Source organism: Aquimarina aggregata (assembly GCF_001632745.1).
Classification (GTDB): domain Bacteria; phylum Bacteroidota; class Bacteroidia; order Flavobacteriales; family Flavobacteriaceae; genus Aquimarina; species Aquimarina aggregata.
Genome location: NZ_LQRT01000003.1, coordinates 57672 through 115342, shown reverse-complemented (window position 1 = coordinate 115342; position 57671 = coordinate 57672). Strand labels below are relative to the sequence as shown.

The 57671-nt window shown below is 33.0% G+C and carries 47 protein-coding genes (2 of these 47 cut by a window edge); 32 read left to right on the top strand and 15 right to left on the bottom strand.

The window, feature by feature from the left end; translation table 11 throughout:
- From AWE51_RS06555 to AWE51_RS06465, 19 genes are all read left to right on the top strand, one after another.
- Window positions 1-796, top strand: the 3' portion of a protein-coding gene (locus AWE51_RS06555; RefSeq protein WP_066311243.1) for a DUF4249 domain-containing protein. The gene continues 413 nt to the left of window position 1, outside the view; only the last 796 of its 1209 coding nucleotides appear in the window; its start codon lies beyond the left edge, outside the window; it ends in the stop codon at window positions 794-796.
- Window positions 797-811: 15 nt separating this feature from the next.
- Entirely contained in the window at window positions 812-2611 is a 1800-nt protein-coding gene (locus tag AWE51_RS06550) for a hypothetical protein (protein ID WP_066311241.1), read from the top strand.
- Window positions 2612-2688: 77 nt separating this feature from the next.
- Window positions 2689-4227, top strand: coding sequence for a YifB family Mg chelatase-like AAA ATPase (locus AWE51_RS06545; protein ID WP_066311238.1), 1539 nt, complete (start codon window positions 2689-2691; stop codon window positions 4225-4227).
- 85 nt (window positions 4228-4312) lie between these two features.
- Entirely contained in the window at window positions 4313-7186 is a 2874-nt protein-coding gene (locus AWE51_RS06540) for a M16 family metallopeptidase (RefSeq protein WP_066311234.1), read from the top strand.
- A gap of 193 nt (window positions 7187-7379) precedes the next feature.
- Window positions 7380-8510: a DUF2891 domain-containing protein gene (locus AWE51_RS06535; protein ID WP_066311232.1), complete on the top strand. Its 1131-nt coding sequence runs from the start codon at window positions 7380-7382 to the stop codon at window positions 8508-8510.
- Complete coding sequence (locus tag AWE51_RS06530; RefSeq protein ID WP_066311229.1) at window positions 8511-9731, top strand: Nramp family divalent metal transporter; 1221 nt, start codon at window positions 8511-8513, stop codon at window positions 9729-9731.
- 25 nt (window positions 9732-9756) lie between these two features.
- The gene (gene pxpA, locus AWE51_RS06525) at window positions 9757-10488 is read left to right on the top strand and encodes a 5-oxoprolinase subunit PxpA (RefSeq protein WP_066311226.1); all 732 of its coding nucleotides are present in this window, start codon (window positions 9757-9759) and stop codon (window positions 10486-10488) included.
- Between the two features lie 5 nt (window positions 10489-10493).
- Entirely contained in the window at window positions 10494-11219 is a 726-nt protein-coding gene (gene pxpB, locus AWE51_RS06520) for a 5-oxoprolinase subunit PxpB (protein ID WP_066311660.1), read from the top strand.
- A complete protein-coding gene (locus AWE51_RS06515) occupies window positions 11219-12073 on the top strand; it encodes a 5-oxoprolinase subunit C family protein (protein ID WP_066311224.1) in 855 nt (284 codons plus the stop codon). Before pxpB ends, AWE51_RS06515 begins: the two co-directional genes overlap by 1 nt.
- Window positions 12074-12381: 308 nt before the next feature.
- A complete protein-coding gene (locus AWE51_RS06510) occupies window positions 12382-12774 on the top strand; it encodes a hypothetical protein (protein WP_066311222.1) in 393 nt (130 codons plus the stop codon).
- Window positions 12775-13094: 320 nt separating this feature from the next.
- On the top strand, window positions 13095-13481 hold the full coding sequence (locus AWE51_RS26405) for a hypothetical protein (RefSeq protein ID WP_157766034.1): 387 nt from the start codon (window positions 13095-13097) through the stop codon (window positions 13479-13481).
- Window positions 13454-14230 carry a sensor histidine kinase gene (locus tag AWE51_RS06500; RefSeq protein WP_066311213.1) on the top strand — a complete coding sequence of 259 codons (777 nt, stop codon included), beginning with the start codon at window positions 13454-13456 and terminating at the stop codon, window positions 14228-14230. The genes AWE51_RS26405 and AWE51_RS06500 overlap by 28 nt, the downstream gene beginning before the upstream one ends.
- A 122-nt stretch (window positions 14231-14352) precedes the next feature.
- Window positions 14353-15000 (top strand): response regulator, encoded by a 648-nt coding sequence (locus AWE51_RS06495; protein WP_066311212.1) that lies wholly within the window; start codon window positions 14353-14355, stop codon window positions 14998-15000.
- A 654-nt stretch (window positions 15001-15654) separates the two neighbouring features.
- On the top strand, window positions 15655-17331 hold the full coding sequence (ilvD, locus tag AWE51_RS06490; RefSeq protein ID WP_066311210.1) for a dihydroxy-acid dehydratase: 1677 nt from the start codon (window positions 15655-15657) through the stop codon (window positions 17329-17331).
- 98 nt (window positions 17332-17429) lie between these two features.
- Window positions 17430-19163 carry a biosynthetic-type acetolactate synthase large subunit gene (gene ilvB / locus AWE51_RS06485; RefSeq protein WP_066311208.1) on the top strand — a complete coding sequence of 578 codons (1734 nt, stop codon included), beginning with the start codon at window positions 17430-17432 and terminating at the stop codon, window positions 19161-19163.
- 2 nt (window positions 19164-19165) lie between these two features.
- A complete protein-coding gene (gene ilvN, locus AWE51_RS06480; RefSeq protein WP_066311204.1) occupies window positions 19166-19699 on the top strand; it encodes an acetolactate synthase small subunit in 534 nt (177 codons plus the stop codon).
- 119 nt (window positions 19700-19818) lie between these two features.
- Window positions 19819-21294, top strand: coding sequence for a ketol-acid reductoisomerase (gene ilvC / locus AWE51_RS06475; protein ID WP_066311202.1), 1476 nt, complete (start codon window positions 19819-19821; stop codon window positions 21292-21294).
- A 119-nt stretch (window positions 21295-21413) separates the two neighbouring features.
- Window positions 21414-22679, top strand: coding sequence for a threonine ammonia-lyase IlvA (gene ilvA, locus AWE51_RS06470; RefSeq protein WP_066311200.1), 1266 nt, complete (start codon window positions 21414-21416; stop codon window positions 22677-22679).
- Between the two features lie 175 nt (window positions 22680-22854).
- Window positions 22855-23403, top strand: a complete 549-nt coding sequence (locus tag AWE51_RS06465; protein WP_157766033.1) for an outer membrane beta-barrel protein — start codon at window positions 22855-22857, stop codon at window positions 23401-23403.
- A gap of 141 nt (window positions 23404-23544) precedes the next feature.
- On the opposite strand, the gene AWE51_RS06460 is transcribed toward AWE51_RS06465, so the two are convergent.
- From AWE51_RS06460 to AWE51_RS06390, 15 genes are all read right to left on the bottom strand, one after another.
- Window positions 23545-24222 (bottom strand): bifunctional 4-hydroxy-2-oxoglutarate aldolase/2-dehydro-3-deoxy-phosphogluconate aldolase, encoded by a 678-nt coding sequence (locus AWE51_RS06460; RefSeq protein WP_066311191.1) that lies wholly within the window; start codon window positions 24220-24222, stop codon window positions 23545-23547.
- Complete coding sequence (locus AWE51_RS06455; RefSeq protein ID WP_066311189.1) at window positions 24222-25226, bottom strand: sugar kinase; 1005 nt, start codon at window positions 25224-25226, stop codon at window positions 24222-24224. Before AWE51_RS06455 ends, AWE51_RS06460 begins: the two co-directional genes overlap by 1 nt.
- A 139-nt stretch (window positions 25227-25365) precedes the next feature.
- Window positions 25366-26127, bottom strand: coding sequence for an SDR family NAD(P)-dependent oxidoreductase (locus AWE51_RS06450; protein WP_066311188.1), 762 nt, complete (start codon window positions 26125-26127; stop codon window positions 25366-25368).
- A gap of 24 nt (window positions 26128-26151) precedes the next feature.
- Complete coding sequence (locus tag AWE51_RS06445; protein WP_066311185.1) at window positions 26152-27414, bottom strand: MFS transporter; 1263 nt, start codon at window positions 27412-27414, stop codon at window positions 26152-26154.
- Between the two features lie 48 nt (window positions 27415-27462).
- Window positions 27463-28170, bottom strand: coding sequence for a FadR/GntR family transcriptional regulator (locus AWE51_RS06440; protein ID WP_066311183.1), 708 nt, complete (start codon window positions 28168-28170; stop codon window positions 27463-27465).
- A 233-nt stretch (window positions 28171-28403) separates the two neighbouring features.
- Window positions 28404-29297 (bottom strand): polysaccharide lyase family 7 protein, encoded by an 894-nt coding sequence (locus AWE51_RS06435; protein WP_066311181.1) that lies wholly within the window; start codon window positions 29295-29297, stop codon window positions 28404-28406.
- 8 nt (window positions 29298-29305) lie between these two features.
- Complete coding sequence (locus tag AWE51_RS06430) at window positions 29306-30322, bottom strand: PKD domain-containing protein (protein WP_066311178.1); 1017 nt, start codon at window positions 30320-30322, stop codon at window positions 29306-29308.
- Window positions 30323-30339: 17 nt separating this feature from the next.
- Window positions 30340-31836 carry a RagB/SusD family nutrient uptake outer membrane protein gene (locus AWE51_RS06425; RefSeq protein WP_066311659.1) on the bottom strand — a complete coding sequence of 499 codons (1497 nt, stop codon included), beginning with the start codon at window positions 31834-31836 and terminating at the stop codon, window positions 30340-30342.
- A 19-nt stretch (window positions 31837-31855) separates the two neighbouring features.
- Window positions 31856-34984: a SusC/RagA family TonB-linked outer membrane protein gene (locus AWE51_RS06420; RefSeq protein WP_066311177.1), complete on the bottom strand. Its 3129-nt coding sequence runs from the start codon at window positions 34982-34984 to the stop codon at window positions 31856-31858.
- Window positions 34985-35464: 480 nt separating this feature from the next.
- Window positions 35465-35812, bottom strand: a complete 348-nt coding sequence (locus tag AWE51_RS06415) for a cupin domain-containing protein (RefSeq protein WP_066311176.1) — start codon at window positions 35810-35812, stop codon at window positions 35465-35467.
- 26 nt (window positions 35813-35838) lie between these two features.
- Window positions 35839-38118 carry a heparinase II/III domain-containing protein gene (locus tag AWE51_RS06410; protein WP_082832345.1) on the bottom strand — a complete coding sequence of 760 codons (2280 nt, stop codon included), beginning with the start codon at window positions 38116-38118 and terminating at the stop codon, window positions 35839-35841.
- A gap of 2 nt (window positions 38119-38120) precedes the next feature.
- A complete protein-coding gene (locus AWE51_RS06405; protein ID WP_066311174.1) occupies window positions 38121-40460 on the bottom strand; it encodes a chondroitinase-B domain-containing protein in 2340 nt (779 codons plus the stop codon).
- 210 nt (window positions 40461-40670) lie between these two features.
- A complete protein-coding gene (locus AWE51_RS06400; protein WP_066311172.1) occupies window positions 40671-41384 on the bottom strand; it encodes a FadR/GntR family transcriptional regulator in 714 nt (237 codons plus the stop codon).
- Window positions 41385-41567: 183 nt separating this feature from the next.
- Window positions 41568-42857, bottom strand: a complete 1290-nt coding sequence (locus AWE51_RS06395) for a polysaccharide lyase family 7 protein (RefSeq protein ID WP_066311170.1) — start codon at window positions 42855-42857, stop codon at window positions 41568-41570.
- Between the two features lie 157 nt (window positions 42858-43014).
- Entirely contained in the window at window positions 43015-43956 is a 942-nt protein-coding gene (locus tag AWE51_RS06390) for a polysaccharide lyase family 7 protein (RefSeq protein ID WP_066311168.1), read from the bottom strand.
- A 667-nt stretch (window positions 43957-44623) separates the two neighbouring features.
- Here AWE51_RS06390 and AWE51_RS06385 point away from each other — a divergent pair.
- The 13 genes from AWE51_RS06385 to AWE51_RS06325 form a co-directional block, all read left to right on the top strand.
- On the top strand, window positions 44624-45265 hold the full coding sequence (locus AWE51_RS06385; protein WP_066311165.1) for a GNAT family N-acetyltransferase: 642 nt from the start codon (window positions 44624-44626) through the stop codon (window positions 45263-45265).
- Window positions 45253-46443 (top strand): argininosuccinate synthase, encoded by a 1191-nt coding sequence (locus AWE51_RS06380; protein ID WP_066311163.1) that lies wholly within the window; start codon window positions 45253-45255, stop codon window positions 46441-46443. The genes AWE51_RS06385 and AWE51_RS06380 overlap by 13 nt, the downstream gene beginning before the upstream one ends.
- Window positions 46440-47417: an N-acetyl-gamma-glutamyl-phosphate reductase gene (argC, locus tag AWE51_RS06375; RefSeq protein ID WP_066311162.1), complete on the top strand. Its 978-nt coding sequence runs from the start codon at window positions 46440-46442 to the stop codon at window positions 47415-47417. The genes AWE51_RS06380 and argC overlap by 4 nt, the downstream gene beginning before the upstream one ends.
- A 46-nt stretch (window positions 47418-47463) precedes the next feature.
- Window positions 47464-48258: a pyrroline-5-carboxylate reductase gene (proC, locus tag AWE51_RS06370; protein WP_066311161.1), complete on the top strand. Its 795-nt coding sequence runs from the start codon at window positions 47464-47466 to the stop codon at window positions 48256-48258.
- Between the two features lie 65 nt (window positions 48259-48323).
- On the top strand, window positions 48324-49469 hold the full coding sequence (locus AWE51_RS06365) for an aspartate aminotransferase family protein (protein WP_066311158.1): 1146 nt from the start codon (window positions 48324-48326) through the stop codon (window positions 49467-49469).
- On the top strand, window positions 49466-50665 hold the full coding sequence (locus AWE51_RS06360; protein WP_066311156.1) for a glutamate-5-semialdehyde dehydrogenase: 1200 nt from the start codon (window positions 49466-49468) through the stop codon (window positions 50663-50665). Before AWE51_RS06365 ends, AWE51_RS06360 begins: the two co-directional genes overlap by 4 nt.
- A complete protein-coding gene (gene proB / locus AWE51_RS06355) occupies window positions 50649-51446 on the top strand; it encodes a glutamate 5-kinase (RefSeq protein ID WP_370449559.1) in 798 nt (265 codons plus the stop codon). Before AWE51_RS06360 ends, proB begins: the two co-directional genes overlap by 17 nt.
- A gap of 6 nt (window positions 51447-51452) precedes the next feature.
- Complete coding sequence (locus AWE51_RS06350) at window positions 51453-52400, top strand: N-acetylornithine carbamoyltransferase (RefSeq protein ID WP_066311154.1); 948 nt, start codon at window positions 51453-51455, stop codon at window positions 52398-52400.
- A 45-nt stretch (window positions 52401-52445) separates the two neighbouring features.
- Window positions 52446-53228: an acetylglutamate kinase gene (gene argB / locus AWE51_RS06345; RefSeq protein WP_066311149.1), complete on the top strand. Its 783-nt coding sequence runs from the start codon at window positions 52446-52448 to the stop codon at window positions 53226-53228.
- Window positions 53229-53231: 3 nt separating this feature from the next.
- Window positions 53232-54299 (top strand): M20 family metallo-hydrolase, encoded by a 1068-nt coding sequence (locus AWE51_RS06340; RefSeq protein ID WP_066311146.1) that lies wholly within the window; start codon window positions 53232-53234, stop codon window positions 54297-54299.
- Window positions 54300-54310: 11 nt separating this feature from the next.
- On the top strand, window positions 54311-55588 hold the full coding sequence (argH, locus tag AWE51_RS06335; RefSeq protein ID WP_066311144.1) for an argininosuccinate lyase: 1278 nt from the start codon (window positions 54311-54313) through the stop codon (window positions 55586-55588).
- Between the two features lie 179 nt (window positions 55589-55767).
- On the top strand, window positions 55768-56649 hold the full coding sequence (locus tag AWE51_RS06330; protein ID WP_066311142.1) for a carbohydrate kinase family protein: 882 nt from the start codon (window positions 55768-55770) through the stop codon (window positions 56647-56649).
- 143 nt (window positions 56650-56792) lie between these two features.
- Window positions 56793-57671, top strand: the 5' portion of a protein-coding gene (locus AWE51_RS06325; protein ID WP_066311141.1) for a hypothetical protein. 228 nt of this gene lie beyond the right edge of the window; only the first 879 of its 1107 coding nucleotides appear in the window; the start codon lies at window positions 56793-56795; the stop codon falls past the right edge of the window.

Here is a 57671-nt window from a genome sequence, read left to right as displayed (position 1 = left end):
TTTGTATGCTGAGCGTACTGTAAATGGTCAGGGAGTTCTAGGAATAACCGTTTTTGCGGATAGTTCTGACCCACAAGGAAATGCAAAATTTTATAGGTATGAATATGACGAGACGTATAAAATTATAGCTCCAAGATGGTCTCCTGTAGAAATAGAGGTTTTATCGAAAAACCCACCAGAAATACAATTTGTTACCAAAACAGAAGAAACAAGAGTCTGCTATGGTAGTGCATCATCTACTGATGTTATTTTAGCATCATCTACTGAATTTGATGAAGATAAAGTGACTCGATTTCCTATTCGATTTCTTAGTAAAGAGAATTTTTTGACTCAAAATCGATATAGCATTTTGGTACGTCAATTTGTGCAATCTCCAGAAGCATTCGCATTCTATGAAACGCTTAAAGAGTTTTCTGATTTTGAAAGCTTATTTTCTCAAACACAACCTGGATTTATTACCGGAAATATAGTTTCTCGTACAAACTCAAGTGAAAAGATAATCGGTTTTTTTGACGTTTCGTCAGTATCTTCTAAACGCATCTTTTTTGAACATATAGACTTTTTTCCTGAAGGACCTCCACCTCCATTCATTAATGATTGTGAAACCTTTAGCCCTCTCTTCTTTTTTTTAGGTTTTTCCCCTTTAATAGATGCTTTAGAAACAGGTTTTTTTACATATTTTAATGTAAATGATGATCCGACACCAGATGAAGGTCCTTATTTATTAGTACCAAAGGAATGTGGAGATTGTAGGGTGTTGGGGAGTAATAAAGTTCCTGATTTTTGGGAAGAATAATATTAAAAAATAACCATGAATAAGTTTGTTTTTTTAGTGCTGTATGTTTCTGCTTTGCTATTTCAACCTGCAAATGCACAAGTAATATCCTCAGATGGCATAAACCCTATAGTAACTTTCAAAGATACACCTCAAGAACAAGTGTATATGCATTATAATTCTTCTCTTTTGTTTACAGGAGAATATCTGTATTATAAAATATATTGTCTAACTGGGGCAAAATTACAATTTAGTAGTTTGAGTACTGTAGCATATGTAGAATTAGTAAGCGAAGACAAAACTGTCGTATTTCGACATAAAATTAAATTAACATCTGGTAAAGGACAGGGAGACTTTTTTATACCTACATCTGTGGCTTCAGGTAACTATAAATTAATATGTTATACCCAATGGATGCGAAACTCTAAGAGAAATAAGTTTTTTCAATCAGATATTGCAATTATAAACCCATATCAAGGAGACCAAAAAAAGATAACTCGTGCTTATGAAAACTCAGAAAAACAACTTGGTTTTTTAACTGAAAATAATCAAGTTTCACAATCAGATATTTCATCGAATGAGGGATCTAATGTAATCCGTTTGTTTGTTGATCAAAAGCAATATGGTAAAAGAAAAAAAGTATCACTAAAGATTAATCATAAATCTACTAATTTCTCTAATTCTTATACTTCATTATCAGTACGAAAAATAGATACGATTAATGTTCCTGTACGAACAACGGCAAATGTTTTTACTGCGTCAATCGATAAAATGTCTAATCATAGGGTAGACCTGACTGCAAATAGGGTTTTTCTTCCGGAGCTTAGAGGTTGGCTGTTTTCTGGTAAAATTGTAACAGAAAATCCAGAATTAAGTATGGAAAACAAAAAGGTTATTCTTTCCGTACCAGGGAAATCATACGACCTAAAAATGGCAACGACAAATGATGATGGTTCTTTTTTTATGAATATTGATAAACCTTATGTAGAAAGCGAAGCATTCATACAAGTATTAGGAGATAATGATAAGTTTTCGATTAACATTGATCAGCATGTTCCGATGGATTATAAAGGTTTAAAGTTTGAAAATAATTTCTATATAACTTCGGATATGAAACAGATGATTTTAGATAGAAGTGTATATAATCAGATAAACAATGGTTACTTTAATGCAAAACCTGATACAATCAATCTTCCTAGACCTATTGTACCATTTTATGGAGAGCATTTACAAGCTTATAATTTAGATGACTATACTAGATTTCCAACGGTTAAAGAGACTGTAGTTGAGATTGTAGAAAATGTAAGAACAAAAAAAATAGGCGAAGAAAAATTCATTTTTTTAATTAAGAAAGAGAAGCCGGTTTTTGAAGGCTCAAATTTTTTGCCTCTGGTTATTGTAGATGGTTTAATGATCCAAGACCATACAGATGTAGTAACATATAATGCAAATAATGTAGAAAAAATTAGCTATTCTAGAATCCCTTATTTTATAAGTTCTCAAATTTTTCAGGGAGTCCTGGATATTAAAACGAATACTAGTAATTTTTACGAAAAATATACTAAGAGTTATTTAAAAAAGATAAAGTTATTTACACCAGAACCTAAGAAGAATTACTTTATTCAATCGTATGAGGGTGATAGAGAAAAACAATTTAGTCATGTACCTGATTTTAGACAGCAATTACTTTGGTTACCCGATTTAAAGTTAGATAAAGAAGAAACAAATATTAATTTTTATACTTCAGACAATACAGGTTCGTATGAAATATGTTTAGAAGGGTTTAATGAGCAAGGAAAACCAATTTCTGTCAAAAAAGTTTTTCGTGTAGAGTAATGCTATATTTTAATTCATAGTTCAGTTTCATTTTTTGAAACTCGTGATCTTTATGTTTACTTCTTTAAATAAAGATTATGCTAACAAAAGTTTTTGGAAGTGCTGTTTTTGGAGTAGAAGCTACAACAATCACAGTAGAGGTTAATATTGATAAGGGAATAGGATATCACCTTGTCGGTTTACCGGATAGTGCAATTAAAGAAAGTAGTTATCGTATTGCCGCAGCATTACAAAATAATGGTTATAAACTCCCAGGGAAGAAAATTACAATTAATATGGCGCCGGCTGATTTACGAAAAGAAGGATCGGCGTATGATCTTACCCTTGCATTAGGGATTCTTATTGCAAGCTCTCAAATCAAAGGTGAAGATGTTTCAGAATACTTAATCATGGGAGAATTGTCATTAGATGGCAGCTTACAACCTATTAAAGGTGCATTGCCAATTGCTGTAAAAGCAAGAGAAGAAGGGTTTAAAGGATTTATTTTACCTAAGCAAAATGCAAAAGAAGCAGGGATAGTAGATAATCTTAAGGTATACGGAATAGAAAACATTAAGGAAGTAATTGATTTTTTTGAAGAAAAAGGTGAATTAAAAGAAACGGTAATAGATACTCGTAAAGAATTTTATGAGGCGTTGGATAATCCAGAATTTGATTTTGCTGATGTAAAAGGCCAGGAAAGCATTAAGAGATGCATGGAAATCGCGGCGGCAGGAGGTCATAACATTATATTGGTAGGTCCTCCTGGAAGTGGAAAAACAATGTTAAGCAAAAGATTACCTAGTATTTTGCCTCCTATGTCATTGCAAGAAGCCTTAGAAACGACAAAAATACATAGTGTCGTTGGCCGTGTAAAAGACAATATTGGGCTTATGGCTCAGCGTCCTTTCAGAAGCCCTCATCATACAATATCAAATGTAGCTTTAGTCGGGGGAGGTAGTTACCCACAACCAGGTGAAATTTCTTTATCGCATAACGGGGTTTTGTTTCTTGATGAACTACCAGAATTTAAAAGAGAGGTATTAGAAGTAATGCGACAACCATTAGAAGATAGGGAAGTTACCATATCAAGAGCAAAATTTACAGTGACTTATCCTTCAAGTTTTATGTTAGTAGCTAGTATGAATCCAAGTCCGGGAGGGTACTTTAATGATCCAAATGCCCCGGTAACTTCTTCTCCAGCAGAAATGCAGCGGTACTTAAGTAAAATTTCAGGGCCATTACTAGATCGAATAGATATACATATTGAGGTTACACCTGTACCTTTTGATAAGTTAAGTGATGAACGTAAAGGAGAATCTAGTGTGATTATTCGAAAAAGAGTGATAATGGCAAGAGATATACAAACAAAGCGTTTTGCTAAATTAGAAAAGACGCATTATAATGCCCAAATGGGAGTAAAGCAGTTGCGAGAATATTGTAAACTGGATAAAGATTCAAAAGAATTTCTAAAAACGGCGATGGAGCGTTTAAACTTATCTGCAAGAGCATATGATCGAATCCTAAAAGTGGCAAGAACTATTGCTGATTTAGATGGGGTGACGTCAATTCAAGGAGATCACATTTCAGAAGCAATTCAATATCGTAGTCTAGATAGAGATGGGTGGTTGGGGTAGATTTTTAACTTTTTTTTAGGAAAACTTCGTGTTTAATAATCAGTAGCTTAGGTTACTTTTAAATGTTTAATCAAAAAACCAAAATATGAATACTCAAGTTTTCAGAATATTACCTCTAGTAATGTTCTTTTTATTTTTAGGGGTTGTCTCGTGTAAAAAAGAGACAGAATCAAAACCTCAAACTGAAGAAGTAGGGAAACTTTCTATCGATTTTGAAAAATATGAACTCGAAAATGGCCTTCAAGTAGTATTGCATCAAGATAAATCTGATCCAATTGTTTCAGTTGCAATTCAATATGGTGTAGGTTCTAATCGAGAGAAAACCGGAAGAACAGGTTTTGCTCATTTGTTTGAGCATATGCTGTTTCAAGAATCAGAAAATGTTGCCCAAGATCAATTTTTTAAAAAAATACAAGATGTAGGGGGGACTCTTAATGGTGGTACATGGCAAGATGGAACTATATATTATGAAGTGGTACCAAAAAATGCAATGGAAACAGTAATGTGGTTAGAATCTGATAGAATGGGCTTTTTAATCAATACAGTTACAGAGAGTGCGTTTAAAAATCAGCAAGAAGTTGTACAAAATGAAAAGAGACAGCGAGTTGATAATAACCCTTATGGTCATACCAATTGGGTAATTGATAAAAATATATTCCCCGAAGGTCATCCGTATAATTGGCAGGTAATAGGAGAATTAGTAGATCTTCAAAATGCTACTGTAGAGGATGTAAAAGAATTTTATGATAAGTATTACGGACCAAATAATGCTACTTTGGTATTAGCTGGGGATTTTGAAACTGATAAGGCCAAAGCAATGATCCAAAAGTATTTTGGAGAGATTAAAAAACGTCAACCCGTAGAGAAGTTAAAAGTGCAAAATGTTACATTATCAGAAACGAAGAGATTTTCTCATGAAGATAATTTTGCGACTACTGCTCAATTAAATATGGTTTGGCCAACCGTAGAACAATATACAGATGATGCCTATGCTCTAGATTTTTTAGGACAATTACTATCCGACGGTAAAAAAGCTGCTTTATATAAAGTTTTAGTTAAAGAAAAAGAATTAACCTCTAAAACTGATGCGTGGAACAGATCTATGGAGATTGCTGGGAAATTTAGGATCAATATAACCGCAAACGAAGGTAAAAACCTTGCAGATGTTGAAGCTGGAGTTTTTGAAGCATTTAAAAAATTCGAAGAAGAAGGTATTACAGATGTTGATATAGAACGAATAAAGGCAGGTTTAGAAACGCAATTTTATAATGGTATTAGTAGTGTATTAGGAAAATCATTTCAACTCGCACAGTATAATGTTTTTGCTGGAGATCCTGGCTTTATTACACAAGACATAGAAAACATTAAAGCGGTTACAAAAGATGATGTTATAAGGGTATATAATAAATATATAAAAGATAAACCTTATGTGGTAACTAGTTTTGTTCCCAAAGGGAAACCTGAGTTGGCTGCTAATGATTCGCAAATAGCTGCGGTAGTAGAAGAAAAGATTAAGGAAAATGTAGAAGAAGCTGTTGCAGAAACTAAAGTAGAAGTTGAAAAAACACCATCAGCTTTTGACCGCTCTGTAGCTCCTGCAGAAGGAGAAGCTCCGAAACTTAATATCCCTAAATCATGGAATGCTTCATTGTCTAACGGCATGAAAGTCTATGGTATCCAACAAAACGAATTGCCCTTGGTTAATTTTAGTTTAACAATTCCTGGAGGACACTTATTGGATTCTTTTGATAAAATAGGGGTTGCAAATCTAATGACCGATATTATGATGGAAGGTACAGCTACAAAAACCCCAGAACAATTAGAAGAAGAAATAGAGCTGCTTGGAGCCTCAATTAATATGTTTACAACAAATGAATCTATTGTGATTAGAGGAAATACCTTAGTACGTAATCTAAGTAAAACTATTGATTTGGTAGAGGAAATATTGTTAGAACCACGATGGGATGAAGAAGAATTTGGTAGAATAAAAACTAAAACCATAAATGGAATTAAAAGATCTGCAGCCGATCCTAATACAGTGGCTAGAAATGTATACAGCAAACTTTTGTATGGTGAAAAGCATATGTTAGCATATCCAACAACTGGTACTGTTGCTTCTGTTGAAGCAATCACTATTGATGATTTAAAACAATTCTATACAAATAACTTTTCTCCATCTATTAGTCGATTTCATATTGTAGGGGATATTGATCAAACTAAAGCACTTGCATCACTTAAAAATTTAGAAAGTAAATGGGCAAGTAAAGAAGTCAAAATGCCAACGTATGAAATTGCAACTAAAAGAGATAAGTCATCACTTTATTTTGTTGATATCCCTAATGCTAAGCAATCAGTAATTAATATAGGATACTTATCTATGGCTCGTACAGATAAAGATTACTTTCCAGCTACTGTAATGAATTATAAATTAGGAGGGTCTTTTTCTGGAAACGTGAATTTAATTCTTCGAGAAGAAAAAGGGTATACCTATGGGGCAAGATCAGGATTTAGAGGTAGTGAAATACCAGGTCCTTTTACCGCTTCTTCAAGTGTTCGAACAAATACTACTTTTGAATCTGTTAAGATTTTTAAAGATGAAATAGAAAAATATAAAAGTGGTATTTCAGAAGATGATTTAAAATTTACTAAAAATGCATTGATCAAATCAAATGCACGTAGGTTTGAAACCCAGAGAGCGCTTTTGGGAATGTTACAAACTGTTGGCCGATATGGTTTTGCTCCTGATTATATTAGCAAAGAAGAAAAAATAATTGAAAGTATGACGCTAGAGCAACATAAGGCGTTAGCAAATAAATACCTTGATGAAACTAAAATGGCATATGTATTAGTTGGAGACGCCGCTACTCAATTTAAGCAATTTAAAAATGCAGGATTTGATGAGGTGTTACTATTAGATAAAGAAGGAAACGAGGTAACACTTAAAGATGTTAAACCGTAGCTGGTTTATCAAAATGATTTAAAGAAAGAGGCATGAGTTATATTTCATGCCTCTTTTTTGTTGCCCCCGTTTAAACTGCTTCTCGAATAAGAATTTATAAACTATTCAATGTTCTTATTAACAATCCATTTACTTTCCATAAGGAATTCAATATTTTTAGGAACATACATATTCTTAAATTTAAATATTGATTATGAATAGAACAATCTTTCTGATTTCGATACTCGCTTTTTTTAGTTGTAACAAGACGACAAATACCAAAAAAAAACCAGTAAAAGAAGAGGTTGTTAAAGAGGTAAAAGAAAATCCCATTCAAAAGCCTTTGCAGCTTACTCTTAAACAAGCTAATGCCTTAGCCAGTTTGCCCTTAGCTTGTTTACAAGTAGAGTACCCTAATAAACTTAATCAAACATTAGGGGGTAAAGAAAACCTAGGAGAACCTAAAGAGTTACATCCTACATTTTATGGTTGTTTTGATTGGCACTCTTCGGTTCATGGTCATTGGTCATTGGTAAAACTTTTAAAACGTTTTCCAAACCTTGAAAAAGGTAAAGAAGCAAGAGCCAAATTACTCCGAAATATATCGAAAGCAAATATAGAAATAGAAGTAGCATATTTTGCAGATAAGCACAATACGTCTTTTGAGAGAACATATGGTTGGGCTTGGGTGCTTAAACTAGCAGAAGAACTACATACCTGGGATGATCCTTTGGCAAAGGAGTTAGAAGGTAATATGAAGCCTTTAACCGACCTCATTGTTCAAAAATATATAGACTTCTTACCTAAGCTCAATTATCCCATTAGAGTAGGAGAACACACCAATACAGCATTTGGGTTGTCATTTGCTTGGGATTACGCTGTTAGACTAAAAAACGAACAGTTAAAGAAAAGTATCGAAACCAGAGCCAGAGCATTTTATAAAAATGATCAAGGTTGTCCAATAGGTTGGGAGCCGAGTGGATATGATTTCTTATCTCCTTGTTTAGAAGAGATTGATCTAATGAGAAGGGTGCTAAAACAAGAAGAGTTTAATGAATGGATTACTTTATTTATGCCTCAATTAATTGCCAGAGATTTTAATTTAGAAGTAGGAAAAGTATCTGATCGAACAGATGGAAAGCTAGTACACCTAGATGGTCTAAACTTTAGTAGAGCATGGGTACTGTATGGATTAGCAAAGCAGTATAAAGAATATGATCATCTTTTTTATGTAGCCAATACTCATATATCATATTCTTTACCTAATCTAGTAGGGGATAGCTACGAAGGAGGGCATTGGCTAGGTTCCTTTGCTATTTATGCATTAGATAATACTTCAAAATAAATGAAAAAGTGGTTTTCTAATATCGGACCAGCTACATTGGTCACAGCAGCTTTTATTGGCCCTGGTACCGTTACTGTATGTACATTGGCTGGGGTTAAATTTGGATATACATTACTATGGGCGATGCTGCTTTCTATTATAGCCTGTGTAGTATTACAAGAAATGGCGGCTAGATTAGGGGTGATAACCCAAAATGGACTTAGCGCAGTTCTCAAATCCCAGTTTGAAAACAAATTTGTAAGATCAATACTTATTATCATTATAATATCCGCAATTTTTATTGGTAATGCAGCTTATGAAGCAGGTAACATAAGTGGCGGAGTATTGGGGCTATCTACTATTTTTAAGGATCCGACAATTACATTAGGGGGACTTTCTTTTAATTATTTAAGTTTGATTATAGGTGTTATAGCGTTTTGTTTATTGTATATAGGGAATTATAAAGTGTTAGAGCGTAGTTTAATAGTATTAGTACTGTTTATGAGCTTAGCATTTATAGTTACTGCTATAGTCACTAAACCAGATTTATCTCTAATAGCTAAGGGGTTCGTCCCAGACTTTTCATCTGAAAAGTTAATCATGATAATTGGGTTAGTAGGTACAACAGTAGTACCTTATAATCTATTTTTACACGCTTCTTTGGTGAAAGAAAAGTGGCATAGTCCAAAAGAATTACCTTTTGCTCAAAAAGATACTGTTATTGCTGTTGTTCTTGGTGGAATAATGTCTATGGCAATAATCGTTTCTGGTGCTGCAATTCAGAACATAGAAATAAATAGTGCTGGGGATTTGGCGAAAAGTTTAGAACCAGTCTTTGGATCTGCAGCAAAATATGTGCTTTCTACAGGTCTTTTTGCAGCTGGTATTACATCTGCAATTACCGCTCCTTTAGCAGCAGCTTATGTTGTAAAAGGATGTTTGGGGTGGCAAGGTGATATGCGTAGTATGAAGTTTAGATTAGTATGGATGTTTATTCTTTTTTTAGGTGTTGTGTTTTCATCTCTTGGGATAAAATCTATCACCATTATCCAGTTTGCGCAAGTTGCAAATGGACTTCTGTTACCTATTATCGCAGGCTTCCTTTTATGGGTTATGAATAGAAAGAGAATATTAGGAATATATACAAATTCATTGTTCCAAAATATAGTAGGTTTTTTAATTCTTCTTGCTATGATTTTTTTAGGATTTAGGAGTATTTGGAAAGTGATAATCAACTTGTAAGTTTTTTGTTTTTAATTTGTAGGAAATGAAGCGAATAATATTTAATGCAGATGTTGGAGAAGAAGCAGGTTTTGATGCCGAAATAATGCCGTTTATATCATGGTGTAATATCTCATGTGGGAGTCATGCTGGTAACGATGTTATTATTCAAAAAACTATAAAGCTCGCTATGAAGCATAATGTAAAAATTGGAGCACATCCATCATACCCTGATCGTGAAAATTTCGGAAGAGTAAGTTTAGATATATCATATAATGATTTGGTTAGTACAGTAACAAGTCAGATTAAAAAAGTGAAATTTTATGTTGAACAAGCAGGAGGTAAATTACATCATGTTAAACCTCATGGAGCACTTTATAATGATGTGTTTAAAAATAATGAAAGAGCACAGGCTGTTTTAGAATCAGTCAAAAATATTGATAAAAGTTTATCTGTTATAACGCAAGAAAACTCTAAATTATCGTATGTTTGTAAAGATCTTTTGATGGTGAAAAATGAAGTTTTTGCCGATCGTAATTATAATGAAGATTTAACGTTGGTTTCGCGTTCTAATAAAAATGCGGTGCTTAAAAAACCTAAAGAAGTATTTGAACATGTTTCGAAAATGGTTTTGGATAGCAAAATAAAAACTTTAAAAGGAGAGGAGCGTTCTGTTTTTTTTGATACGATATGCGTACATGGTGATAATCCAAATTCTGTTTCGATTTTAGAACATCTTTATAAAAAATTTTCTGAATTGAATTTTACTTTTAAATGAATAAAATGAAGTATGATTTACAATATAAAAGATATTCAGAAAGTGCTATTTTAATAGAATGGCCATCACAGATCGATGAAAATATACTTCAAGACCTCCTTTTGTTTAAGAAAAATATAGAACGTATTTATATTAAAGAGATTGTTGAGGTAATTTCAGCATATAACTCGTTACTAATTTATTATAATAGAACTATAGAGAATGTTTATAGTAAGATTTTTGATCTAAAAGAGTTGTATTTGTCTATTAATGATGTTTTGATGCAAAAAAATAGACTCTGGAAAATTCCTGTTTGTTATTCTTTGAAACTTGCTCCTGATCTTGGTTCGTTTTTAAAAGCTAAAGCCTTGACGATTGATGAATTAATCGTATTGCACACTACTCCATTATATAGAGTTTATTTTTTGGGATTTCTACCAGGATTTTTTTATTTGGGAGGTTTGAACGAAAAGTTGAATTTACCTAGAAAAACAACACCGGCTTTAAAAGTTGCTAAAGGTTCTGTCGCTATAGGTGGTAATCAAACAGGTGTTTATCCGTCTGATAGTCCTGGTGGGTGGCACGTGATTGGTCGTTCGCCAATTGATTTTTTTGATCTTAAAAAAGACGCTCCTTGTTTTGTAGAGCCCAATGATCTAATTCAGTTTATGTCTGTTGAAGAATCAGAATATAACGATATCAGAACTCAAATTTTTAACGATATGTTTTCTTTAAATCCAATAGAGTTGTAATGGGAGAAGTTGAAGTTTTAGAATCAGGTTTTTTTTCTACCATTCAAGATGAAGGTCGTTTAGGGTTTTCGAAATTTGGTGTTCCAAGAAGTGGTGCTATGGATAAAACTTCATTTAGGTTGGCAAATGCTCTTCTGGGAAATCAAGAAAATGATGCTTGTATAGAGTGGGTGTTTCAAGCTCCTGTTTTAAAATTTTCTGCCCCCACTAGTATAAGTATTACAGGTGCTTTTACAGAGTGCTTTTTGAATGGTGTTCCCGTAAAAATGTATAGCAGGATATTTGTAAAAAAAGGAGATGTTTTTTCTTCAAATTTTTGTAAGAATAAAAAATATGGATATGTAGGAATAAGAAATGGTTTTCTTTCAGATGTTCGATTAGGAAGTAGGTCTTTTTTTAAATCAATAACATCATCACCTATATTGTCAAAAGATGATGAAATGGCATACCAAAAGGATGAAAAATCTGTAATGTCATTTTCTTCGATTTCTGATGCGTCTTATTTTGATGATCATGATAAATTAATGGTGTATAAAGGAGCCGAATTTGATCAATTAACAAGTGTTCAAAAGGAAGTGCTTTTAAATTCTGAGTTTACAATATCTGATCAAGCTAATCGTATGGCTATACAATTAATAGAGAAATTAAAAAACACATTACCCTCAATGCTTACTTCTCCTGTTTTACCAGGTACGTTGCAGTTGACCCCTTCTGGTAAATTAATTGTTTTAATGAGAGATTGCCAAACTACAGGTGGTTATCCAAGGGTATTGCAATTAAGTAATAAAGCAATAGATATAATTGCGCAAAAAAGAAGAGGAGAAAAGTGCAAGTTCCAGTTAGTAGAAGAATAAAGGATGTATTCTGTTGTATCGAAGTGATTTAAACTTTTTTGATTTTATCGAAAAAGGACATTTTATATCGAATTAAAAAAAGTTTGAATTACTTCATCATATAGGGGGAAATACCCCTTTTATATACAGGGGGAAAATCCCCTGTGTTAAAATTTTTGGTAATTTTTATATCTCTTTAATATCTTGATAATTAACGCTTATATATTGCGGTTTAACCTTATTTGCTTTTATAAAAGGGTGGTGCCATTTGTTTTAAAGAGTACTTTTTGAATATATTAGCAAGAGTTAACCTAAAATAAAGTATAGTTATGGGAAAAAAGATACCAGAAAAATGTATTAGTGTTGAAGAAGCAAAAGAATTGCAAAAAGTATGGTGCGATACCAGAACACCAGAAATTGATAAATGTTTGGGGTTTGAAGATGCAAGGGAGTTTCATTGGAGTGTTAAAGAACTAAGAAAATATTTAAAGTATGTAAAAAAACAATCAAAAAAGCAAGGGATTAAGAATCCCGGAATCAGAATATATTTTGGGGCATATCCAAAAGAACAATGCAAAATGGATAGAGGATATGCTACTGCTTTTTTAGCGCCAACTGGATCACCTGCAGGGGCAGGAAAAGATGGTGATAGTCCAGAGAATAATTATACGATAGCGCCTTATAATAGAGGTGGTAACGATAACCCTCCAGCAATTTATTAATGTATAAACTTGTTGTAATAACCCAAATAATCATCAATTTTTTTGAGATTATCGCTGCTGTTGTTGGTACAATTTTTTTGATAAAATACCGAGCAAATTATTTGTTTCGGTATTTTGTTATTTTTTTATGGTTTACAGTTTTTATAGAAATTGTATTCGGTTGGCTTCCAACTTGTATACATTATCTTGATTTTTTCTCGGGTTTAAAAAATACCATATTCGTGAAAAACACATGGATTTATAATGTATATGATATTATAAGCTACTCATTTTATTGTTTTTTCTTTATTTCTCTTTTTGATAATATTAAGCTAAAAAAAATGAGTAAATACCTTATAATGATTTATATTATTGGATCAATTTTAAATTTGTTTTTTCCTGAATTTTCTTTTGAAAATAATTCCTACGCAAACTTTATTATTGGAACATTGATACTAATTTTGGTAATTTCTTATTATTACTATCAATTATTGCAAAGTGATTTGATTTTGGATTTTTATAAAAGTTTTCCGTTTTATGTTTCAATAGGCCTATTAGTATTTAATTTGATTTTAAATCCTATCGCAATTTATCAATCTTATTATGATCCTAAAAACCCAGAATTTGTAGAGGTTTATAGATATATTCTTACGGCAACAAATATTTTTATGTATACTTGCTATTCAATTGGTTTTGTAGTATGCTTGAAAAAGAACAAATCTTACTAATAATTTATTTTACTATAATTATTTTATTTTTTATAGTTTTTGGTATCATATTCTTTATTGCCTTTCAACGTCGAAAAAACAAATTAATTTTTGAAAAATTAAAAGCAGAACAACGTTTTGAAGATGAGATATTTAAATCTCGAATAGAGATTCAAGAGCAAGCGTTAAAAAATGTGAGTTGGGAGTTACATGATAATATTGGTCAGTTGTTGTCTACCGCAGTGATGCAAATTAATATACTAGGTACGTCTATAGATAAAAAAACAGCCGATGGATTACAAGATATACGTAGTCTAGTGGGGGATAGTCTTCAAGAGATTCGAAATTTATCTAAAACCTTAAATCATGAGGTAATCGAGAATGTAGGTCTAGAAAAATCTATTAGAGTAGAACTCAAGCGCTTTAAAAAGCTTAACTTTTTAACGCCAACCTTAACCATAAAAGGAGAAGAAGAACATATCGATCCTAAAGATGAGATTATATTGTACCGAATCATACAAGAGTTTTTTTCAAATACTATTAAATATGCAGAGGCATCAAATCTGGATGTCGAATTAGAATATACAGAAGAATATTTACATATAAAGATTCAGGATGACGGGGTTGGATTTGATATGAATACCGTAGAAGCGAGCTCTGGTTTATTAAATATGAAAAGCCGTGCTGCTCTGCTTAAAGCAAAATATGAATATACTTCTGCTCCCAATAAAGGAGTTTTACTTACCTTGTCCTATCCAATTAAGAATTAAAGTTGGATTAAAAAGGGGTAAATGAAACCGACATAATTAAAATAATTTTTTAGATAGATAAAAAAGAATTATTTTAACTATCAAAGATTCCATGTGACCATTGAAAAAAATAAAAACAACACATGAAAAAAAAGACCATAGTTATTGTTGATGATCATCTTTTATTTGCACAGTCATTAGAAAGTTTGATATCAAAACTTGAAGAATACGAGGTTCTTGCGATTCTAAAAAACGGAAAAGAACTTACTCAGTATTACAAGCATAAACGTAAAGTACCAGATCTTATTCTTTTAGATGTTAAGATGCCAGTCATGGATGGTGTTCAAACAATGCAATGGCTCAAAGAGCATAGATCCGAACAAAAAGTATTAGCGTTAACAATGGAGGATGATGAGGATACTATTATTAAGATGATTCGGGCAGGAGCCAAAGGGTATTTGTTAAAAGATATACATCCTGAGAATTTTGAATTCGCTATGAAAATGGTTATCGAGCAAGGATTTTATTATTCTGGTAAAATAGAGAATGCCTTAAGACATTTTGAAGAAGGAGGCGGTAGTGTAGAATTTCATGAGCGTTTAACAGATAAAGAAAGAGGATTTTTAAAGTTAGCCTGTTCAGAACTTACCTATAAAGATATAGCGGGAGAAATGGGCTTAAGTCCAAAAACGATAGAAAACTATAGAGAAACAGTTTTTAGAAAACTAGAAGTAAAAACCAGAGTCGGACTAGTGATTTATTGTATGAAAAATAAATTATTCAAAGTATAGGGGTTTGTTTTTTAAAACTTTTTTATATTTGGAGTCTGGAATGAGAAATTTAGATAAAAATATCATTAGTGTCATTAGTATTGAGGTGATTATTTCGCCTTGATAAGGGACGTTGATGATTTTAGAGATATCATATAAATCCCTTTGCATAATGTAAAGGGATTTTTTTTGTTACCGTATTTTTAAAATCGTTATTACGAAATTCTTATAAAAAATAGGGTTTGGTTATGAATTTTATCGAAAATTAAAATAAGATAAAGAATCTGTTTTTAAAACCGAATTATGAATATGTTTAATTGTGTAATTATTAATGTCATTAGTATTGTGGTGATTAACTCATCATAAAGGAGGGATAATGATGCAATTTAAAATTTATAGATCCCTTCAAGTTTTTGAAGGGATTTTTTTTGATCTAAAATAATGTTTAATAAAAATTAACAAATAGTGATTGTAAATAAAAAGAGTATAAGTATCTGTAAATCAATGTTAAAAGGTGAATGGTGTTATGTTGGATATTGTAAGGAGGTTGAATTATAAATGTCACTTTAGCCACAACAAAATAATTTTATACTGTCGGATTTTATTTAAATGCGAATATGTAGGTGAAATAGTTAAATTATTGAATAATTAATAAAATAAATACATTCAGAAAGAATGAATATAAATAAATATAGTAAACAAGTTACGCAAGATGATACACAGCCTGCAGCACAAGCTATGTTGCATGCTATTGGTCTTACCGAAGAAGATTTTGAAAAGCCTTTGGTTGGTATTGCTAGTACTGGTTATGAAGGTAATCCTTGTAATATGCATCTTAATGATCTTGCCAAATTGGTTAAAAAAGGAACCCTAGAAGAAGATGTAGTGGGTTTAATTTTTAATACTATAGGAGTAAGTGATGGAATTTCAATGGGTACACCCGGAATGCGTTTTTCATTGCCATCAAGAGATGTTATTGCAGATTCTATGGAAACCGTAGTTCAAGCCATGTCTTATGATGGAATGGTGACCGTAGTGGGGTGTGATAAAAATATGCCGGGAGCTTTAATGGCTATGTTGAGATTAAATCGGCCTTCAATATTGGTGTATGGGGGTACAATAGCTTCTGGTTGTCATAATGGAAAAAAACTTGATATAGTTTCAGCTTTTGAAGCATGGGGAGAAAAAGTTGCTGGTACTATGGAAAATAGTGAATATAAATCAGTAATTAAAAAATCAGTTCCTGGAGCCGGAGCTTGTGGTGGGATGTATACTGCCAATACAATGGCTTCTGCAATAGAAGCATTGGGTATGTCATTGCCGTTTAACTCTTCAAACCCTGCAATTAGTAAAAATAAAGAAGAAGAGAGTATCGCAGCAGGTAGAGCGATGAGAGTACTTCTGGAAAAAGATATTAAACCTAAAGATATCGTAACAAGAAAATCTTTAGAAAATGCTATACGATTAGTAACTGTTCTTGGTGGTTCTACCAACGCAGTTTTGCACTTTTTAGCCATTGCAAGAGCTGCCGATGTAGAGTTTACACTTGCAGATTTTCAAAGAATTAGTGATGAAACACCCTTCTTGGCGGATTTAAAACCAAGTGGTAAATATTTGATGGAAGATGTTCATGAAGTAGGAGGAATCCCTGCGGTATTAAAATATTTATTAGTAAAAGGATTGTTACATGGGGATTGCCTAACAGTCACAGGAAAAACACTAGCAGAAAATTTGTTAGAAGTAGAAGATTTGACAGAAGGTCAAGAAGTCATAAAACCACTAGAAAATCCAATAAAGCAAACTGGTCATCTTAGAATTATGTTTGGTAACCTGGCAGAAGAAGGTTGCGTTGCAAAAATTACTGGTAAAGAAGGATTACGTTTTCAAGGTAAGGCTAAGGTCTTTGAAGGTGAATATGAGGCAAACAAAGGTATTAGAGAAGGACAAGTGCAGAAAGGAGATGTCGTCGTCATTCGATATGAAGGACCCAAAGGAGGTCCTGGTATGCCAGAAATGTTAAAGCCAACAGCTGCCATTATGGGAGCAGGTTTAGGAAAAGATGTGGCTTTGATAACCGATGGAAGATTTTCAGGAGGAACACATGGTTTCGTTGTGGGACATATTACTCCTGAAGCACAAGAAGGAGGATTGATTGGTTTAGTTAAAAATGGAGATATAATTACTATAGATGCAGAAACCAACTCAATAACAGTAGATGTTGATACGAAGGAAATTGAAAAAAGAAAAGCATTATGGGTACAACCAGAACTAAAATTTAGTAAAGGTGTATTGTATAAATATGCGAACACAGTTTCATCTGCATCTAAAGGATGTGTAACAGATGAATTTTAAAAATAAGTTTTCCTTCTAAACTTTATAGATAGAAAAAGAAATCAAAAAAAAGTCTAGACTCATAGTTTTATGAATCTGGCCTCAAATAAAAAAAGCGTATGGAAACACAAACGCAGACAATAAAAAAGGAAACCATAGCAACAACAAAGAAAATGACTGGAGCAGAAGCGGTAATTAGATGTTTGCTAGCAGAAGGAGTAGATTTGATCTATGGATATCCAGGTGGGGCTATTATGCCTGTGTATGATGAGTTATATAAGTTTCAAGATCAATTGCGACATATCTTAACAAGGCACGAACAAGGCGCTACACACGCGGCGCAAGGGTATGCCAGAACTAGTGGTAAAGTAGGGGTAGCAATAGCAACTTCCGGACCTGGAGCTACTAATTTTGTTACAGGTATTGCAGATGCTCAAATTGATTCTACACCAATGGTATGCATCACAGGACAAGTAGGCTCTCATTTACTAGGTACAGATGCTTTTCAAGAAACAGATATTATCGGAATCTCTACACCAATTACCAAATGGAATTGTCAAGTAACGAAAGCTGAAGATATCCCTGAAGTAATTGCCAAAGCTTTTTATATAGCACGCTCAGGTCGTCCAGGTCCTGTGTTAATTGATATTACTAAAGATGCTCAGTTTGGAGAGTTGGATTTTGAATATGAAAAATGTAAAGGAGTCCGAAGTTATAAACCAGTTCCTGAAACAGATCCTAAGAGCCTAGAAGAAGCAGCCGAATTGATAAGAAACGCTAAAAAACCAATGATTGTTTTTGGGCAAGGAGTAATTCTAGGCGAGGCAGAAGAAGAACTCAAGAACTTTATAGAAAAAACAGGTATTCCTGCAGCATGGACAATTTTAGGACTATCTGCACTACCAACGATGCATCCTTTAAATGTGGGAATGGTTGGTATGCATGGTAATTACGGACCAAATAAATTAACTAATGAATGTGATTTATTATTGGCCATAGGAATGCGTTTTGATGATAGAGTAACAGGTAACTTAGAAACCTATGCAAAACAAGCTAAAGTTATCCATTTTGAAATAGATCCTGCAGAAGTAAATAAAAATGTATATGCTGATGTAGCTGTAATGGGAAATGTTAAAAAAACGTTATCCAAATTAATGCCTTTAATAGAACCTAATTCCCATGATGCTTGGGTTCAGGAGTTCAAGGATTATGATACTATAGAATACGATAAAGTTATTAAGGAGGAGTTACATCCTACTAAAGATAGTCTTTCTATGGGTGAAGTATTAAGAGGCATTAATGAAGAAACAAAAGGTGATACTGTAATTGTTTCAGATGTTGGACAGCATCAGATGATTGCATGTCGCTATGCAGAATTTACAAAGACTAAAAGTAATATTACTTCAGGAGGATTAGGTACCATGGGCTTTGCATTACCTGCTGCAATTGGAGCAAAAATGGGTGCGCCAGAAAGAGAAGTAGTAGCTATTATCGGTGATGGAGGTTATCAAATGACAATACAAGAATTAGGTACTATTTTTCAAACTAGAGTGCCAGTGAAAATTGTTGTATTAAACAATGATTTTCTTGGTATGGTTCGTCAGTGGCAACAATTATTTTTTGATAAGAGGTATGCTTCCACAGAAATGGTAAACCCTGATTTTGTCACCATTGCAAAAGGTTACCATATCGAAGCTAAAAGAGTAACAAAACGAGAGGATTTACAAGAAGCTATTTCAGAGATGATCGCTTCTAAAGAACCGTACTTTTTAGAGGTATGCGTAGAAAAAGAAAATAATGTTTTTCCTATGATTCCTACAGGTGCATCAGTTTCAGATATAAGATTAAGTTAGTTATGGAAAGAGAGAATTATACGATTTCGGTTTATACCGAAAACAACATAGGATTGCTTAATAGAATATCTGCAATCTTTTTAAAACGTCATATTAATTTGGATAGTATGACTGCATCTCAATCAGAGATTAAAGATGTATTTCGATTTACGATAGCTATAAAGGTTACCGAGGAACAAGTAAAGAAGATAGTCGGGCAAATAGAAAAGCAAATTGAAGTTATTAAAGCTTTCTATCATAGAGAAGAAGAAATCATATATCAAGAAACAGCTTTATTTAAGGTAGAATCAAGATTACTGTTTGAAGAACGTCAGATTCAAAATGTTATAAAAAATAGCAACGCAAATATTGTCACGGTAACACCAGAGTTTTTTGTAATAGAGAAGACAGGAAGAAGAAGAGAAGTAGAAGCGTTATATCATAAATTAGAACCTCATGGATTAATGCAATTTGTGAGATCAGGTAGAATTGCAGTCACTAAAGATAAAATGCATATCTCTAAAATATTAGAAAGCTTTACAGAAGAAGTTGAATAAAATTTAAGGAATACATGCTAATCTCAGTTTTTTTGAATTGAGAGATAATATAAAGACACAACTAAAATCAAAATTAAATCAAGTTTCCAAAAAGGAGGCAACAACAAATTAGAACAGAAATGGCAAATTATTTTAATACGCTATCATTAAGAGACCAGTTAACACAATTAGGAAAATGTCGATTCATGAATGCAGATGAATTCTCAGAAGGTGTTGAAGCTCTAAAACAAAAGAAAATTGTAATTGTAGGATGTGGTGCTCAGGGACTTAATCAGGGCTTAAATATGAGAGATTCTGGACTTGATATTTCTTATACGTTACGTGAAGCTGCAATTAAAGAAAAAAGACAATCATATAAAAATGCTATGGATAATGGGTTTACTGTAGGGACTTATGAGGAACTTGTTCCTACTGCAGATATGGTAATTAACCTTACTCCAGACAAACAACATACACAAGTAGTTAATACGGTGATGCCTTTAATGAAAAAAGGAGCAACTTTATCTTACTCTCATGGATTTAATATTGTAGAAGAAGGTATGCAGGTCAGAGATGACTTAACCGTAATTATGGTCGCACCAAAATGCCCAGGATCAGAAGTAAGAGAAGAATATAAAAGAGGATTTGGTGTTCCTACTTTAATAGCGGTGCATCCAGAGAATGATCCTCAAAATCATGGATTTGATCAAGCTAAAGCTTATGCAGTAGCCACAGGAGGGCATAGAGCAGGAGTATTAGAGTCTTCATTTGTAGCAGAAGTAAAATCTGATCTCATGGGAGAACAAACAATTTTATGTGGTTTGTTACAGACAGGATCAATTTTGTGTTTTGATAAAATGATAGAAAAAGGAATTGATGCTGGTTATGCTTCTAGGTTAATACAATACGGTTGGGAGACTATTACCGAAGGATTAAAATATGGAGGAATAACAAATATGATGGATAGATTATCGAATCCTTCAAAAATTATGGCTTTTGAATTATCTGAAGAGCTAAAAGATATAATGCGCCCCCTGTTTAGAAAACATATGGATGATATTATATCTGGATATTTTTCAAAAACAATGATGGAAGATTGGAGTAATGATGATAAGAACCTTTTGTCATGGAGAGAAGCTACAGGAAATACAGCATTTGAAAAAACGGCTGCAGGTGATGTAGAGATTTCTGAACAAGAATTCTATGATAATGGTGTACTTATGGTTGCATTTGTAAGAGCCGGAGTAGAATTAGCCTTTGAAGCAATGACGGATTCAGGAATTATAGAAGAATCAGCGTATTATGAGTCTTTACATGAGACACCTTTAATCGCGAATACGATTGCACGTAAAAAGTTGTTTGAAATGAATAGAGTTATTTCTGATACAGCTGAGTATGGTTGTTATTTGTTTGATCATGCATGTAAACCATTACTAACTGATTTTATGAAAAATATTGATACCAATGTTATCGGTGAAGCATATGACAAAGGAAAAAATAATGGTGTTGATAATGCAAAATTAATTGAAGTTAATGCTGCATTAAGAAATCACCCAATAGAACGTATCGGTGCAAAGTTAAGAGCATCGATGACGGCAATGAAACCCATAGTTTAACCAACTAAGGTGAATAACCACTAAATTTTGTCTGGTCGGGGTCTGTTAAAGTTTTTGAGATGTGTATTGTGTACCTTTAATGGATCCAGACTAGCAAAATGAAAATGACGTAAGAACAAATGAATGTAGCGACCACCACTTATTTTCCTGAATTAGAAGATATCCAAAAAGCAGCTTCTATGATTAAAGATGTTGCTATGGAAACTCCTCTTATGAATAGTATTAGGTATTCTAGACGATATGATGCCAATATCTTGCTTAAAAGAGAAGATCTTCAACGTGTTAGATCGTATAAGATTAGAGGGGCATTTAATAAAATAAGCTCTCTTAGTAAGGAAGAATTAGAAAGAGGGGTAGTTTGCGCTAGTGCAGGAAATCATGCTCAAGGTGTAGCTTTTGCATGCCATCATTTAGGTATCAAAGGTACTATTTATATGCCTACAGTTACCCCAAAACAAAAGATTGCTCAAACTCAAATGTTCGGTGGTGAGCATGTGAAAATAGTACTTGAAGGAGATACTTTTGATGACTCTTCAAAAGCCGCAATGAAAATTTGCAAATCCGAAGGAAAAACATTTGTACATCCTTTTGAAGATCCTAAAACCATAGAAGGACAAGGAACAATTGGTCTTGAAATATGTAAACAAACAAATGTTCCTATAGACTATATTTTTGTAGCAATAGGAGGAGGTGGGCTGGCATCAGGCCTATGTGGTGCAATAAAAGCGTTATCACCAAATACTAAAATTATTGGTATCGAACCAAAAGGAGCACCCTCAATGTTAACATCGATAAGGAATAATGTAAATACAGAAATTTCAAATATAGATAAGTTTATTGATGGAGCTGCGGTTCAAAAGGTTGGAGATCTTAATTTTGAGATTTGTAAAGAACACTTGTCTGATATGTTTACCGTTCCAGAAGGGCTAGTATGTCAAACTATTTTAGACTTATACAATAGAGATGCAATAGTAGTCGAACCGGCAGGTGCACTTACCCTAGCAGCCTTAGAATTTTATAAAGATAAAATAAAAGGTAAAAATGTTGTTTGTATTGTAAGTGGAAGTAATAATGACATTACGCGCACGGCAGAAATAAAAGAAAGGGCTTTACTATATGCAGATTTGAAACATTACTTTATTGTACGATTTCCGCAAAGAGCAGGAGCGTTAAAACAGTTTGTAGGAGAAGTACTAGGACCTAATGACGATATTACCCATTTTGAATACTCAAAGAAATCTAGCAGAGAAAATGGTCCTGCTGTTGTAGGGATAGAGTTAAAGGATAAAAAAGATTTAGAACCTTTGGTTTGTAGAATGAAAGATCTAAATTTCTTTGGTGATTATTTAAATGATAAACCAGATCTTTTTCAGTTTTTGGTTTAATTTTTCTCGAATTTCAAGATACTTACTTAATATATTGATCCATTGTTAACCGTTCATAACGTATGGGTTACTTAGGTACAAAATAGATTTAAACAGTAATTTTTATTAATAAAATGTTAATAATATGCTTTTTATCGATATATTAGCGCATTTAAACGATAAAACTAAATCTATTATGAAAAAAATTTTACTATTTACTGCAATTGCATTATTAAGTATTACTGCTGCAAATGCTCAAGTTAAACTTGGTTTTGGTGTTGGGTATGCCGTTCCTTCAGGAGATGCTGCTGATTTTTTAGATGGAGGTCTTTCTGCTCATTTTGAATTAGGATATGGTGTTACCGAAAGAATTGATATTTCTATATTATACCAAGGAGACTTTTTAGTTGGTGGTGATCTCGATGGTGCTAGTGTAGGTAATTTAGCATTAGGAAGTTATATGCTTAATGGTAGATATTTCTTTACAGATACTAAGTTTAAACCTTATGGTAGTCTTGGTTTAGGTTTGGCTACAGTAGGCTCGGTAGAAGTAGAGATTGCAAATGGAGGTGGTACAGTAGAAGGAGACAGCGAGTCTAATTTTGCACTTCGTCCGGCACTTGGTTTTAAATATGGTATTCTTAATATGAATGCTGCTTACTTAAGTGCGGGTAAAGTAAATGATGCATCTATTTCAGATATTACTTTAAATATAGGATTGTTATTTACTTTTGGTGATAATTAATAAACTACTTTTTGAAAAGTAATTTTATAGAATAAAAAAACATACCCTTATAAAATAATTATAAGGGTATTTTTGACACCGTTAATGTCAACTGTAATCTAATTTAAGTTAGAGTTTTACATAACACACACACTACATAAATTAGTTTTCTTCTTTTAACGTATTTACAATATCTATTGATTTTTTAGTTAATTCAGTAATCGTTTTATAATCGAATTCAATTTCATTTTTCTTAACAATTAGTTTGGATCCCATTCCAACACAATGAACACCGGCGTTAAACCAATCAGAAAGGTTTTTTTCATCTGGACTAACTCCACCACTTGGCATTATACTAGACCATGGGCAAGGAGCTTTTATGCTTTTAACATAATTAGGGCCACCAACTTGACTGGCAGGAAATATTTTTACTATTTCGGCGCCTAATTCTTCTGCGTAATTAATTTCTGATAATGTTGCGCACCCCGGAAGCCAGGCTATTTTTCTGCGATTACATACTTTGGCAATTTCAGGGTTCAGAATAGGAGATACTATAAAATTAGCTCCGTTCTGTATAAATAAGGACGCGGTTCCTGGATCTACTATAGATCCAATTCCTAAAATCATTCCAGGAAGATTTTTAGTTACCCATTTACATACTTCAGAAAATATATCCTGAGCATGATCACCTCGGTTTGTAAATTCAAATACTCTTGCGCCTCCGTCATAACACGATTTGATTACGTTCTTTACGATTTCTATGTCAGAATGATAAAACAAGGGAACAATCCCTGTTTCTTTCATTACTTGTGCTACTTCTATTCTTGTATATTGTGCCATTATCTTATTATTCTTCCAGAAAGATTACCTTCTATGATACTAATTACTTCTTGCTCAGTTACTAAATTTGCATCTCCCTCGATGGTGTGTTTAATTGCGCAAGATGCATTAGCAAATTTCAATGCTTTTGTATCGTCGTAATGCAATAAACCATGAATTAATCCTGCGGCATAAGCGTCTCCTGTACCAATCCTATCTATCACATGCGTAATTTCTAGTTCATTTGTTTCCAAAAACTCTAAACCATTCCACATTCTGGCTTGTATTTTATGCCAATTTGCATTTATTGATTTTCTTGTTTTATCAAATACCTTTTGGATATTAGTATGTTTTTTAAGGAGTAATTTACTACCCTTTATGAAATCATCATTTTCATATGAAAATTTGGTGCTAAGTAGTTCATTAATTTCATTTGGACCACCAATAAAAATAGTAGATAGTCCAACTAATTCATTTAATATTTTTTTAGCATCTTTTCCGTAGTTCCATAGGTCTTTTCTGTACGCAGGATCTGCAGAAATAGGAATTCCTTTTTGATTGGCAACAGTTAAACCTTCTTTTAGTGCTTGATATGCGTTAAGAGATAGAGCAGGGGTAATCCCAGTCCAATGAAACCATTGACAATCTTTTAAAATTTCTTCCCAGTTTATTTTTTTTGGATCAATATTAGAAAATGCAGAGTGCGCTCTATTATAAGCAATAGTACTAGATCTCATAACTGCTCCTACTTCAAGGAAATATAATCCTAAAGGATGATGAGAATTGTGTATTGCGCTTGTATTAACGCCAAATTTCTGTAAAAAGCTTTTTGCAGCATCTCCTACAAAATCATTAGATACTGCACCTACATGCTGTGTTTGATTTCCGAATTGAGAAAGTGATATAGCAACATTTGCTTCTGTACCTCCAAAGTAGTACTCTAGTTGGTTGGTTTGTTTTAATTTTTTATTTCCCAAAGGAGCTATGCGCATTAAAACTTCTCCAAAGGTTACTACTTTATTCATTGTTGAATTAATTTAAGTTGATATAAATGGAATCTAAATTTTAACTAGCCTTCCATTTATATCAACGTTGTTTTTTAATAATAAAGATGATTAATAAATGACTAAACAGCCTCTTATTTTATAGTTTTCTTCTTTATTTTTAAATTCCTAAAGCTTGTCCACCACCAATTTGAATAGTTTCAGCAGTTAAAAAAGCAGCATTATCACTAGCTAAGAAAGACACAACAGAAGCTACATCTTCTGGTTGACCTAATCTTCCAAGTAATATATTATTTTTCCACGATGCAAAAACTTCCGGTTTTGTTGACTTGATTTGTTCATGAAATGGAGTATCGATTGTACCAGGTGATACTGCATTTACTCTGATACCATATTCAGCCAAATCTTTTGCTAATGCTCTAGTTATTGCATTTACCGCAGCTTTAGAAGTTCCATAAATTCCAGCTCCAGGGCCTCCTGCTGTCCATCCGGCATTTGACGTATAGTTAATTATAGAAGCATTTTCTCCTTTTTTAAGAAATGGTATAGCAGCTCTTGACGCAAAAAATGTCGAATCAAGGTTTAGAGCCATTACAGATCTATAAAACTCTGTTGTCATACCTTCAAAACGAGATCTACCGCCTAATCCACCTGCATTATTTACAAGTACATCGATTTTACCATATTTCTCTCCAATTGTATTTATGTTTGAAGTAACAAGATCTTCATTTGTAACATCAAATCCATAATACTCGCAAGTTATTCCTAGAGCAGTAAGTTCTTCTATTCTTTGAGCTCCTTTTTCATCTTCTATACCATTTAAAATAACAGTATATCCGTCATTGCCTAGTCTTTTTGCAACTTCATAGCCTATTCCTCCGGTGGCCCCAGTTATTAAGGCAACTTTTCCTTTTGATTTCATTTTTTTAAGTTTATGTTTAATTGATTACTTTTCTAATGGTTTTATCTCTTTTATTAAAACAAATATTGATAATGCTGCTAATGGTGCCAATACAGCCAGAATAACAAAAGCTGGAGTATATGACACTGTTGTTATTTTTGGAATTAAATAATTCATAATAACCACAGATATAGCACCGATTGTTCCAGCCAAACCCGCTAGAGAGCCTACTGATTTACTTTTTAAAAGATCACTTGATAGTGTTTGTATATTACTAATAGAAAACTGGAACCCAAATAATACCACAAATACAAAAGACACAAATTTTTCTGGTGTATCTGCAAATAGTATTGCTCCAATTATTGCTACGAATATGATTGCACATCCAATAGCGATTACCTTTTTTCTCGCGCTGTCAACAGTCTTAGATTTCATTAACCTTTGAGCGTACCATCCACCTACAATACTACCGATGGCTGCACCTACATATGGAAACCATGCATAATAGCCTATTTCTTTTACATTAAATCCGTATTCTTTATTTAGATAAATAGGCATCCAGAAAACAAATAACCACCATATAGGTTCAATAAAGAATCTTGAAGCTAATACACCCCATACTTCTTTAAACCCAAGTATTTTAGAAAGAGGCAATCCTTTTTGATTATCGTCTTCTTGATTAAGTTCTGGTTGTCCAGAAGTAATTAATAGTTTCTCTTCTTTTGTTATCCACGGGTGTTTTTTAGGTTGTGCTTTATTGAAAATTAACCAAGGTATAATCCATAAAAATCCTAATACTCCGATAATTATAAATGTCCATCTCCAGCCATAACCTTCAAACAATTCGGCAATTGTTGGAGCGGCTACTATAGAACCGATAGCGGCACCGGCATTAAAAATACCTTGGGCAATAGCTCTCTCCTTAATAGGAAACCATTCTGCGTTGTTTTTAACTGCTCCTGGCCAATTACCAGCTTCAGATACACCTAAAATACCTCGATAAATTCCCAGAGAAACTAATCCTCTAGCAAAGAAGTGAAGTAAAGAAGCTAATGACCAAAAGAAAATCGATAATACAAAACCAATTTTGGTACCTACTTTATCATATATTTTACCCGAAATAAACTTACCTGCAGAATAGGTGATCGTAAATATGTTAATAATCCAAGCGTAATCTTCTTCTGTTAGACCAAGATCTTTTTTCATTTCTGGCCACATTATTCCAAGCGCAGATCTATCTATATAATTTATTATTGTAGCTAAACAGACAAGGCCTATTATCCACCAACGTAATCCTTTTAGTTTCATCCTGATTTTGAGTGTTTATGTTTATTAGAGTATGATATTTGATAGTAATTAGACATTTTTATTATAACAATATTGGTATAGTACTTTGAAATGTTTTTTCATTTTTTCTTTGGCTAGCTTAGGGTCTTTATTTTTTATGGCATCAAAAATATCTCTATGCTCCTGAATACCTAAGAATGCTTGATTTCCATCACAGACATGATATGTTTCGAAATTTGTAATAATTTCTGGAGTTATATGTAACATAAATGCATTCATACTTGTATTATGACTCGCTTTTGCGATAGCTAAATGGAATAGCAAATCTTCTTGTACAGCATCTTCTCCTGATTCTACTTTAAGGGTGTATGCATCAAGTGCTTGTTTAAGTAATTGCAAGTCATCATCGGTTCTTCTTAAAGCGGCTAACCTTGCGGTTTTTAACTCTAATAAAATTCTTGTTTCTACTAGAGATTTAAAGTCGGGTTCATCTAGTCTTAAAATATCTTCTATCATACCATTCATAGCTATTACCCCTATGTTAGCAAGAAAAGTTCCGCTTTGCGGTATAGTATTTAAAAGACCATAAAACTCTAATTTTTGTATAGCTTCTCTAATATTACTTCTGCTTACTTCAAATTTTTCTGATAAAGACCTTTCTGAAGGTAATTTGTCACCAGGTTCTAGATTTTTGTAATTTATCAAATCCCTTAATTTAGAGATAATTCCCTTCTGGATTTCCTGATTCTCATTTTTTGATAATATTTCTAGCTTCATAGTGGATATGATGTATATCAGATAAATTGGTTAACCAGATTGGTTTGCCAAATTTATAAAAATATTTATTATTAAAAAAAATTAAATAATAAGTACTTTATTCGATTATTAAACAACTTATTTTGGGTGTTTTATAGATTTTGCTAACCCTATAAATAGGGTTAACAGAACCTAATTATTGACTAATTCAAACTTCATATTGATTCATGAACATGGGTTATTGTGCCCAAGATTTAATGATTGACTTTTAATTCATAAAATTTCACTCGTGCAAAAGCATCTTTGTTTTTTGTCCCGAGATAATTTCCTGCTTTAAAGTAGTTTTCAAAAACTCCCCATCTTTTGATGTTGATGTCCTTGTAAACAGCAAATTCATTATCATTAAGTGAAACCACCATTTTACCTTTTGATACTTTTACTTCTAGAGTGAATTTTTTAAAGCCTACTTTTTCTTTAAAAGTATATCCTTTGTCATCTGTCCAGGCATCTGTTTGCAAAATTTCGGTTTCTGATGCCGCCAGGTTTTTCAATACTTTGGTTTTTACTCTAATTTTCCCTTCTTTCCAATAGATTTTTAATATCGGTGGTGCATTATTATCTTTTTGTCCAATAAGATCACGTTGCTCATTTGTTAACCTACCATGGATTTGCATAATAATAGTTTTATGATATTTTCCATTTTTATCTTTGGAAATTTCTCCCATTTTAAGTTTTCCTCTCATTACCCCTCCTTGTTCAAAAGTCCAATTCACCTTATTATCGCCAGGCACCATCTGTTCTCGTAATTCTGATCGGGAATATTTGGTATTAGCAGTTTTAGAACCTGGAAAAGCATAAAAGACTAATGAGCCATCTATTGAGTCATTATACATGTATTTTTTAAGTACATCATTGTTTGCATAATCCAATATTTCTGGAGGCTTAACTTCATCGGGTTTTCCGATAGGCAGAGTAACTTTCCAATGACTTAAATCTATTTTGGGTAACCGATACTTCTTTTTCTTTTTTCTTTTTTCCTTTTTAACATTCGAATCTGTAACGCTACTTGCCTGAATTTGGCAAGTAGCATTTGCAGATAGAAATACTATTACAAAAAATGATAATATACTTTTTTGAATGTTTTTCATTATATAATTTAATTAACCGCTGTAATAGTTACAGAATCAACACGTATTTCTTCATCACCACTTGAATATCCATATCTAGCAAAGTCCGCTGGATCTTCTGGAGGATCAGAATTACCGATGCCTCTTATAAAAAGGGCAACACTATCATTAGCACCAGAATTAAATACGAAAGAGAAAATTCTAAACTCTGAAGTATTATCATTATCCAGAACTTCCGTGAATAAGTTATTGTTCATATCTTCTACTTGGGAAATGGTTCTGTAACCAAAATCTTTCCTGGGCTTTACTGCAGTATCGGTGATATACTCTGGAGTGTAATCAGCAACATATCCTTCTCCGGATAGTACTCTTATTTCCAATTGACTAGGCCTGTCTCCATCTCTATCTGATTGGAAAAGTACGGGAATTTCTACTCTATATTCTGCGTTTGGTGTTACTGCAAATTCTTGATACGCGTGGTCTGGTTCTGCGTTATCCAATTTAAGGAAAAATTCGGTATTACCATTAGCACTACTTGATTCACCTTGCTCGCCTAGATCTGTACTAATCCATCCAGAACAACTGCAAGTGTTAGTAGAACCTTCTCTAGCCAGTCGATCAAAACCTGGGTTTACTATTACAGGATCTAAAACGGCAGGGGCATCTGGTTCAATCAATTCTATGATTTCGGAATGGGTTGAAGTTTGATTTAAGGCATCTGTAACGGTTAACGTTACTGTATAAGAACCTTCTCCTGGATAGGTATTCATTGGATCTATTTCGGTCGAAGTATTACCATCACCTAAATCCCAGCTATAATTAGTAGCATTATCTGATTGATTAGCAAAAGTAACTTGGGTAAAGGTTTCAATTTCTGCACCATTTGTAAACGTAAAGAATGCAGTTGGTGGTGTTTCATCAGGAATAGAATTAGCCTCAGGTAATTCGTCTACAAATTCACAAGAGATGAAGGCTATCATAAAAACCAAAAGTACAGCGATACGGGTTTTTGATATCAATATGTAGTTTAAAACTATATTTTTCATAACGTTATATTTTATGTTTAATACCCTGGGTTTTGTTTTAACAATCCTTGACTAATAGCAATTTCTGCACCAGGAATGGGTAGTAATAAATCCGTAGCCTGAAATTCGAAATTGTTTGCTGTTGAAAAGGCAGATAAAACCTCTTGTGCTACGCCAAAACGTTTTAAATCTAAGAATCGATGATTTTCAAAAGCCAATTCTACGCGTCTTTCATCCATCAACATTTGTTTTGTAATATTTGTTACCAAAACATAATCAGGATTAACTATCTCCATTGTGTCGTCAGCTGGATCTGGTATCATTTGAGGGATTGCTCTATCCCGAACAGCTTGGAAAGAAGCCAACGCTGCTGGAGCACTAGTATCTTGTCCGCCCGCAAGAATGGCTTCAACATGTAGTAATAATACATCTGCATATCGTGTTACAATCCAGTCATTACCGGCAATTCTTGGGTTAGAAGGTGCATTTGTTGGTAAACCTAGGTTTTCGTCGACTATTGGTAAGAATTTTACGGTTTGGAATAACCCTGGATTTCCTGGATCTTCTCTAAACGTAAATTGCCCTCTGTTACCACCAAAAGCATCAAATGCAGCTACAAGCTCTGCTGTTGCATAATTTGATCCCGTACCTCGGCCCACAGCATCAAGAAATTCTGCAGAAAAACCTTGACTATCATTTACCATATCATTACTAAAACCAATAGCAAATATGGTTTCATCATTGGCTTCGTTGTAGAAAATATCTGAAAAATTGGATTCAAGACTATATTCACCACCAGCAATTACGGTTTCTAGCAGACGTTGAGCATCTAAATAATTGGTTCCTAGGGTAAGATATACTTTAGCAAGAAAGGTTTGAGCAGCAGCCTTTGATGCTCTTGTTCTAAAACTGTTATCCAAATCGCTAGCTACAGCAAATTGAAGATCGTTGATAATTAGTTCATAAATTTGACTTTCATCAACTCTGGTAAAAGAAGCTTCTATATCCTCCGCAACAGCAGATTCAAGAACTCTATCCACCAAGGGAACATCTCCATAGAAACGTACCAAATTAAAGTAAGCGTAGGCTCTTAAAAAGCGTGCTTCTGCTTCAAACTTATTTGCGTTTTCACTAGATGCATTTTCTAAGTTCTCCAAAACGACATTAGCTGTAAAAATAATTCTGTACATACTACGATAATATGTAATTACTGCAGCCGTTTGTGGTGTAACCGTGAAGGTCTCAAAATCGAAACCTTGAGGAGATCCACTTTTTGTCCTTGAATTATCACTTAAAGTCTCAGCCATTTGATATTCAATTTGAATGGCTAAATGTGGGTTATTAAAACCACCATCTCCTTCTAAGGGGTTGCTGCCTTGTAGGGCGTTATAGATATTGATTATTCCTGCTCTTATTTCCTCATCATCTTTGAAAAAGTTATCAATATCAACAGCGGAAGTTGGCACTGTATCTAAATCGCATGACCATAGGAGCACGGTCAAGCAAAACAATGAATATATTTTTATTCGTTTCATAAGCTTTGTTTTTTGAATGTTAAAATTCGACATTTACTCCTAGAGTTATTGTTTGCTGTATTGGCGTACCACCTCTTTGATAACCAAAGGTTAATGGTGTTAGTTGACGCACATGTTCTGGATTCCAACCTGTATAATCATTGGCTGTGATAAATAATAGGTTTTGACCAGTAGCATATAACCTTAGGTTGCTCAACTTTAAATTAGAAGTGATGTCTTTAGGAAAATTGAATCCCAAACTTACTGTACGCAAAGCTAGATAACCTGCGTTTTGTACCAATTGATCTGTGAATATACGTTGCACCAGAAACTCTTGATTTGGTGTGTTATTTCTATCGAAATCTACAGTATTGCTATTAAAAAAGTCAAAAACATATTGATCTCCTAAATTATAAGTTTTGGCTCCATGACTTCCTTGAAACAAGAAACTAAAATCCATGTTTCCAAACTTAAAACTATTACCTAAACTCCAAATTAAATCTGGATAAGGATCCCCTAAAATAGTTTTATCATCTTCGTCTATCAGACCATCACCATTCAAATCTTTAGCATATGCGAATTGAGTTCTGTTACCTACTTGTCTAAAAGGGTCATTTAGAGATTCAAATGGAATATCACCATCATACACGTAACCATAGAAAGATGAGATAGGCTGTCCTACTAAGTTGATCCATTCAACTAATCTACTACCATCATTTGTGTTAACCACTTGACCGTTTGAGTCTCCAAAGTCTACTAAAGTGTTTTCATTAAAAGATCCAATTAGAGTTGCTTCCCATCTAAATTTTTCGGTACTTATAATTCTTGTACGTAATTCTACTTCGAATCCTTCGTTCTCAACTTTACCTATATTGACAAGGGCTGAAGTAAAACCTGTAGTTCCTGCCACAGGATTATCAATCAGTAATTCATCACTAGTTCTTTTGTAATAATCGAATGAACCAGAAATTCTATTGTTAAAGAATCCAAAATCAATCCCAGGATTAATTTCTTCTGATTGTTCCCATTGTAAAAGAGCATTAGGAATATTAGCAGGATTAAAACCATTTGTTATAGCACCATCAACAACACCACTAGATGGTTGCAATAAAGCAAGAGAAGGGTAGTTGTCCGTTAAGAAAGAACCTGTATTAATTGCATTTGTACCTGTAATACCCCAACTAACACGAAGCTTAAGTTGGTTAATCCAATCCACGTTTTCCATGAATTTTTCATTTGAAACAACCCAACCAGCAGATAATGCTGGAAAGTTACCATATTTTACATCTCGTCCAAAAATAGAACTACCATCTCGTCGGATACTTGCATTAAATAAATATTTGTCGTCATAAGAATAAATAACTCTACCTAAAAATCCATTTAAGAAGTTTTCATAGTCAAAAGCAGTTGCATCATTAATGATTGACCCACCTCCAACGTTAGGAATTACGTCCGAGGTAAATCCACTAGTTTCTATTTGAGACTCTTCAAAAAATCTGTTTTCCAGAGAAATACCAGCAATTGCGTTTATTGAATGTTTTCCTATTGTTTTGTTAAAGCTTAAAATATTGTCTGAAATTAAAGCATATCTACTACGTGTATCATAAGAAGCAGATGCACGAGAGGCACCTTGCCTTGAAGAGTTAATACCACGATAATCAGTGTTTATTCTATTTTCATACGTTGTAGTAAAAGTTGACTTAAAACTTAGGTCATCTGTAAATTTATAATCCGCGTATAAACTTCCATAAAAATTATATCTATTTTCGAAACGTTGACGTTCGAGTAATTTTGCTAATGGATTTATATTGCTTGTATTACTAATATCAACCCCACTAGTGACTGGAACTCCTTGAAAATTACCGGCAGCATCAAAAATACTTGTAGCCCCAGCAGGATATTCAAAATCATCAAACATTCTTTGTAATACATAGTCCCCAATCTGAGCATCAGCGTATCTACCTCCGTCACGAACACGATTAACAAAGCCTATGTTAGATTCATTTAAACGAGTTGGTACCCAAGAAGGTTGTCGTACAACATCATATACACCAGTTGCACTAAATCGTCGTCTTTTTGAGTAGGAAGGAGAAAAACTAGTTCCTATCTTCAATTTATCCGTAAGTTGTGTGTTAATTTTAAGTTGCGCTTGGTATCTTTCAAAACTATCTGTTAACAATACACCATCATCATTAACATAACTTAAGTTGACATTATATTTAGTTTTTTTAGTACCTCCTCGTACGCTAAAACTATGGCTTTGGATTACACCTCCATCTATAACGATGTCTTGCCAATCGTTTTCAGCATTTATCAATTGTCTAAATTGACTCCCTAAAGAAAGCCCACCTGTTATTTGCCTTTCTCGCTCCAATTCGGCTTCAAAATCAATATCATATGCATCGCTTCGTCTACCTTCTTTAATCCCTGTAAACGTATTATATGTAAATTTTGCTTTACCTTCTTTACCTTGTTTGGTTGTGATTTGAATTACACCATTAGAACCTCTAGAACCAAAAATAGCGGCTGAGGCAGCATCTTTAAGTACTTCAAAAGACTCTACATTGTTCATATCTAAGTTGGTCAAAAAGTCAGAATCAACAACAGCACCATCGACTACTACTAAAGGCCCGTTATTTGAAGTTATTGATCCAATACCTCTAATACGAATGGTAGGTGCAGAACCAGCTTCACCTTCAGAGGTTCTGATATTTACCCCAGAAACCTGACCGATCAAGGCTTCATCTACCCTAGATACTGCAATTTGATCTAAATCTTCATTAACTACTTTTGAAATAGCCCCAGTAAGTAAGGATTTTTTCTGTGTACCGTAACCTATTACTACAACTTGTTCAAGTTCTGCAGCGTCTTCTTGTAATACGATATCTATAATAGTTTTACTGGCTGTAGCTGTAACTGTCTGTGTTTTAAACCCAACGTAGAGGTACTCGAGAATATCTCCTTCCTTTACTTTGATTGAGTAATTACCGTCAAAATCACTTGAAGTACCTTGACTCGTTCCTTTAACGAGAATGTTTACACCAGGTAAAGGTATTCCTTCTTTTCCATCTGTGATTTTACCAGAAACTGTCAGCGTATTGTCCTGGGCCAACAAAGAAAATTGGAATAAAATTAGGACGGTAAAAATTAGTTTAATTTTTAAATTCATCTTGATAATGTTATGTTCCTACAATTTAATTTGATATTGTTTAAATATCTTAATGAAGAATAAACACTGTAGTGCTCTTGATTCTCCCCATTTTATTAATTACAAAGCCATCACCATTTAAACGAAATTTCGTATTTTTGTAGAGTGATGTGCAATTAATTTAGTGCATGCATGTTAATTTTACTTCCCTCCTAAAAGAAGTAATTTGAAAGGATAGGTGTGCGCCTGTCCTTTTTTCTTTTTAATAAAAAATAAGTTTCATTTGTTTGTTTTTTGATTTCATGTTTAAAAGTGTTAGAGTGTTTTTGTTGGTAAACCAAATTGGGTAACCAAATTGGTTTACCAAATATATGTTATTTTAATGTTAAATAAAAAAATATACTAAGTTTTAATGTTAAAATTTCCGAAGTATCTATTTTGACTATTAAAATATTATCATATTGATATTATACTACTAAACAAATGTTTTGTACACTTTCTTTATTGCATAAAATCTTCTCGGATAGGGCTAAAAACATCTATAAGTACTCCGGCCTCTAGACATACTGCTCCATGTGGTGCATGTGGGGGAATATAGAAACAGTCTCCACCTTTAAGTACTTTTTTTTCACCATTGATACTAACTTCAAACTGACCACTCTGTACGTAGGTAACTTGAGAGTGGTGATGATCATGAATAGGGCCTATCGATCCTTTTTCGAATTTGACATGTACTAACATTATTTTATCATCATAACCCATAATTTGTCGTTGTACTCCTTCGCCAACTGTTTCCCATTTAATGTCATCTCCGATGATAAATTCTTTACTCGATCCAAAACTTTCCATTGTGATAAGTGTTAAAAAATATAAAATTAATTTTCCTTGTTATGTGTGTAAGGGCCAACCCAAGAAAAGGGTTTTCCATTTATAGTAATTGTGTGTGATGTTTTGTTATTTGAATCCGTGGTGCATAGAACGAAAGTATGTTTTTTGTCTTTTTTAGTAAGTATAGACCAAGAAACATAGTTCTTATTTTTGGTACTGTTTTTTGTAATTTTTTTAATGTTACTATGCGCATTATTTGCTATCTCGGTAACATAGTTATATGATCCGTGGGCTTCTACAACACTAATAAAAACACCTTCTTCTTGTTTAGGTTTTCTTATGAGGAATGAAGGATCTCTTCTTAAGTTAAAGTTAGGGTCATTGGCTCCAATCCTTGTAAATAAAAATTCATCATTTTGTTTTGCTAATGTTGATAAGGTATAAAATGTTTGATTTGTCTTCCATGTAGTTTGAAGTGTTCTTTCTTCTTTCAATATACTTTTTCCTTCCAACCATAGATGTTGATACCCATTTTTTTCGCCTACTTTAGTTAGTGTTTCGGGACTTGAGTATTCGAAATTAGTATCAATGATTTGTCCATTATAGTAAAAAGGTAGATCGAATTGATGAGTAGTCTTAGATTTAAATTGCATAACATCAATTACTAGTGGATTTTCAAAATCATTATCCTCTAGTACGAGCATGGTTCTATGAAGATTTGTACCTGGGTATGCATTGTCTTCTTTTGCACTTACAATTTGGAGTTTTGGGTTTGATACATCAAAAAGATATTTTTCTGAGTGATGCGTACTTCCAATTTTAAATTTACCTTCAAAATGCGAGATTTCGTCTTGGATAATAGTGTTATGAGCGATACTTTGTTTAGCCCAAGTTTTATTTTCTTTAAGGTAGCCTCCACCATTTTTCTGTTCGATGTTTACAAATCGAGCAAGCCCATAATCTTGCAGTATTTCATTTCCTTTATTGTAATACGAAAATGATAATTTATCATAATGTCCATGACTTAAGCCTTGGGCGGTATATTTCATTACTAAGCCAAATTGTTGATTTTTAGAACGAAGAATTCCTACACTACCTTGAGTGCCATCTGACCCATCTCTAAGTTCTATAGATTTTTTGATAAAAGGTTTTGCTTTTTTTTGTTGTATACCTAGGGCTACAGAGAGTCCTGTGTCATCTAATTGTATCCTATTTTGTTGCTTTGCAATACTAAGAAGAGAAGGGTCGTTTCCTCCAAAATGATAAGCAATATTTACCGCTGATACCAATTCTCTAGAATAGTAAGACATTCCTTTCTGTCCGTCATTTAAAGGAAAAAATTCACCATTAGCGTTTGTTAAGTTTAACAGTGCGTAAACAGCCTTTATTAGTACCCCGTTTTTATATTCAAATATTTTTAACTCTGGTTTTTTATTTTGTAGCGCTTCTGCAAAAATCATAAATGGATACATAGCATACCTTTGGTAGTATGGACCTTCAGTATAATATCCGTCTGGAGAGAAAGGCTCGTCTAAATTAGCTAAGAAGCCTGTCTTTTGACCCTTAGTTTTAATAAAACCGCCATCATTGTCTTTTTGATTGGGATCAATGTTGTCACTTTTTAACCCATATAATGCACGATCAATTAATTCTTGATTATCCATAACCAACCCAATCATTCCTACCGCTACATTGCCCCATGTACTATGATTGTGAATTCTATTAAAGAATTGTGGACTTCCTTCTGATAAAAAATTAGCGTACGGGATGAACAGGTTTTTCTCTAAATTATCACGTTCCTTTTTTGATAAGTAATCATAAATACAGTCATAAGCTTGACTTACATAGACTAACCAATTAGAATCATTTAAGCATTGCCAAAATATTTTCCCTCTTGCATAAGATCTTGTTTGTGGGTGTAAGGGTAGGGTAGGGTATATTTTTGCATACTCCTTTAGAACATCATGAACATATTTAGCGTATTTATCATCAGCTAAAAGTTGGTATAATACGCCAGCTTGTTGCAGGGTTATCCAGTTTTTTTTATGCCTGTCATGTGTATATCCCCCAGCCATATCTTTAGGAATAGGTACGTGTATGCCAGAAGCGATTTCTTGATCAATGGCGTTTTTTACCTTGTTTAATGTTGTATCAAAAATTGGGATAGTCCCTAATTGTTTTTTAATAGTTTCAACTCCGCTTTTTGTTAATATTAAATTGGGATGTTCTTGTGCATTAGCATGTATAGAGAAGGCGATAGAGAAAACAACAAAAAAAGAGTAATAAAAATTTATAAAAGATGACGATTGTGTGATTGATCTTGACATAGTTATTTTTTTAGTATTCCGATATCTAAATTATCATCTCCTTTGTTGGTTAATTCAGAGTTGTTCGTGAGGGAGTAAGTCTCCATGTTTTCGAACTTTGGATCTAAAGACCAGATGGTTCCTATTTCATATTTTTGATCTCCTGTAACTACTACTTTCTCAGATTTAAAAAAGTTTGTATGATGAACCTTAGCAATAGGACCGCCTACTACTAAGTGCATTTGAATACCTTTACTGTTATTAAAAATGCTATTTTTTATAATGGCATTTTGTACTCCCACTAAAGAAATAGATTTTTTGTTTTTATTTCGTTTACCATGACCAACATTGTCCAAAACATTATGATCGAAAGTAAGAAATGGTCCAAATGTACTTTCATCACGGCCATCTCTAACCAAATTTAATACAGCACCATCAATATTGGAAAATACATTGTTTTTTAGGATTACGAATTCTGCATTAAAAATCCCATTTTCGCCAATTTCTTTATCTAACGAGAGTATATTACCGGTAATATTTTTAAATGTAGCATTAGTAATACTAATTGTATCGGCCATAGTATTCTTGAATACTTTTACAACATCATATGAATGATTGATATTTAGATTTTTAAAATCACAATTATCTATAAGTAGTTTATAATTTTTGTTCATAGAATATTTACTAGTTCTAATCACAGCATTTCCAGCATAATCTGGAGCTTCTTTTCCATCAAAAATAAGGTTGTTTAATTTCAAACTTCCTCCATTTAGAATGTCAAACAATGATTTTTTTTCAAAAGTAATAGTTGATTTTTTTGAGGAAGTTGATATTGTAATAGGATGTTTTATTTCAATCGTTTTCGTTTGTAGATATCCATCTTGAGCTGTTAGTTTAATTATATCACCAGGCGCAGAATTTTTTACAGCATCAAATAATGTATTTATACCAGGTTTAACATGTATTGTTTTACCAGAATTAAAAGAAGCTGTTTTGTTAACTTTTGGGTACCAGGATGCACCTGTAGTTTCTTTTGATGGAATCTCACCTTTAATTATTGCACCAAGACCTGGTGTAGGAGTTGTTGCTGGAGCTAACAAACCATAATTGTTTTTTTGCAGCACTAACTTTGTGGCTGTAAACCCATTTTTTGAAATTCCTTTTGTATTGGGGCTAATAAGGTTGTTTTGAAAATCAATACCCGTGATATCATCATAAACTGTAAATGAATCATCTTTATTTTCATTGTAGAAAATATTGTTATGCATTACAGAATTAATAGGTGTTGCACTACGTTCGGCATCACTTCCTGCACATAATTGTATATAATCACAATTAATAAAAGTGTTGTTTTTAATTTTAGCATCACTTACTTGAAAGTATCTGTTTAATGGTGAATTTGGAACACCATTCATTACTACTAATGCACCTCCAAAACGATAACCTGTAAGGCCTATTGCATAATTGTTTTCTACAGTTTGTTTTCCGTTTATGACACGAATACCACCTGTACTTGGTACCCCGTTACCAATAAACACGTTATTGTTAACATTGGTTTCGTTTCCATGACGCATAGTTAAGGTTCCTCGGCATTCGAAAAATACATTATTACGATATGTATTTTGGCAAGATTTGCTAGATATGATTTCTAATTCACCGGCACATCGATCAAAGTAGTTGTGCTCAACAATTGTGTTAGAATTGCTTAAGGAATGATGGCTTGTTCCTATTCTGAGTGTTTCTCCACCATTTGAGCCTAAGGTTTGTCTTGGACCAAAGTAATTATGATCTATTTGGTGATGATTCTCAATAAATTCTTTTGAGTTAAGGCGCACAGCCATTGTAACTCCAAGATTGCTTTTTCCTTCGATATGATTGTGATCTATTCTGTTGTTTTTTCCATAGATACCAATCCAATAGTCCTGTTCTCTTCTTTCAGGATTACTGTAATTATCAATTACACATTCTGTTAGACGACTATTTGAAGCAAAATTATTTTTATCTTTTTTAAATGAAATCACTTCAGAAGTAGGAGTAAAGCCGTTTTTAAAAACCAATCCACTTACCACTAAGTATTCACCGGCCATTCTTAGGTAGGACGCTCCTTCTAAAGTTGTTGCGCCTTTTTCTTCTACAGTTAGAGTAATAGGTTTTTCTTTAGTTCCTTTAGCCTCAAATAATAACTCTGCATCTTTCCAAATGCCTTTTGACAAAACAATAGAGTCTCCGGGTTGTATAGTTTTTAATGCTTCATTAAATGCATCAACAGAGCTAATAATACTATTGTTTTTTTTTGATGCATTGTTATTACATGCATAGAACGATATACTTAATAGTATACAAAAAAGGATTTTTATTTTCATTAAATTAACTGGTTTACCAATTTGGTTAACCAAAAATAAAAATATAAATCAATAATCAAATAAAGTATCGTTATTTTTTTGATGAAATGTCTAAAAAAGACGTTAAGAACCTACTTTTTTGACAAAAAAAACTGTTTTGTCTAATAGTAACTTCAAAAAGAAGTGGTTGTTTATTATTTGTTATTGTAAAAAAGAAAGAGTATTGATTTCTTACTCATTACAATATCTATGTAATTCTTTGAAATGATTATTTAGATTCGCTACTGCCTTTTCAACATCTTTTTCTTTAACAGCATCTACTATATCCTGATGTTCTTTAATTAGCAGGTAGTTCTCTTCTTTATTACAAACTTTGTTTTTTACAAAATGTGTGATTATTTCGGGAGTAATAATCAGCATAAGAGAATTGATAACTGTATTATTACTAGCCTCAGCTAGTTTAAGGTGAAACATCAAATCTTCTTCTATAGCATCTAGTCCTTTAACTGCTTTTTCGCTATAGGCTTCATGTGCTTTTTGTATTTGATAGATTTGATTTTCTGTTCGTCGAGTTGCTGCTATCCTTACAGCATTAGTTTCTAGAATTATCCTAGTTTCTACTAAAGATTTAAAATCCGGATTTTGCAATTGAAGGATATCAGACATCATTCCGTTAAGTGCTGTTACACCAATATTTGAAACTCGAGTACCGCTCTGAGGGTACTTTTTAACAAGGCCATAAAATTCTAATCGTTGAATAGCTTGACGCAACTGATTTCGACTTACTCCAAATCTCTTAGCAAGATCTCTTTCTGCTGGAAGTCTGTCACCAGGTTCTAGTTGTTTAGATACTATTAATTCTCTTATTTTAGAGATGATAACTTCTTCTGGACTAGTTTTTGATTTAGTGGGTTTTTCAGTGTTGTCAATAACATTCAATTTCATATCAAATTTTAATTGTTTAGATCATTTTTCTTAAGAAAGAACCTTGTTCTTCCAAGAAAATAATATTAAAATTATCAATATAAATTTAAAAAGCCTCAATTTTTGTAAAAAAAACGAAACCGCCTAAAAATAAATCAGACGGCTTTGTGACATTAGGATAGTATTTATCCTATATAAGAAGGATTAATGAAATACCTCTAACTTGCTAATTCCTACACGACCAAAATCAGAACTTTTATAAGATTTTCCTTTCATTGATTGTAAGTAATTACCTGCTTTAAAATAGTTTTGTTTGGCTGCAGCTTTTTGCGAAGTAAAAATGGTTTTTATTCTATTACCACTACTATTAAGTTCGTATAATTTTACAACACTATTTTTATAAGTTAATTCAAAGTACATTTCTTCTCCTAGGTTAAAACTACCAACAGTTTTACCTCCACCTTCGAGTTCTTCTGTAACATATCCATTAATTCTTAATTTAACGCTGCCACTGGTTTGATTTGCATTTCCTTGACATTGCACTCTAATAACATCGTCAAAAAAGTCGGTCTTATCATGTATTTGTCCAAAACAAACTTTTCCTGAACTAGGTAAACGATCTACTCTTACTTTCCATTTCATTCGATGTTCTTTGCTAGTTGTACCATCCCAGAAAATATTGTTATTCCCGTTTGCGGTTAGTTCTCTTAACTCCATTCTTGGATTTCCTGAACCTGAAGAAGTATCACTTCCTGCCCATACTTGAAATATCGCCCAATTATTATCTAAAAAGAACCAATTATTATTTGTATAAGAGCTTAGATTTGGAATAGCATCTACATAGCTGTTATTCGATGGTGTTCCGCTTAATCCATTTAATTTCCAATTTTTAAGCCCAAGTAGATCATAAGGAGTGTTTCCACCGCCGTCGCCACCGCCATCACCGCCACCATCGCCATCTCCCGAACCATAAATCTCGGTTTCGGTCAAACTGTTCCAGCTATTACTAGAGTTTCCGAAGCCTGAAATGCGGACATATCGAGCACTAACTTCATTAAAATTATAAGTTTCTAGTTGACGAGTCGATCCGCTGCTTCCCTGAGATTTTCTATCGACTACGGTGAATAAATTAGAAGTAGAATTACCAACGCGTATTTTAAAATATGCTTTTCTTTGATCTCCTTTAAACCAAGCTAGCTTTACACTTGATATTTTTTTTGAAGAACCGAGATCATAAGTAATGTATTTCCCTGTTCTCCCGTTAGAAGACCAGCGCGTATTTAGATTGCCATCTAAAGTATTACTGGGTCTGTTACCGTCATCACCATTTGCAGATACCGAAGAAATATTGAGTTTGCTAGCTGATGCTTTAGCATCTGAATTCTGAATGCTTTCAAGTTGTTCTAGCGATTCAATATCTGTGGTGCAACTTGTAAATAATCCTAGAGTTATTGCAATGAATGAATAGCTCAGGGTTTTGCGATAGTTTTTCATAGTGTTTGTGTTAAAATTTTATTAATACCCTAATTGGTTGACCAATTTATAATAATCTATTGATTTTTACAAATAAAAAATGATTATTCGTTTAAAAAACAGTTAATTAATTATGAAATTAATGGTTAGGTGATAAGGGGAAAAGTACATTTATTCTTTAGAAATTTTCAGAGATATTTATTTCACTAAATTCTGCTATACCATTGCCGTTACTATCTAAGTTAACAGATTGATTATAAACCCCTGCTTTATAATAGTTGCTCTTACATGTTATATTTGTATAGGTACGAATTGGCATATTCATATCTTCTAAGTAAATTTTCAAAATGCTATTTTGTATTGTTATTTTAATAGTTAACCATTCTCCGAGAACATAATCATCTTTTATGTACCTGTCTGCATAGTTGCTGTTCCTAAAATCTATAGGAAACCCATCTGTCGCTCTGCCTTCGATAACATCTCCTAATAAGTATATTCTACCTGTGTCTCCTTCTACGGCATTTGGTTTATCACTTTGTATTTGTACTCTTAAAATATCGTCCCAAACATCTTGTTTGAAATCATGAATCTGCGCAAATGCAAATTTTTTGGTAGAAGAGGTTTGTACTATTTTTACTTTAAAATCTAATGTTTTTATACTGTTGTCATTGGCGTCCCAACCTTTTTCACCACTTTCATCAGAAGGCATTTCTCTTAGCTCACTTCTTGTATTTGAAGAATTTCCGGTAGTAGGAATGTCTTTTAGTGAAGGGCAAGAAAATAGCACATTCTTATTTTTTACAAAAAAGAATTCGTCTTTATATGTTTTGAAACTAGGATCTCCCTCAAAATCATTTCTACTTTTGTCTAAATATACTTCATCAGCTATACCATCATTATTGAAATCCCTTGGAAGAGTGATTTTCCAATTTTTGAGTTCTAAAACTTCATAGGGTATGTCTGAAGTTGTTTCTCCATCCCCGTCTGTGATATCACCATCGGTTGTATCTCCCTCGTCTTGTTCTTGGTTTTCGGGTTCGTCGTTATCTGAGGAACAATTGGTTAAAGAAAATATAAATAACACTACAACTGGAATGTATTTTAATTTGCTGATTTTCATAATTATTTTGATTAACAGGATTTAAACATTACAACAACATTAATTCTAAAGTATATTTAAGCCCTACTTTTAAAGTGACTATATGCATAACGATAATTATTTGTTTTAGTATAGGATGACTTTAATTAATATTGTTAGATACCTGTTGCTTATGTATATACTATTTGAACGTAGTTTTTTAGTATTGATCGATTTTGAAAAGTATTTGTTATTAATTGCGTTTATGCTAAATAAGATGATAAGATTTTGCGAAAATCGTATAATTCTAGTTTTTTTTATTTTTTTTAACCTTATCTACGTACTTTTTATGTAATATTGTACCATCTAGTTAACGAAAGGGGCTACGGCCGACGATTTAGAGTTACTATTATTATGAAAACGGCAACAATCATTTATTCAGAAGTTAATGTTCAATATTTGAACACATTATCTAATTCTATAACTCCTTTACGCCGCTTTCGCCGCCCCTTGGGGGTCTAATATTCTTTCGAAGTTGGTGCGTCCTTCTTCTCTATAAAATAGAATCCACTTTATATTTAAGTTTTGTTTTGAAATACGTTCATACTGTATTTTTAAATATGATTTAAAGTATATTAAATTTCTTCAGGATTCAGAATAATCAAACTTTTTTTAATATCAAAACCTATTTGATAAACGGAATTCGTTTATGAAAACAGTAAAAATTATTATAGCCAATAAAAATCATCTTCACTTTTCTACAGAGATATGTGATGTGATTTCTGATTCTGCAAAAGTAAGAGGTACTGGTATAGCTAAGCGTACACCGGAGTATATAGAATCTAAGATGCAAAATGGAAATGCAATTATAGCATTGTCAGATGGTAAATTTGCGGGATTTTGTTATATAGAAGTTTGGGGGCACGGTAAGTATGTTGCACATTCTGGATTAATAGTACATCCTGATTTTAGAAATCAAGGATTAGCGAAAAAAATTAAAGAATTTACATTTAATTACTCCTTAAAAAAATACCCTAAATCAAAAGTGTTCGGTATTACTACAGGGTTAGCAGTAATGAAGATTAATTCAGATCTAGGATATAAACCTGTAACGTTTTCAGAACTTACAGATGATCCCAAATTTTGGTCGGGTTGTAAAACATGTACCAATTTTGATATTCTAACATCCAAAGACCATAAAATGTGCCTTTGTACTGGTATGTTGTATGATCCTGCTAAAACGGCGATTAAAAAAGAAAAGTGGTTCAATAAAAAAGTATTAAAACGATTAAAAAAAATTAAGCAGACAATGCTTGCAAATAATAAACAATTGTTATTATGGAAAAAGTAGTATTAGCATATAGTGGAGGTCTAGACACCTCGTATTGCGTAAAATACCTTATTCACGAACAAAACCTTGAAGTGCATACTATTTTGGTAAATACAGGAGGGTTTACAGAAAAGGAACTTGAAGAAACAGAAAAGAGAGCATATGAACTAGGAAGTTCTGATCACGTAAATAAAACAATACTTGATGAGTTCTATAATAAAGCTATCAAATATCTCATTTTTGGTAATGTTCTTAAAAATAATACATATCCACTTTCGGTAAGTGCAGAAAGGATATTTCAGGCTATAGAAGTTATTAATTATGCTAAAAAAATAGGAGCTAAATATATCGCACACGGGAGTACTGGGGCAGGAAATGATCAAATAAGATTTGATGTGATTTTTCAAACATTGGCACCAGAAATAGAAATTATAACTCCAATAAGAGACTTAAAACTATCTAGACAGGAAGAGGTGGCATACCTAGAAAAACATAATGTTCACTATAGTTGGGAAAAAGCACAATACTCAATTAACAAGGGTATTTGGGGAACTAGTGTAGGAGGAAAAGAAACATTAACATCTCACAGTTCTTTGCCAGATTCTGCATATCCAAGTCAGCTTAAAAAAGAAAAAGAAGAAACAATAACGTTGAATTTTGAAAAAGGAGAATTAATAGGCCTAGAAGGTGTTAAGGATACTCCAGTCAAGAATATTCAAAAACTTGAAGAATTGGCAAGTGCTTTTGCTATTGGTAGAGATATTCATGTGGGAGATACTATAATAGGTATCAAAGGAAGAGTTGGTTTTGAAGCAGCAGCACCAATGATTATTATTAAAGCTCACCATTTACTAGAAAAGCATGTACTTACTAAATGGCAACAATATTGGAAAGAACAATTGGCTAATTGGTATGGAATGCTATTGCATGAGGGAAATTACCTAGATCCTGTAATGAGAAATATTGAAGTGTTTATGGAGGATTCTCAAAAATCTGTGACTGGAGACGTAAAAATCAAACTGAAACCCTATCATTTTACACTAGAAGGAGTGACCTCTGATTTTGATATGATGAAGTCTGACTTTGGTCAATACGGAGAGATGAATAACTCTTGGACATCAGATGATGCCAAAGGATTTATTAAAATTTATGGAAACGCTAATAAGATATATCATAACGTAAACCCAAGTGAATCATGATTAAAGTAGGAATAATTGGTGGGTCAGGTTATACAGCTGGAGAGTTGTTAAGATTACTTGTAAATCACAGTGATGTAATTTTGGACTTTGTATTTAGCACCACAAACGCAGGGGTACAGATTAGCAAACAGCATAGAGATTTGGTGGGAGAACTGGATTTAGAGTTTACAAATCAAGTAAATCCTAATGTTGATGTTGTCTTTTTATGTTTAGGACACGGTCGATCTCGATCATTTTTAGAAGAAAATTCTTTTTCTGATACTACTAAAGTAATTGATTTGGGAAATGATTTTAGATTAGAAGAAGATCAACAATATATGAATCGAGATTTTGTATATGGTTTACCAGAATTACAAAAAGACAGAATTAAGAACGGAAAAAATATAGCTAATCCAGGTTGTTTTGCAACAGCTATTCAATTAGGATTATTGCCTTTGGCTTCTGCTAAAAAAATTATAGATACGGTGCATGTTAATGCAACTACAGGGAGCACAGGGGCTGGAGTTATGCCAGGTTCTACGACACATTTTAGTTGGAGAGATAATAATTTTTCAAGTTATAAAGTTTTTTCACATCAACATCTGGGAGAAATAGAACAAAGTTTACAACAACTTCAAACAAGTTTTACAACCCCAATATTCTTTATCCCGAATCGAGGAAACTTTAGCAAAGGAATTTATGCTACAATATATACTAAATACGAAGGTAGTGAAGAAGAAGCTAAAGAACTTTATAAAACATATTATGCAGATGCAAAATTCACAGTAGTTTCTGATGAAGAAGTTAATTTAAAACAAGTGGTAAATACAAATAAATGTATTCTTCATATTACTAAAAAAAATGGAATGCTGCTGATAACTTCTGTGATCGATAATTTGATAAAAGGAGCTTCGGGACAAGCAATACATAATATGAATTTGATGTTTGGATTAGAAGAAAAAACAGGGTTAGAATTAAAGGCTAGCGCTTTTTAATTCGCTCTTAGCATAAGATGATATCAATAGATAAAGAAAATATAAAATGAATAAAATAACAATCATAGGAGGTGGTAATCTAGGAAAATCAATTATTTCCGGTTTAGCAAGCAGCGATATCTTTGAAGCAAAAAACATAACGGTAGTTGATAAGTCCAAGTATAACCTAAAAGAAGTTAAAGAAAAACTAGGTGTTGCTACTTCTCAAGATATTATTACGGCTATCAAAGATGTAAAATGGGTTATTCTTTGTGTTCAACCAAGACAATTAGATGTTGTTTTAGACGAAATTAAACCAGTTTTAACTAAAGATCAGATTTTAATATCGACAGTTACAGGAACTTCTATTGCAGAGATTAATGAATTTGTACCAACGAATAAAGTTATTCGGGTTATGCCAAATACAGGAGCTTCAAAAAAATTATCAATGACTTGTATTGCAGCCAATGAAGATGTTAAAGAGGAGTTAGCAATTGTAGAAAAAATGTTCGATACTATCGGAGAAACCCTAGTTATAGAAGAACGATTAATGCAAGCTGCTACTGTTTTAGGAGCAAGTGGTATTGCCTTCTTTTTAAGGTTTTTAAGAGCAATGATACAAGGCGGTATCCAAATGGGGTTTCACCCTCACGAAGCTCAAATCATTGCAGTGCAAACAGCAATCGGTGCGGCAACTTTGGTAGCAGAAAATGGGACACACCCAGAGCGAGAAATTGATAAGGTGACAACACCTCAGGGATGTACCATAGAAGGACTTAATGAAATGGAACATCAAGGCTTAAGTTCCTCTGTTATAAAAGGAGTTATGGCGTCTTATGAAAAAATAAATACAATAAAATAACTGGCAGTATTATTTGCTCTATAATCAAGAGAGAATAGGCTAATACTATCACAAAAAATAGTAAAATGGAATTGTTTGATGTATATCCGTTATATAATGTAGAGCCTCAAAAAGCCTATGATTGTACTGTAGTAGATAAAAATGGAATAGAATATTTGGATTTGTATGGTGGTCATGCTGTAATTTCTATAGGGCACTCACATCCGCACTACGTTAAGAATTTAAAAGAACAAGTAGAAAAAATAGGATTTTATTCTAATGCCGTACAGAATAGCTTACAATCTAAATTAGCAAAAAAATTAGGAGAACTTTCAAATTATAATGACTACCAACTTTTTTTATGTAATTCTGGAGCAGAAGCAAACGAAAATGCTTTAAAATTAGCATCATTCAAAACTAATAAATCAAGAGTGATAGCATTTCATAATGGTTTTCATGGTCGAACTTCTGCAGCGGTCGCCGCTACTGATAATTTAAAGATTAATTCTCCTCTTAATGCACAGCAAAATGTTACTTTTTTGCCATTAAATCAAATTGAGTTGGTAAAAACTGAATTAGAAAAAGAAGATGTTTGCGCTATTATTATCGAACCTATTCAAGGAGTAGGAGGATTAGATGAAGGAACAACAGAATTTTTTGTTGCATTAGAAAAATTATGTCGTGAGTTTAAAGCAATTTTGATCCTAGATGAAGTGCAATCAGGTTTTGGGAGAAGTGGCGAATTCTTTGCTCATCAATATCATGGAATCAAACCAGATATTATTTCGATAGCTAAGGGTATGGGTAATGGATTTCCAGTAGGTGGAATTATAATAGCTCCGCATATTAAACCAAGTTATGGCATGTTAGGAACTACTTTTGGAGGTAATCACTTGGCTTGCGTTGCAACATTATCTGTATTAGAGGTTTTAGAAACCGAAAACCTTATAAGTAATGCAAAGCTTACCGGAGATTATTTTTTATCAGAAGCGATTAAACTTCCAGGGGTACAAAAGGTTAAGGGTAGAGGCCTAATGCTCGGTTTAGAATTTGATTTTGAAGTTAGTGAGCTAAGAAAAAAGCTAATCTATGATCATCATATTTTTACTGGGGGTGCAATGAATAAAAAACTCTTGAGAATACTACCTCCATTAACTATAGGCAAAAAAGAAATAGATAAGTTTATTAACGCACTGCAAAGTGTACTAACTGAAGAAAAGGTAGATTTATGAATAGTATACAATTAAGCATAATAGAAAGAAATGCTGTCTTGCAAAGTATGGCTACTCTTGTAGATCAACATAGAGATGAATTAATACATGTTAATCAAAAAGATCTTAAAAACTATTCTGGCGATGATAAAGCAATGTATGACAGACTTAAGGTAGATCAAAGCAAGATAGAAGGAATGATCTTATCCTTACAGCAATTGGCTGATCAGGCCGATCCCTTGGGAGTTGAGCGATTTACGTTTGAACATGATAATGGTATGAAAATAGCCAATAAAACGGCATCCTTTGGGACCGTGTTAATTATTTACGAATCTAGACCAGATGTTACTATCGAAGCTGCTGGGATTGCCTTTAAGTCAGGAAATAAGATATTATTAAAAGGAGGTAAAGAGTCACTACATTCTAATCTTGCAATTGTAGCACTATGGCACAAAGCACTTTCAGAAAATCAGATCACGACAAAGTGGGTTGAGTACCTAAATTATGATAGGCAAAAAACACAATTATTTTTAGAAAAACCAACTCAAAAGGTAGATCTCATTGTACCAAGAGGAGGAGAAAAACTAATAGACTTTGTAAAAACACATGCAACATGCCCTGTTATTGTTAGTGGAAGAGGTAATAATTTTGTTTATGTACATAAAGATGCAGATAATACCATAGCAATAGACAACATTATAAATGGCAAGACGGATAAAATATCCGCTTGTAATGCAGTAGATAAAGTGTTAATTGATAAAAATCTTCCTAATAAAGAAGATTTTATACATAAACTGATTGCTGCCCTCAAGATTCACGATGTCGAAATTTTAGGAGATCGATCCATAACTCAATATCCTGATATAAAACCAATAGATAGTGATACAGTTTGGTATGATGAATTTTTAGATTATAAAATTGTCATTGGTGAAACAGAAGACGAAATCGAAGCAATTTCAAAAATAAACACCTATTGTGGCGGACATTCTGCAGCCATAATTACAAAGAATCAATCAACTGCAGACACATTTATGTCCTCTGTAGATTGTGCAGCTGTTTACCATAACGCATCTACAAGGTTTACAGATGGATTCCAACTAGGTTTAGGAGGAGAATTGGCAATAAGTACAGATAAATTACATCAACGCGGTCCAATAGGGTTGCAACATTTAGTAACCAATAAATGGTATATACATGGCGATGGACAAACAAGATAAAAAGAGAATTGTACTTAAGGTAGGATCCAACGTTCTTACTAAAGAAACAGATCATATCTCTAGAGGAAAGATTGAAGATATAGGTAGGCAAATTGTAGCAATGCAAGATGAATATGAATTTGTAATAGTAAGTTCAGGAGCTATTGCGGTAGCAAAACAATTTGTTAATCTAGAAAGTAATGGTGCTGCAATTAATGTAAAACAAGCACTTGCATCTATAGGTCAACCACATTTAATGCGGATTTTTCAAGAGAGTTTTAGAGACCTAGGACTACTTACTTCTCAATGTCTATTATCTTATTCTGATTTTGAAAGAGCCCAGTCTAAGAAAAATATTGTAAATACAATAAATGTATTACTGGCCAATCATTACATCCCGATCATTAATGAAAATGATACAGTAGCAACAGATGAAATCCAATTTGGCGATAATGATAAGTTAGCGGCATTAACGGCATCTTTGTTAAAGGCTGACAAGTTGTTAATAGCAACAAACACAAATGGGGTATATACTAAAGAATCTGTAGAGGATAATACTTATGATACTATAGCTAGTGTCGATAATATAAATGCGCTAGAAAACGAAATCATAGCAGAGACTTCTACTCACGGTACTGGTGGTATGAAATCAAAAATAGAAGCAGCAAGAATAGCCCAAGAAGCACATATAGAAACTTGGGTAGTAAATGGGTTAAGGGATAACTTTATTGTAGATGCAATTAATGAACAATATCCCTTTACTAAAATAATATTAGAAAATAAAGTTGAGCCTATAAATTGAGAAAAAATGAAAAATTACTTTTCTATACAAGATATTGATTCGCTACCAAATTGGGTAGATGAAGCCATTAAAATGAAAAAAAATCCATTATCTCATAAAACCTTGGGTGTAGATAAGACCATTGGATTATTGTTTTTTAATCCAAGCCTTAGAACTAGGTTGAGTACTCAAAAAGCAGCACTAAATTTAGGAATGAACGTAATTGTAATGAATTTTACAGGAGAAGGATGGTCGCTCGAATATGGAGATGGTACCGTAATGGATCAGGGAAATTCTGAACATGTTAGAGAAGCAGCTCAGGTAGTATCTCAATATTGTGATGTTTTAGCAATACGAGCTTTTGCAAAATTGGAAAATAAGGAAGATGATTATAGTGAAAAGGTACTACAAAGTTTCATGAAGTATGCCACTATTCCTGTTATAAATATGGAGAGTGCCACTGGGCACCCTTTACAGGCACTAACAGATGCTATAACAATAACAGAACATAAAAAAAATAAAAAGCCAAAGGTTGTACTTTCATGGGCACCGCATCCTAAAGCTTTACCGCAAGCAGTAGCAAATTCTTTTGTAGAGATGATGCAGCATACAGATGCAGATTTTGTAATTACCCACCCAGTGGGATTTGAGTTAGCCAGTCAGATTACTAAAGAGGTGCCCATTGATTACAACCAAGAAAATGCATTTAAAGATGCTGATTTTATTTATGTAAAGAATTGGAGTGCATATCAAGACTATGGTAAGACCAAATCTGATGGTGCTTCTTGGAGAATTACTAAGGATAAAATGAAATTGACCAACAATGCTAAATTTATGCATTGTTTGCCAGTAAGAAGAAATGTTGTTGTGGATGATGCTGTCATTGATAGCAAGAACTCAATAGTTATCGAACAAGCAAATAATAGAACATTTGCAGCACAACTGGTTTTAAAGAAGATCTTAGAGAACAATTAAAAATTAGAAACTTTTACATGTTTTGTGAAAACTAAAAATGTAAATATGAAAAAGGAAAAGTTATTGGTTGCCAAAATAGGAGGCAATATTATAGAAGATGAAAAAGCTTTATCTTCATTTTTAGAAGATTTTTCAAAGGTCGAAGGCGCTAAAATTTTGATCCATGGCGGTGGGAAATCGGCAACCAAATTAGCAAATCAATTAGGAGTAAAAACTGAAATGATTGATGGACGAAGAATCACGTCTTCTGATAATTTGGATATCGTTGTGATGACATATGCGGGGCTTTTAAATAAAAAAATTGTAGCCGAATTACAGAAATACAACTCTAATGCATTGGGATTAACAGGCGCTGATGCAAATATAATTCAAGCAAAGAAGAGGTCTGTGCAGTTTATTGATTACGGTTATGTTGGAGATGTAGTTAAAGTAGACCCTACTATTATTACAAGTTTTTTAGGGCAGGGTATAGTACCAGTATTTTGTGCTGTTACTCATGATTCAAAAGGGCAGTTGTTTAATACTAATGCAGATACTATTGCATCAGAAATAGCATCTGCCATGAGTACTAATTTTGACGTATCCTTATTTTATTGCTTTGAATTAAAAGGAGTTTTAGAAAATATAGAGGATAAAAATTCGGTAATTGAACATATAGATTTAAATAAATATTCGCAATTAAGAGATGATGAAGTAATTGCTGATGGCATGTTGCCCAAACTTCAAAATTGTTTTGATGCCTTACAAAAAAATGTGAGTAAAGTACACATTGCAAATGCAGATTTTATAAAAAACAATAATACAAAACATACGACCTTGAGTTTATAGATCATGATTGAAAAACTAACAACACAAGCCATAGAACTGCTAAATCAACTTATAGAGACACCGTCTTTTTCATCAGAAGAAGAAGAGACAGCTCAATTGATTGAAGGATGGTTTATCCAGCATGATATTCCTTTTGAAAGAGAAAACAATAATATATGGGCTTATAATGAACATTTTGATGATAGTAAACCTACAATTTTACTAAACTCACATCATGATACGGTAAAACCAAATGGAAATTATACCAATAATCCTTTTAGTGCATTTGTAAAAGATAAAAAACTTTATGGTTTGGGTAGTAATGATGCTGGAGGATGTTTGGTGTCTTTAATAGCCACATTTACATATTTTTATAAGAATCGAGATTTACAATACAATCTCGTTATTGTTGCTTCTGCAGAAGAGGAAAGTAGTGGTCCCCTTGGTTTAAAGAGTGTTTTAAAACATCTTAAGAATGTCGAATTTGCTATTGTTGGAGAGCCTACATTAATGCAGTTGGCAATTGCAGAAAAAGGACTACTGGTTTTAGACGTATCAGTTAAAGGAACAGCAAGTCACGCAGCACATCCCAATGATGATAATGCAATTTACAATGCACTAAATGTAATTCGTTGGTTTGAAACTTATGCATTTAATAAAATTTCGGATACCTTAGGTAAAGTAAAAATGACTGTTACTCAAATCAATGCAGGAAAACAACACAATGTTGTACCAGCGAGCTGTGATTTAGTAGTGGATGTACGTGTAAATGATAAATATAAAAATGAAGAAGTATTGCAAATCATAACACAAGAGTTGCCGAATAATGTGGTAGTAAAACCTAGATCACTACATCTTGGATCATCATCAATTCCTATAGATCATCCTATTGTAAAATCAGGAATCGCATTAGGTAGGACAACATATGGTTCCCCTACTTTATCCGATCAATCAGTTTTAAGCTGCCCTTCATTAAAAATGGGACCTGGGGATTCAACAAGGTCACACTCTGCAGATGAATTTATTTATTTAGAAGAAGTGATTGAAGGAGTCGAGCTTTACATAAAAACTCTAGACAAAATATTAAAATAAATAATGAACTAATGAAACTTTGGGATAAAGGATTACCAACAGATCAAAAAATAGACATGTTTACCGTAGGTAATGATAGGCAATTAGATTTGGTAATAGCTAAATATGATATAAAAGCAACATTGGCGCATGCAAAGATGTTACACACTATAGATTTACTATCTGAAGATGATATTTCTAAAATTGAAACTGAGCTAAACAACTTAGCCAAAGAGATTGAAGAAGGAACATTTATAATCGAAAATCAATTTGAAGATGTACATTCTAAAATAGAATTTGAATTAACAAAACGAATAGGAGATGCAGGTAAGAAAATACACACTGCTAGATCTCGTAACGATCAGGTTTTGGTGGCAATGCATCTGTATCTTAAAGATGAGTTAACTCAAATTAAATCACAGGTAAAAGAATTATCTAGAAATTTATTGATCACAGCAGAGCAATATAAAGATATCTTATTACCAGGCTATACACATTTACAAATTGCAATGCCTTCCTCTTTTGGATTATGGTTCTCATCTTATGCAGAGAGTTTTGTTGACGATCTGTATTTTGTAAATGCAGCATTAAAAGTTGTTGATCAAAACCCTTTAGGTAGTGCTGCAGGATATGGTAGTTCATTTCCGATAGATAGAGAGTTTACAACCAAAGAATTGGGATTTGAAACTTTAAAATATAATGTAGTAGCTGCTCAAATGAGTAGAGGTAAATCAGAAAAGTCAACTGCTTTTGCGATGAGTAGCGTAGCTGGAACATTATCCAAATTGGCAATGGATGTTTGTTTGTATATGAGTCAAAACTTTGATTTTATGAGTATTCCTTCAGAGTTTACAACGGGTTCAAGTATCATGCCCCATAAAAAAAATCCAGATGTTTTTGAGCTAATAAGAGGAAAATGTAATAAAATTCAGGCATTACCCTATGAATTGACCCTTTTAATTAATAATTTGCCTAGTGGATATCATAGAGATCTTCAATTATTAAAAGAAGGTGTTGTTCCTGCTATCCAAGATTTAAAGGCATCGCTAGAAATGGCAATTTATGCTTTGCAAAGTGTAACAGTAAATAAACATATTCTTGAAGATAATAAATACGATTATTTGTTTAGTGTGGATACTTTAAATACTTTAGTAATGAAAGGAATGTCATTTAGGGATGCTTATGTGAAAATTGGAATGGATATAGAGAACTCAAATTACAAACCAGAAAAGCATACAAAACATAGTCATATCGGGAGTATAAACAATTTATGCCTGGATAAGATTAGAGAAAAACTAGATAATATATAGAAGAAACCGGAGCAAGTTTAATTGAGTGTAAGTTGAGTTAGTTTAATTTTTTAGCTTCGGTCTAGATCCCCAGAGGAGTTGTTAACCACTGGGGATTGTTTTTTTTTTTGGTTTAATATGTGTATTTATAGTGTAATACAATATTTTAAAAATGTATTTTAAATAAAATCTCTATTAAAATGAAAATCACAAGCTTTGGAGAAGTCCTTTGGGATATATTTCCTGAACATAAAAAAATAGGAGGAGCACCGCTTAACGTAGCCTTGAGGTTAAATGCTATGGGAGTTCAATCTTCAATATTAACACGAATAGGAAATGATGATCTAGGTAGTGATATTAAAGATTATGCAAAACAAAGAGGAATATTAGTAGATGCTGTTCAAATAGATAATCATTACAAAACAGGGGAAGTTTTGGTTGCTTTGGATAACGAAAATACGGCTACTTATAAAATTAGTAAACCTGTAGCCTGGGATTTTATTGAATATTCTGATACTATGAAAAAAATAGTAAAAGAATCTGATGCCTTTGTTTTTGGTAGTTTGGCTAGTAGGAATGAGGTTTCGAGAAAAACGTTATTTCAATTATTAGAAAACGCAAAATTTAAAATTTTAGATGTAAACCTCCGACCACCACACTATACTACCGATTTACTTTTAGAATTAATGCAAAAAGCAGATTTCATCAAGTTAAATGATGAAGAATTAGAGGAGATTTGTACTGAGTTTAAAATTTTAACCGATACTATAGAGAACAAAATATTGGAAGTATCAAAACGTACAAATACTTCTCAGATTTGTATTACCAAAGGAAGTCAAGGTGCAATATTATTTTTTCAGAACCATTTTTATTACAACAAAGGATATAAAGTAAAAGTTATAGATACAGTAGGTGCAGGGGATTCGTTTTTGGCAACTTTAGTTTGTGGTTTACTTAAAGAAGAATTACCACAATTGTCAATTGATACCGCCTGCGCTGTTGGTGCAATGGTTGCCGCAAAAAAAGGAGCAAATCCAATTTTTTCAAAAAAAGAAATTATAGAATTTATTGAAAAACAGTGATTTGTAATTTTTTTTGATTCGTTATATTTTTCATCATTTTTTTTGAAAAAAAAGCAAAAAAAGAATAGGGTAAACTTATAGTATGTTGTTGTGTAATAAATCGGGCTTATTCCGATTTTAACTATAATTAAATAATTTACACAATGAAAAAGTTAAGTTTATTAAAAATTGCAGCGATAGCTGCATTAGCGTTCACATCCTGCGAAAAGGATAATTTGGATTCTCCAGAATCAATAGGGCCTCAAGAAATAACAGTAAATAGAGCGCCTTTATCTGCAAAATTTAAAGTAGATGTTAGTAAAATAACAAGAACAGGTAATTTACCTCAAAGTATTCAGGAGTTAAGAGACGAAGGTATTAGAGTTTCTGGCGGCTTAGCCGACTATGTTAGAAATAGTTTAGAGACATTGCTTAGAGCTGCAGAGCTTTCAATAACGAACCCAGATAATTTAAGGGAATTTGGATTTTTTGAATCTGAAATTATAGAGTTAATAGAAGTCAATAGGAGATATAATGATTTAGTAACGTTGTTAAATTTAGATTTCAGTTCGTTTACTTCTGTTCCAACAACACTAACAGAGGCCCGGGCGGCAGGAATTCCAATTTCTACAAGTCTAGAAGTATTAGGTGATTTACAAACAATACTAACCAGAAGTTTAGTATTAACTGGTTTTAACGATCCTCTTAGATCATTAACTAGTAGTGACAGAACAGAAGTTAGAAGATTGAGAAGAGTTTTTATAGCTATTCAAGAAGCAGTAGATGGAACAGGTGATGGAGGAGGAACCGACGGCGGTGACGGAACAGATGGAGGTGATGGAACAGGTGATGGAGATGGAACAGACGGAGGCGACTCAACTATAGAACTTAATGAAGCTTCTCTTGCATTTATTGCTCGGTTTAATTTTCCTCAAACTGTTGTGAATCAAATAGCAGAACGTAACGCGCCATTCTTTGGAGGTGCTGATGCGCCATTTGAGAGGTTAAGAGAATATGAAGCAATTGTTGTTAACTTTGCGAGT

Coding starts and splice junctions, on each gene's coding strand:
- AWE51_RS06430 (WP_066311178.1), bottom strand. CDS start 30,322: ATGAAAAATATAGTTTTAAACTACATATTGATATCAAAAACCCGTATC.
- AWE51_RS06465 (WP_157766033.1), top strand. CDS start 22,855: ATGAAAAAAATTTTACTATTTACTGCAATTGCATTATTAAGTATTACT.
- AWE51_RS06550 (WP_066311241.1), top strand. CDS start 812: ATGAATAAGTTTGTTTTTTTAGTGCTGTATGTTTCTGCTTTGCTATTT.
- AWE51_RS06535 (WP_066311232.1), top strand. CDS start 7,380: ATGAATAGAACAATCTTTCTGATTTCGATACTCGCTTTTTTTAGTTGT.
- AWE51_RS06495 (WP_066311212.1), top strand. CDS start 14,353: ATGAAAAAAAAGACCATAGTTATTGTTGATGATCATCTTTTATTTGCA.
- AWE51_RS06395 (WP_066311170.1), bottom strand. CDS start 42,857: ATGAAAAACTATCGCAAAACCCTGAGCTATTCATTCATTGCAATAACT.
- AWE51_RS06515 (WP_066311224.1), top strand. CDS start 11,219: ATGGGAGAAGTTGAAGTTTTAGAATCAGGTTTTTTTTCTACCATTCAA.
- AWE51_RS06360 (WP_066311156.1), top strand. CDS start 49,466: ATGAATAGTATACAATTAAGCATAATAGAAAGAAATGCTGTCTTGCAA.
- AWE51_RS06445 (WP_066311185.1), bottom strand. CDS start 27,414: ATGAAACTAAAAGGATTACGTTGGTGGATAATAGGCCTTGTCTGTTTA.
- AWE51_RS06450 (WP_066311188.1), bottom strand. CDS start 26,127: ATGAAATCAAAAGGAAAAGTTGCCTTAATAACTGGGGCCACCGGAGGA.
- AWE51_RS06540 (WP_066311234.1), top strand. CDS start 4,313: ATGAATACTCAAGTTTTCAGAATATTACCTCTAGTAATGTTCTTTTTA.
- AWE51_RS06455 (WP_066311189.1), bottom strand. CDS start 25,226: ATGAATAAAGTAGTAACCTTTGGAGAAGTTTTAATGCGCATAGCTCCT.
- argB (WP_066311149.1), top strand. CDS start 52,446: ATGAAAAAGGAAAAGTTATTGGTTGCCAAAATAGGAGGCAATATTATA.
- AWE51_RS06420 (WP_066311177.1), bottom strand. CDS start 34,984: ATGAATTTAAAAATTAAACTAATTTTTACCGTCCTAATTTTATTCCAA.
- AWE51_RS26405 (WP_157766034.1), top strand. CDS start 13,095: ATGAGTAAATACCTTATAATGATTTATATTATTGGATCAATTTTAAAT.
- AWE51_RS06340 (WP_066311146.1), top strand. CDS start 53,232: ATGATTGAAAAACTAACAACACAAGCCATAGAACTGCTAAATCAACTT.
- ilvA (WP_066311200.1), top strand. CDS start 21,414: ATGAATGTAGCGACCACCACTTATTTTCCTGAATTAGAAGATATCCAA.
- AWE51_RS06350 (WP_066311154.1), top strand. CDS start 51,453: ATGAAAAATTACTTTTCTATACAAGATATTGATTCGCTACCAAATTGG.
- AWE51_RS06365 (WP_066311158.1), top strand. CDS start 48,324: ATGGAATTGTTTGATGTATATCCGTTATATAATGTAGAGCCTCAAAAA.
- AWE51_RS06510 (WP_066311222.1), top strand. CDS start 12,382: ATGGGAAAAAAGATACCAGAAAAATGTATTAGTGTTGAAGAAGCAAAA.
- AWE51_RS06380 (WP_066311163.1), top strand. CDS start 45,253: ATGGAAAAAGTAGTATTAGCATATAGTGGAGGTCTAGACACCTCGTAT.
- proC (WP_066311161.1), top strand. CDS start 47,464: ATGAATAAAATAACAATCATAGGAGGTGGTAATCTAGGAAAATCAATT.
- AWE51_RS06460 (WP_066311191.1), bottom strand. CDS start 24,222: ATGGCACAATATACAAGAATAGAAGTAGCACAAGTAATGAAAGAAACA.
- AWE51_RS06405 (WP_066311174.1), bottom strand. CDS start 40,460: ATGAAAATAAAAATCCTTTTTTGTATACTATTAAGTATATCGTTCTAT.
- AWE51_RS06530 (WP_066311229.1), top strand. CDS start 8,511: ATGAAAAAGTGGTTTTCTAATATCGGACCAGCTACATTGGTCACAGCA.
- ilvB (WP_066311208.1), top strand. CDS start 17,430: ATGGAAACACAAACGCAGACAATAAAAAAGGAAACCATAGCAACAACA.
- AWE51_RS06440 (WP_066311183.1), bottom strand. CDS start 28,170: ATGAAGCTAGAAATATTATCAAAAAATGAGAATCAGGAAATCCAGAAG.
- AWE51_RS06330 (WP_066311142.1), top strand. CDS start 55,768: ATGAAAATCACAAGCTTTGGAGAAGTCCTTTGGGATATATTTCCTGAA.
- ilvD (WP_066311210.1), top strand. CDS start 15,655: ATGAATATAAATAAATATAGTAAACAAGTTACGCAAGATGATACACAG.
- argH (WP_066311144.1), top strand. CDS start 54,311: ATGAAACTTTGGGATAAAGGATTACCAACAGATCAAAAAATAGACATG.
- AWE51_RS06435 (WP_066311181.1), bottom strand. CDS start 29,297: ATGAAAAACATTCAAAAAAGTATATTATCATTTTTTGTAATAGTATTT.
- ilvC (WP_066311202.1), top strand. CDS start 19,819: ATGGCAAATTATTTTAATACGCTATCATTAAGAGACCAGTTAACACAA.
- ilvN (WP_066311204.1), top strand. CDS start 19,166: ATGGAAAGAGAGAATTATACGATTTCGGTTTATACCGAAAACAACATA.
- pxpA (WP_066311226.1), top strand. CDS start 9,757: ATGAAGCGAATAATATTTAATGCAGATGTTGGAGAAGAAGCAGGTTTT.
- AWE51_RS06500 (WP_066311213.1), top strand. CDS start 13,454: ATGCTTGAAAAAGAACAAATCTTACTAATAATTTATTTTACTATAATT.
- AWE51_RS06400 (WP_066311172.1), bottom strand. CDS start 41,384: ATGAAATTGAATGTTATTGACAACACTGAAAAACCCACTAAATCAAAA.
- AWE51_RS06385 (WP_066311165.1), top strand. CDS start 44,624: ATGAAAACAGTAAAAATTATTATAGCCAATAAAAATCATCTTCACTTT.
- proB (WP_370449559.1), top strand. CDS start 50,649: ATGGACAAACAAGATAAAAAGAGAATTGTACTTAAGGTAGGATCCAAC.
- argC (WP_066311162.1), top strand. CDS start 46,440: ATGATTAAAGTAGGAATAATTGGTGGGTCAGGTTATACAGCTGGAGAG.
- AWE51_RS06545 (WP_066311238.1), top strand. CDS start 2,689: ATGCTAACAAAAGTTTTTGGAAGTGCTGTTTTTGGAGTAGAAGCTACA.
- AWE51_RS06415 (WP_066311176.1), bottom strand. CDS start 35,812: ATGGAAAGTTTTGGATCGAGTAAAGAATTTATCATCGGAGATGACATT.
- pxpB (WP_066311660.1), top strand. CDS start 10,494: ATGAAGTATGATTTACAATATAAAAGATATTCAGAAAGTGCTATTTTA.
- AWE51_RS06390 (WP_066311168.1), bottom strand. CDS start 43,956: ATGAAAATCAGCAAATTAAAATACATTCCAGTTGTAGTGTTATTTATA.
- AWE51_RS06425 (WP_066311659.1), bottom strand. CDS start 31,836: ATGAAACGAATAAAAATATATTCATTGTTTTGCTTGACCGTGCTCCTA.
- AWE51_RS06410 (WP_082832345.1), bottom strand. CDS start 38,118: ATGTCAAGATCAATCACACAATCGTCATCTTTTATAAATTTTTATTAC.